Here is a 55806-nt window from a genome sequence, read left to right as displayed (position 1 = left end):
CGGAAGGGGAAAAAGAAATCTAAGAAGTTAAATAGCGAAGAGAAAAAAGCCCTTCACGAACAATTGAAGGATAACCTCTCCGACATCTTTTCTTTTTCTTCCCTAAAGAAATCTATCGCTCCCAAAAGTTTAAAAATCAACAACTATGAAGATTTATACACATTCTTTTCTAATGCAGATATGTTTGCCTTTATCAGAACAGCAGAAACAATAGACACCTATTTCCCATGTTCCATTATGGAAGGGAACTATGCTTGGATTAGCAAAACAGAAGTTGGTCACTATCGTTATTTTTCTAAGTCTAAAAACGCTAATGCAATTGGATTTGACTTAATAGATTTGTTGGAAGTGTATTATGGTTATTCAACATCTGAAACGATTGAAAAAGCTGTGAAAGATTTAAAGATAAAGTTCATGGAGGATATTTGGGTGGAGAATCAAAACAAAAAATATTTATCAAATTTAACCATGATACATGGGGCGAAAAAAATGATAGAGCAAGAATACCCTCATTTATTTCAATACCTAAAAGGTCATTTAAAAGTATTAGAGACCATGAATGTTATCGCCAATATCAATGTGAAGAAACAAGAGTTTGGATATAACGGAGAGAATATCTTCTTTGCTTCTAATTCTTATATCGCTGATTTCTTAGGAAACTACACTCTCTCAACAACCAATAAGGTCATTAATCTATTTGCTGTTTTGGGTTTGATAAAAAAAATCAAAGAGGAGTATATTCCAGTTCAACTTCTTCATGAGTCCAAAGTGATTGCAGATAGACGGAATCTTGGGAATATCATTTCCTATTATATTATTCCACCTATGATTGATACGTTGGCAGAAGCCGAAAAGAAAGCGGAAGTTCTGATAGAAAATCATATTTCTTACACAAATATCAGTAGAGCTAAGATTTCCTTTATTTTTGGAGAGGATTTTGCCAAAAACGTATATGTTCAAGAAATTCAAAAGAACAAAATCAAAAAAGCAGAAGTACCCAATTTAATCCACAAAATTTTAGAAAAAAATCTATTGGAGCTTCTTTCTAAACAAGGATACGCAACAAAGAAAATGGTAGCCAAAAAGTATATTGGAAAAACAACGGTTAAAGACAGGGAAAAAGAGTTGGAAAAAATTTGGAAGAGTTTGTTGATTAAAAATGAACTCCATTATATGAAGCCGACAAAAGAGATGAAAGAAGAATACGGATTGAAAACAAGTGAGTATATTTCCCTCAAAAAGTAGGCGTAAAGGCTTGATATATAAGGGTTTTTCTCACTTCGCAACTTTCGGAAAACATAAACCTATATTACAGGCAGTAAAAAACAAATGCGATGTTTAAAAACAATTTAAAAATGTCTTTACTGCCACTTGTTTTAACAAAAAAAGCTATTGAAAAATCTAAGGTTCTACAAGGCTGATAACAGTTGCCAAGCAACTTTACAAAAAACCTTTTTGTTTATCCATTCTATCTATCGTTTACCAAAAGGAGACAGAACATATGAAATCAGCAGTAAAACAAACAACAAAATTATTTATTAATCCAGCTTTTTTAATATTTTACACACCATTGGTTTTGATGTTTGCTTTTCTATTAACCAGGAGCATTACAGGAACACTTTTTCTTCATTTTTGGTTAGGAATAATGACAACTTCGTTAGCCTTGCTTATGGAAGATGACTTACGTGAATCATGGGGAGCTTTAGTGCTTTTGCATGGATTGTTCTTTATTTCTATTTTTGAAGTGTACCTCTACATAAGAATATTGATTTAAAGAAGATAAGCTCAATATCTCTTATAAAGAAAATACATTTTTCTATAATGTTAAAAAGATATTTAAGAGGAGGTACTAATAGTAAATGTTAAATTATACGAAGTTTTTATCAAAGGAAGGGGCTGAATGGGTTGTATTCCTTCATGGCATAGGTGGTGGCTCTTCTATTTGGGTCAGGCAAATCAAAGCCTTTAAGGAACATTTCAACTTATTATTAATAGATTTACCAGGACATGGAGAGACCGACTATGGATTGGGTGACTTAAATGAACACTCTTTCCCTGTTGTAGCAGAAGAAGTATTAAAAGTTTTAAATCATGAAAACATTGAAAAAGCTCATTTTGTGGGAATCTCACTTGGAACAATTGTTATTCAATCACTCAATGATATTGCTCCTGAAAAAGTAAAATCCATGATTTTAGGTGGAGCAGTAGAAAAGTTCAATCTACCAGCCAAAATGATTATCCAAGTAGCAAATGTAATGAAAAATTTTCTGCCTTATATGTGGCTATACAAACTTTGTGCGTTAATTTTAATGCCTAAAGAACATCACAAAGAGGCACGATTAGCATTTGTAAAAGAAGCCTATAAGTTAGGGAGAAAAGAATTTCTTCATTGGTATGGGATGCATACACAAATAGAGAAAACCATCAAACGTATAAAGAAAAAAGTCAGTCTGACTCCCAAACTTTATATCATGGGAAGTGAAGATTATATGTTTCTTCCTTTCATTACGGTCAATAAAGCGAAGAATGAGGCTCTGCACATCATTGATAAATGTGGACATGTTTGCAACATTGAGCAATATAAGGAATTTAATCAAAGAGCATTAGATTTCTTAATATCCATGAAAAAAGAGAAAAAATTTGCTTAAACCATTCCTTATTGACTATAGTCTATGTTAGAATTAAATAGTTATATAGTAAACGAAGGTAAAAAAGAAAATAAACCATAGATTTTTAAGGAGGATATTTCGTTGATACCAGCACTATTACCAAAAGCACTTTATTCACCAAAGATTATTAATAAAGAGAAACTTGAAAGCAAAGAACCTTGCATTTATATTGCCAATCATACCAGTTTATTAGATGCTGTTTTGCTCTCTATTTATTTGCCTAAGAATGCTGTGTTTGTAGCCAATACAGAGATTGCAGTGAAGTACGCATGGGCGATGAAAGGAAAAGAAGTAATTGCAGTTGACCCTATGAACCCTTATTCCATTCGTGGAATGTTGAAAGTGTTAAAGAGCGGAAAATCTTTGGTTATTTTTCCAGAGGGAAGAATTACTGTTACTAACAATTTAATGAAAATGTATTCGGGTGTGACCTATTTATCTTTAAAAACAGGAGCTAAATTAATTCCGATTGCCCTTAATGGTGGGGAAAAAGCCAAGAAATTGACCTATTTAGAAGGTAAAGTCCCGACTCAATGGTTTCCAGAAGTATCTCTTTTTGTAGGTGACGCATTTAATCTTCCAGAAATGGAAGGGGCGACTATGAGGCAGAAGAAAGAAATGGGAACTCATATTATTTATCGCAAACTTCAAAACTTGTTGTTTGAAAGTCGTATGCCTAAACAAGTTCACTTAGCTGAAATGTTTCGTCAACGAGTGAAAGAAGCACCTGATTTAGAAATTGTAGAAGAAATGAAAGTGCAGTCAAAGAAAGATGATGCTAAACAAAATAAGAAGAAAAAGAAACAAGGAAAAGAAGTATTCACTAAACTTACCTTGAAAGATTTGTGGAGAAAAATCCTTGGATTATCCATTGCTATTGATAATCAAATTTTACAAGATAGAGTGGGTGTATTACTCCCTACAAGCATTGCAAATATGACAACGATTTATGCTCTTTTCCATAGTGGGAAAACACCTGCGTTGCTAAATTTTTCAATGGATGTTTCAACTCTGACTTCTTGTTTAGAAACAGGTTCAATCAATGTTATTATCACATCACGTTCTTTTGTTGAAAAAGGAAAGTTGCAACCTTTAATTGATGGTTGTTCTAAAAAAGCAGAAATCGTTTATTTGGAGGATATTGTAAGTAACATTAATGCCTTTACCAAATCGCAAGTTTTGTTACAGGAAAACAAAAAGGTCACTTCAAAGGCAGGAGATTTAATTCTTTTTACGTCTGGTTCAGAGGGAACACCAAAAGGGGTTGTTCTTTCTCATGAAAATATTTACGCCAATGTTCAACAAGCACGATTAATGATTGATTTGACAAAAGAAGAAAAAATCCTAAATGCTCTTCCAATGTTTCATTCATTAGGACTCATTTTAGTCTTTCTTTCAACACTTTGCCATGTTCCAACTGTTCTTGTACCATCACCACTTATGTATAAGGCAATTCCAGAACTGGCATATGACCTAAAAGCAACCATATTGGTTGGCACTTCAACCTTTTTATCCGCTTATGGAAGATATGCAAATCCTTACGATTTCTTCAAATTACGTCTTGCAATTTGTGGAGGTGAGAAGTTACAAGAGCATGTGTATCAGAATTGGGTAGATAAGTTCGGTATTCGCATTTGTGAAGGATACGGACTAACTGAAACTGCTCCTTTATTATCACTTCAAACACCAATGCTTTATAAAAAAGGCTCTGTTGGTTGTCTTGTTCCTGGTGTAAAACATCAATTGGAAAAAGTGGAAGGAATTGAAGAGGGTGGTAAATTGAAAGTTCAAGCACCAAACCTCATGAAAGGGTATCTGCTTCACGAAACAGGCTTTGTAGAAGCTCCTGAATGGTTTGATACTGGTGATGTTGTAACAGTAGACGATTGGGGGTTTGTGACTATCCAAGGTCGTGCCAAACAATTTGTAAAGATTGGTGGAGAAATGGTTAGTCTTGCAGTTGTAGAAGAGTATGCAAAATCTGCTTTAGGAGTAGATGATGTAGTCGCTGTTGGATTGTCTGATAAGAGAAAAGGAGAAAAGATAGAATTGGTAACAACTTCTTCTGATGTGACGATTCAAATGGTGCGTGATTACTGGAGAGAAAAAGGAATTAATCCATTGTCACTCCCTGCAAAAATTCATACTTTTAAAACTATCCCGATATTGGGTAGCGGAAAAGTTAATAAAGTAGAAATTAAAAAGCAACTTGAAAAAATAAACGAATAGGAGGGCTAAATCATTTGAAATCATTACACAAATTACTCATAACTCAATTTTTAACAGCCCTTGCCGACAATGCTATCTTAATGGCAACTGTTTTTATCATTACGGAACAAGCATTAGGAAATGTATATGTGGCTATTGTACAAGCATGTTTCTTTATTGCCTATGCGTTATTAGCTCCTTATGCTGGTATTTTATCAGAAAAAATTCCAAAGTCTAATACACTTTGGATGGGGAACGCCCTGAAACTCTTGGGGGCTTCTCTTCTTTTCATGGGAGTGAATCCAGCAGTTTCATATGCGATTGTAGGAATTGGAGCCTGTATTTACGGTCCAGGCAAGTATGCGATTTTACGTGAAATTACAAAAGATGAACAAGAGCTTTATAAAGCAAACGGACTGGTAGAAGGAAGTACGATTATCGCCATTTTACTTGGTACAGTTCTTGGTGGTTTCTTATCTGCTAAATCTTTGATGTTAGCAATGATTGTCATTATGGCTTGTTATGTATTGTCTTTTATCTTTGCATTGATTTTACCAAAAGGAGAAGTATCAGATGTGAAGTTTAGTCGTGCTTGGAGAGATTTCGGTAGAGACGTTGCTACTCTTGTAAAAATCAAGGAAGCAAGAACCACTATGATTGGAACAAGTTCATTTTGGATGACATCTTCTGTTCTCCGTTTGGCTATGATTGCGTGGATTCCAATAGCTCTTGGAATAGGTACTGATACTGCTTCCCTTTATATGGGCGTTTCTGCTATTGGAATTATGGTGGGAGCATTTTTATCACCAAAGATTATTAAATTGGAGAAAGTGCAAAAAGTCGTCTATTTAGGGGTAGGTATGTCACTTGCTATTTCAGTAGTAGGTTGGTTGCCATATGCTGTTCCTATTGCCCTGATACTGTTTATTGCAGGATTTTGTGGTGGAGCGTATATGATTCCGTTGAATACGATTTTGCAAGAAAAAGGGACAGTTGTAGGAAATGGAAAAACGATTGCGATTCAAAACTTCTTTGAAAATATTTTGATGTTCTCTGGAACACTACTATATTCAGGAGCATTGAAAGCAGGAGTAGAAATTCCGAATATCATGATTGGATTTGGAGTATTTTTCTTGATTGTTTCATTATTTGTAGGCACTCAATTTAAATCTATTAAATCTATTAAATCATAAAACAAATAAAAGAGCCTATCTAAAAAAGATAAGCTCTTTTGTTATGGGAAAAATTATCTCCCATATTTGTCATATACATTGTCCAGCTTTTTGTTAAAATCAGCAATTGCCTTCCAAATTGTTGTCATGACTTCCTCATTCCACTCTTTGCGATAGAAATGAATGTCCCACCATGCTTGTAAAAAGTCGCCTGAATCATGTGACTTTACCAGTTTAAATCCATAAGATTCAATGAGTTGGTTAAGTTTTTCATAGGACTCTTTAAATTCAGCAACCAATTTATCTGCAGTTTCTTCATCAATGTTGTTATTGTTGCGAATGTACTCATACTCAACATCATTAAGAGAAGTAATAAAATCCAATCGGGCAGTAATTTTACTCTGTTTTCTATCAGGAATATAAAAAGTACAAGCAGTGGTTGTTTCTTTCATCCATACATCCACTGTTAATTGTTCATTTTCATATTTGATAAAATCAGAACAACCTTTTACATAAGTCTGTAAAAAATCGGGTAGTTCGTCATACAAGCTCCATACTACCTTTCCATTAACAATGACTTCTTTGGCATCTTTTGTATTAACAACAACCTTCATATCCGAATGTTTGTCTTCAATATGAACTTCAGTTTCTTTTACCTTTGGTAGTTTATACATTTGTACCTCTCCTTTTGAAAATAAATAAATAAACATTTTCCTTATTTTTTAAATCTAATATCATTATACACATAATTTTTTTGACTATAAACCAAAAATTAAATACTCGTTGATTATTGTCAATGGAAATGCTATAATATTTTATAGACTATAACTATTTATTTGAAACGGAGGAAATAAAGTTGAAAAATAAAGCATGGATTGGATTAGGAATTGTCGTAGCGTTATTGCTTGTGGCTTTCTTTGTTTATAACGGAACAAAAGATAACGCAAAAGATACTGTTGATAAAAACAAAAAAGTAGAACCAATCGCTTATGAAATTCTGGATGACAGTGTTCAACTTGATAAAGAAGTGGACAAATGGTTAGACGAGAATTTAGACAAAGATGGTTTTTACACAAAAAAGACGGATAAAGAAATCTTTGTTTTAATTAGTGGTGGAAAACAAAAAACAACAGGTTATGGCATTAGCCTTAATGCAGTAAAACAAGAAGGCGTAAATGTAAACGTAGAATATGAAGTTCTTGCCCCTGCTAAAAATGCTGAAGTAGAAACAAAAGAAACGAATCCACATATGGTTCTACGAGTTGCGTCTAAAGAAGCGAAAGTAGAAGGTAAAATTGCTCCTTTAGAAGTAAAAACTGACAAAAAAGAAAAAACAGAAGAAGGAAAATAGAATTAGGACACTTAAATGTGTCCTATTTTCTTTAAAATGGGAGAAGGAATATGAAAATTCAACCAGAAAATACAGCCATTACAACAGGTGTATCTAAAAGTGCAAAGGAATTAGAAAGACAATCGAATAAAGAAGACCGCATATTGGATTATGGTTCTGGAAAATTCCGAAATTCTAAATATTTAAAAGAAAAAGGTTTGCATGTTTCCGTATTGGATACAGATTTTCAGATACAAAAGGCTACAGAAGAAGATAAAGAATCTTTTGAAGATATCTTTACTTTAGAAACCTATGAACCTCACTCTGATTATAACAGTGTCTTATGTAGTTTTGTTTTAAACGTCATTCCAGAAGAAGAAAAACGGAAAGAAGCGTTAGAAAACATCCATCAATCTCTTAAAGAAAATGGGAAACTATTTTTAGAGGTGAGAGGGAAAAATGGAATTTTAAAAAACAAGTATAAAGAACCTTATAATGATGGATATGTAATTGGAAAGAATGAAATTAAAACATTTCAAAAACCTTACGAAAAAGAGGAACTCGAAAATTTGTTGAAGGATAAATTTGAAATTGAAAAAATACAGACGTTATCTGATAGCGTTTTTGCAATTGCAAAGAAAAAATAGGGGGAAATACCATGAAATTCGGACAAATGAGTTTACCAAGGTTATCAGACCAGGCAGATTACATTCAATTAGATATATGTGGGTTAAATGCCAAGGAATCCGTAGATAGATACCTTGCTTATAAAACCAATCTTCCTGTTATTCTTCATGGAGATTGGGAGAAAAAAGGAAATAGCGAAAACAATATCGGAAGTCGATTAGTTGATTATGTAGATATTATCAATGGATTGCGTCAGCAAACTGAAATTATTGGATTTACAATGCACCCGACTTTTAGAAAGAAAGTTCCATTTGAGGAGTTTTTATTCTTTTGCGATGAACTAACAAAAGATACAGGAGTTCCAGTCTTTATTGAAAATAGAAGCAACCAAAAAATATGGTTATCAACACCAGAAGAAATCATTGATTTCAGTCATAAACACGATATGACGATTGATTTACCTCAATTATTTATCTCCTGCCAATTTAATGAGGAGTTATTTGTAGAGACATTAAAGAAAATCCATTGGATTAATGTGAAAGAGCTTCATATGGCAAATATTAAGAGACAAGCTCCAAGAACCTTTGTTGCTCGAAAGGTAGAAGACGGAGAGTTAAAGATACATAATATTATTTCTATCTTTGAATCCGTTCCTTATTGCACAATTGAAATATTAGGTGGTGTCCCTACATTTGATTCACAAGTAGAAATCTTAAAATCTTATAAATAAGGGACATTCCCATAGAATAAAAAAGAATCAAAGAAAAGAGGGGATTTAAATTGAATCAAAATGTAATGAAACTTCCAGAACTTAATTGCTTAACACCAAATGAACAGACAACTTTTCGTAAGTTGGTTGAAGAAATTGCTGAATGTAATACAGCGATTGATGATTTGCGTGTCTATGAGGAAAATCATTCAACAAATCATCTGTTGTTAGGCGATGAAGAAGTTCAACGAATTCGCTATGAATATAAAAATCGTTTAAATGATGTTATGGGAGAAATTATGGATATTGCACAAGTTTGTGCTTCTCAATTGTTTGTATTTGAGAAAAAAGGAATTGATGCCCAAAATCTATTTAAATCATATAGTGATTTGCAACCAGAAAGTTTTCAAGATACGGTTTTTTATGTCATTGATAACTGTCGCTATGTTCATTTTGCTCAAACATTTTTCAGAGAAATGAGCTTACAATCTACGATGAATACCATTATTCTTTCAATGGGTAAGATTGCTCAATTAGGCAAATTTACAGGCGTTAATGGTGAAGTGGCTACGATTGATGAAGAAACATCGAATCGAAACTATGTTTATGAGTTATTTCATATTATTCAAGATTGTTTCAATTTGCTGTACAACATGAAATACAAATATAACATTGATATCGAAACACTATTTGAACAACACGTTGAAAAGTTGGTAAGAAAAGGATACTGTTCTCTTTAATAAGAAGAATTGAATCTCTAAAAAAAATAGGCAAAAAGGAATGAATTCAATTATGAAAAAGTTAGGATTATTATTGATAATGGCAGTTTTCTTGCTGTCTGCATGTAGTGGAAATACAAAATCAGTATCAAACAAGAATGGACTCAATTCAAAGACTGAATCAGCCAGTGTGAACTCTACTTCTTGTGAACAAGGTGGTCTTATTTATGATAATGATGAAGACCCCGATTGGGAAATTGATTTGGATGGCGATTGTGAAGGTGATATTGAATTTGAAGGTCATGAAAACAAAACAAAACATAAACCGACAGATAAAACAGGTGTAATCAATAAAGCTAAATCACAAAGCTCACAGTCCACTGTAAAAAAACAAACGACACCAACAATTAAGAAAACAACAGAAAAGCCAACAACCACAACAAGTAATACAATTAAGAAAACAACAAAGACAACAACAAAGACAACACCTATCAAAAAAGACACAACCATTAAGAAAAGCACTACGAAAAAAAGCACAAGTTCATTTTCAAGTAAATCGTCTACAACAAAAACATCCAAGTCTTCTACGAAAAGAAGATAATTTAATCAAGATGCCTACCAATTTAATTGGTGGGTATTTTTTTGTTCTCACTCTTCATCCGACCTCTACTATGCTTTGGTTTCTGTCAAGTTTACATATAAGAAAGTAAATAGATTATTCGTAGTGAAAGGAGTTGCAAGAAATCTTAATTAGTTTAAGCATCATTTCTGCTGTAATTGGAACAGTTTTATTGATAGTAGGGGCAATGAATTTGGCATCAGCAAGTCTAACCCCTCAATCAACATGGAGATATGCCACAAAATACTTTGTACTATCAGCCATTTTTTATGTGCTGTTTGGAGTTTTTTTATTATTTTAGTTTGATATAAAACACTATTTAAAGAAGAGAGAGGAGATAGAAAAATGAGAAAAGATTGGGATAGTTACTTTATGGATATTGCGATGATGGTGAAAGAAAGAAGCACTTGTCCAAGATTGCACGTAGGAGCAGTTATTGTAAAAGATAAGCGAATTAAAGCAACGGGATATAATGGGAGTCCATCAGGAGTTGACCATTGTGAAGATGTAGGGTGTTTAATGATTCACAACCATTGTAAACGAGCGGTTCATGCGGAAGTCAATGCCATTATGCAGTGCTCACCAGAGGAAAGGGAAGGAGCAACTATTTATGTGACTGCTCAACCTTGTATTGATTGTGCAAAAGCGGTAATTGGTTCTGGAATAAAAAAAGTAGTGTATGCCAAGCCATATAAAGCAGATTATGACTTTTTTGAAGAAGCTCCCTGGATAGAAGTTGTTTATTTAAATCCAGTAGAAGAAAAATAGAAGAAAACGGTATGAAAAGTGTCTTTTTAAAAGGCACTTTTTTATTTTATCTACTATTTTTTACAAAAAAAGAACACTTCCTAAGAAGTGCTCTCTTTCTATTAATATTGAACATGAATTTCTAAATCAGGCGTATCTAATTTCAATTCTTTTTGAAGAGCTTCAGAAACTTCTAATTTGATAACTGTTCCTGCTGGTACTTCTTTGAAAGAATAGGTCATAGTGGAGTTTTTCTCTGCAATATCTTCTTTTTCATTGTATTTCAACTCAGTATCAATCGAAATTTCTCCTGTAATATCTTCATCTACTTTTCCTTGAAGACTCATTTCATCTGGAATAACAGAATAAGGAACTCTATCTTCCGTCAAAACTAAATCAAAGGAATCTGTAGACATTTCTAAGATACCACCTTTAGGGAAGTTAATTCCGCTAATCATGAGTTTGTAATTCCATTCTTTTTCAATAAACTCATTCATTTGTTCTGTAGAGAATGTAGAGGTGAAGTTTTTAACAAAAGTACGGTAATACTCAACTTCATCTTTTAATTCTTTGATAGTTTCATCCTGTATATCCATTTTTTCCATGATTAATTCTTCTTGTGTTTTTTCCGTTTTTTCACCAGAACCTTTATCTGTTTTAGTTGGTGCAGTTTGCTCAGTTGTTTGTTGTTCACCTGTATCTCCTTGTGGTTGAATTTGTTTTTCTACATCACTTTGACCGCAACCAGTTAAAAGGGCAATAGGAGCAACTAAACTTAATGCAATAATTGCTTGTTTCTTCATATTTAAAATTTCTCCTTTCATGATTTTATAAATTCGTTGTTATTGTTTTATGCTTTTATTAAGTGTTTCATAAAAGAGAACTGAACGAATACCATCTTAGTTTAATTGTAAAAAATAATTTCCGAAAACATAAATGTATGATATAATAGAAGTATAATAAAGGGAGGGTGAAGGACATGTTTTATCCTATCCAAAGGATGTCTGATATTATCCCAAGAGACGAACTAATAGAAGGATTAGAAAATATCTTGGGAGATGTAGAAGTTATATTTGACGAAGGCTATTATTTAGAAATTTATATCCAACCCAACGGTGTGTCATATGTCAATCCAGAAGATATAAAAACAGGAAATGTAGATAGAGGATTTTATTTTTTTCGATATATAGATAAAGAATGTACTTATGAGGAATTATTGAATATTTTTTATATAGGTTCAATCAAAGAGGAGACAATGACCTTGACTGTTATTCCAAGTAAAGAATGGTTCTTTGAGAACCAAAGGAACATAAGCGTTCCAATTTCAATGGAGTTAGACATTTTAAGGGGAAACATTGCATAGGAGGAAATAATGAGTAAAGAAATAGATAAAGAGATAGAAAAACTGCTATACATTTACAAACGTGCATTGATTATTTTATCAAAAGCCACCGAAGAAGATGTGAGAAAACACTTGTCAGGTCGGTCTTATGAAGAATATGTTCAAGGTGTCGCAAAAAAACATTTAGAGTTAGCCAAGCCTCTTGAAGCAAAAGAGGAAGAACTTGATGATTTAGACATAGATAAATGGATAGAGCAATATGAAAGAAATAAATAAAGAAAGAAAAAGCTACGAATAAAAAAGGAAGAGGGGAATTAGTCTATGAAAGCAAGTGAATTTAAAGGAAAAGAAGTAATTTTGTTTTATAAAGTTAATGAAGAAACAGATGTGGAAAATCCGACTGCAAAAATAATCGATGAAGTAGAAGGTTTTGGACTGTACGTAGAACTTGAAGGTGGTGAAAAAGAAGTAGTTTCTTTTGCAGAACTAAAAGGCTGGAGAGAAATCAACCAATACGAAAAAGATGGGGATTGAAATTTCAATCTCTAAAAAAGGGTATCCACTAAGACACATTGATATTTTTATCAGTGTGTTTCTTTAATTCACTTGCTTACTAAATGTAAGCGTTATAAGGTAAAAAGGGGTTAGTCATCCTGAAGTGATTATATGGAAAGATTGGAAACTAAAATGAATGAAAGAGGAAAAACACTACCAAATTATACCATAGAAGGAGGCAATACTTCATAATGACCCCATTACAAAGAGGTATCAAAAAAGTTGTTGAAGAAAACTGCAAGAAAGGATTGTATGCAGAAACTTTTAGCCCTGAATTTCAAAAAGAAATTAAGCAAAGAGCAGAGGAAGTAGCGGTCTTGGTAACTGAAGATGAAGATTTTGCACAGCATTTAAACTCTGTCATCGAAGAAGCAATTCGGGTCATGGTTATACGATAATGCTTCGGAACAAAACCCATGTTGGTTGACCAGCGTGGGAATTTTTTTGTCCAAAAATAAAAACCCCATTCATCTCTTTCGATTAGAAGTGGGGATTTACGTTTTCTTGCCTTGTTTATTCAATTGGAATCATCCTTTATTAGAACATTAGTTTTACTAAGTGTCCAGCTAATAACCCTAATCCAACAAACAACATATCTACTGGTAGGTCTTTCATTAATTTCGCTGTCATTGTATTCATCACTTATTCCTCCTGGGCTACATCTTATAGCCAACTTTTAATATGGTATTGCAACTAATTAAAAAACATTTTCTACTAAAAACTTAATGATAAAGCCGACTGTAATGCCACTTGCTACCCAAATCAGGTCAGCCAACCAATTTTCTTTAATATCTACTAATAGATTTTTCATGCTGTTTCACCTCTCTATATCTTGTGTTACCTTCTCTAAATTTGTACTATATCTTGTTCTTGTAATTAACATAGCATGGAATAACGAAAAGGTCAACTATTTTTTACTATATTCTCGAATTCGTTATCATTTTTTTGTTATAAACAGTATTTTTTGTACCTATTTTATACATCTATTCGTTTTTAAAGTGAAAATTCCTCTTTTTTAATAAGAAAATAATAAATAACCTCAAACTAATCTATTATAGACAATAAAACAAACTACATTGACTAAAGTCTATAAGTGTTTTATAATAAAATAGATAATGGAAGGAGGAAGAGCCTTGGGTAAATTATCAGGTGATTTATATAAAGCCACCAAAAAACTTGGGAAAATTGCTTCTACTGTTAATGACTTAGAACATTTAGGTAAAAGCATTGCGACAGGAGACCCTTCTCATATCGCTAATCGTGTAGCAAGAAAAGCTACTAACCAGGCGACACATAAAGGTGCAGACAAAGTTTCTAAACAAATAAACAAATACTTTAAATAGGAGTGAAAATTGTACATGAATAAGAAAAGTAAAATGATTATGGCATTGGCGTTATCCAGTGTCGCTGTGGTCTCTGTTGCAGGATGTTCAACAGCAGACAAAAAAGAAGAAGTAAAAAAATTTACGAAAGAGGAAGAGACTGCTTTTGTTAAATCTTTCTCTGAAAAAGTATTAAAGCCAGAATCTCCAGCGGTTATCTTGGCTGAAGTAGAAAAGAATGTTGATAAGCTATCTAAGCAAGAAGCATCTAATATGGTTGATGGTCTTCTTTATGTGATGCACCAACGCAATCCTGAAATGAACGCTAAAATTCAAGGATTACAAACTCCATTAGCAGAGCTTGACAAGGAAAAAATTGATTTTAACAATCCTAAGAATTTGGATAAAGTAAAAGATGAAACAACAAAAGCATTCTTGAAAGAATCACAAGAAAAACTGTTTGTTGTTCAAAAAGTAGGTCAAGATTATTTAGCTCGACCAAATGTTCAATACGTTCTGGATACATTCGGTTCATATATGAACGATGACTTAAAGGCAATGACAGCATTCTCTTTAGAAGAGAACGAAAAACCATTCTTCAATAAAGATGCAAATAGCTTTGATATGAATATTGTTGTGAGTCGTATTCTAAAAGTAGAAGATAACATGAAGAAATTCCCTGAATCATTCTACAAAGAGGCTATGACAAACAGCAAAAATTACTACTACCAAGTGTACTTTGGTACAAACAACAGCTTCTTAGTAGATGAAAATAAAAAAGTTCTTCCTGCTATTGTTGACCACTACAATGATACAGTTAAAAAACATCCTGATAGTCAATTGGCTAAAGATGCAAAAACAGTATTAGAAAAATTAAAAGCAACTGACAACAAAGTGACAGATGACCTGTATGTATTCTTGTTAGAACTTACTGGTACGCAAACTCAAGATGTTCAAGAAGACGCTTCTGCCACTGAAGAAAAGGCAACTAAAAAAGTAAACGAAGCGATTCAACAAGCGATTGAGGACAACAAAGGAACAGAAGAAACTAAAACAACCGAAGAAACTAAAGCAACTGAAGATAACAAAACAACCGAAGAAAACAAGAAATAATAAAAAAAGGGAGGAGTTCTTGTAATGGCTTCTCCTTCTTTTCTATTTAAATATCAATATACGATTATAAGAAGGCAAAGGAAAGGAGGAATATAAGTTGATAGATTCTTTGATAGCATGGTTAGGCAGTATAGATTGGAACGCTTTAACAGAAACAGCGATTGAACATGTTTATATTCTATATCTATTGCCATTTCCGATTATTTTGATTGGAACATACTATTTCTTTAAATCCGTTTCACTTCCATCGTTCTGGTTGCGTGGATTATCAGCTATCCTGGTTACACTATGTTTTGGGTTCTACCACAAAAAACATATAACGGATGTACCAAAAGGAGAAATAGATTTTGGATTAATCGAAGCTGTTGCATATGAATATATGATTGGTTCAGCGATTGCTTTGTTGGCTATTTTCATTTTTATGGTACGTTCCATCGTATCCAGCATAAAAGGAAGAGCGAAGAAGAAAGCGGTACAAGCAACCCATTAAAAAATAATAAAAGCTCATAAGAAAACCACAAAGGAAAATCCCTTGTGGTTTTTTTGTTAAAATCTGTTTTGGTATGGTGTCGAGGAAAACTCTACAACTATCGTTACAATACTTGAAGGAGTATTCATCGTATTCATTTTGAATGGCAGGAAAGCATTTACTCTCGCCAATTGCTCATTATTGCTATCTAACACAACTAAGTCTTCTCCACTTGGACAGTCTACACGAAATCCACGAACTTCCATTTCATGGACAAATTGTTTTTCTAACATATTTAAGTCCCACCTTATCATGTATAGTTTAAGTCATTATTTACTTTTATGTTCTTTAATAATGACTTTACCTGATTTGATACCAGTATTGCTTTTTTCTATAAATTCATAGGTTTCTTCCGTATCTTCTTCTGTCATGTCTTTGGTTAAATACCAAAGGGAACTATCCTTCCATGTTACATTTACCAGTTTTTTATTATCAGGTAAATCAACTGTTACTGTTCCACCAAATGATTTTGCCCCAAGATTACAACCGCTCAACAACAAAATAGATACCAATAAAATTCCTACTAATCCTTTTTTCATGTCTGTTTTCTCCCTTATGCCATTTTTTTAATTTCAAATGAAAGTACCTGGTCTTCGTAATAAATGAAACTATCCACGATTTCATATCCTTCTTTTTTCAAGAGAAGAGAACAAGCCTCTTTTAACTCCAAATAAAGAACAGCGACATTTCCATCCACAATGGATTCAATTCCGCTCTCATTACCAAGAAAGAAATTCGCACCAGTCATAGATTCGTCTTTTTGAGTATGATGGATTCCCATTAATACGAGTTCCTTTACACTATATCTCTTCAGAAGTTCTTTTTGTGCAAAAGCATCGATATATCCAATGTAATCTTCTTCTTCCTCCACAATTTTTCCGAATTTCTCCTCAAAGACACTACCCAATTCAATGATGGTCTGCATTAATTCTTTGGAATCGTCAAATTCAATCATTCCCTCCGTAAATAAACTACCAGCCATCATTCCAAGGTTTGCAATGTTTTCTGCCACTTTCATGTCGTTCATAAATAAACCTCCTGCACTATGTAATAGTAAAATCACCTGTTTTGTTTGAAACATCTTATTATACGTAGGATGTTCTTGTTTAATAAAGCCACTATGTCTATTAATGCAAATGAGAGTTTACAAATCTTTATAAAAGGGAATCCTTTCAAAAACTTATATTTTTATTGTAGTTTGGAAACAATCGCAATTAAGAAGTAAATTATTATTGTATATTGTCGATATTTTATAAGTAGTGTAAATTAGTCAAAAGAACAACACGATATACTTGTTAAGAGGTGTGTAAAATTGGAGAATCCAACTTCGGAATTAAAATTGTATAAAGATATTCTAAAGGCTTTAGATAATGAAGAGTTTCAACTGCACTATCAACCAAAAGTAAATTTGGTTTCAGGAAGAATAATGGGGGTAGAAGCTCTTATAAGATGGAATAAACCAGAGGCAGGATGGATTTCACCATTAGAATTTATTCCTTATGCAGAAAAATCAGGGATTATTGTATCTATTGGAGAATGGGTATTGAGAACAGCCTGTAAACAAATCAAGGTATGGCAATCCAATGGTCTTCCCAATTTTCCTGTAGCAGTAAATTTATCGGTACGACAATTGTATCAACCTAATTTGGTTAAAGTCATTGAGGGGATTTTGCTCGAAACAAACCTTTCTGCAGAATGCTTAGAGCTTGAAATAACAGAGAGCATGATAGCGGATACCGATTATGTATTACCCATTATAAAAGAATTAAAGAATAAGGGCATCAAGTTTCACTTAGATGATTTCGGAACAGGATATAGTTCTTTGCGTCATTTAAAAGAATTCCCAATTGATATGATTAAAATAGACCAATCCTTTATACGGAATTGTACAGGAGATATAAAGGATGCAACCATAGTTAAAACCATTATCGGTATGGCTCAACAATTAAAGATGAAAGTGATTGCTGAAGGAGTAGAGACAAAAGAACAACTCATTTTTCTTCAAGAGAATCTTTGCAATCAAGTTCAAGGATATCTTTTTAGCAAACCGATTAGGGCAGAGGTATTTGAACAAGACTTCTATGATATTGAGAAGATTATGAAAGCAGTAGGAATTCCTCAAGAGCTAAGTAGAGAAAAGTGGTTAGAGAGAGAATTAGAAAATACTCGACAAGAACTGCTTGATACCATTAGACAGCAACAAGGGATGATTTTTAAATACATTAAAAAAGATGGCAAATATATTCATACCCTATGTAATGGAGAATTATTGTATCGAATGGGACTTACTCCTGAATCTGTTATTGGAAAAGAACTCTTCGATTTTCTCCCCTATGAAGAGGCGTTGAATAAATTCTACCATTATGATAGAGCATGGAATGGAGAAAAATATGTAACGTATGAAGGAATTATAAATGGTATTTTTTATCTTGCAAAGTTACGTTATATAAAAAGAGGTGGAGAGATTGTAGAAGTCATTGGTTCGGCAGTTGATATTACCGATAGGAAAAAGATAGAAGAGGAAGTTAGAGAAAGTGAGAATCAACACCGATTAATGGTTGAATTGTCACCAGAAGCCACCATAGTCCATCGTAAGGGTATTATTAAATATGCTAATCCTGCTTCTGTTGAGCTTTTGGGTGCATCATCCATTGAAGATTTGATAGGGAAGCCTATCCTTGATTTTTCTACACCTGAATATATTGAATTGGTTGAAGAACGAATTCGTAAGTTAGATGAACCAGGTTTAAAGATTGTACCAACAGAAGAAAAAGTCATACGAATGGATGGAAAAGTGATTGATGTAGAAGTAACAGGCATTTCCATGAATTATAATGGAAAACCTTCATATTTAATGATAATCCATGATTTAACCAAAAGCAAACAAGCACAAAAAGCTCTTCAAGAAAGCGAAGAAAGATATAGATTAATAGCAGAAAACATGTCAGACCTTGTGTGCTTAATTGATAAGGATGGTATTTTCAAGTATGCTTCTCCATCACATGTGTCGATATTAGGTTATCCGTCTACAGCCTATGAAGGGAATAGTGTTGCAAAATGGGTTTATAAAGAAGATATATTTATGGTTAAGAAGATAATGGAAGATATGAAACTCACGAAAAGAGAAAAAATATTTGAATTTAGTTTTAAAGACATAAATAATGAATGGGTTTGGTTAGAAGCAAAAGCTACACCCATATTTGATGAAAAAGAAAAATTTGTTCATTATCTATTTATATCAAGAGAAATTACAGAAAGAAAAATGTATGAACAAAAATTAACTTATTTAGCCTATCATGATACATTAACTGGTGTCCCAAACAGAAGATTATTCAATGAGATTTTGGAACAAAAAATACATGAAGCGGAATCTCATGACAGGATATTGGCGATATTTTTTATGGATTTGGATAATTTTAAAAAAATAAATGACAGTTATGGTCACGATATTGGAGACAAGCTCTTAAAAGAGTTTGCGAATAGAATTAAAAACTGTATTCGTGAAGATGATATTCTTTCACGACAGGGCGGTGATGAATTTGTTGTCCTTCTGCCTAATCTTCATAGTCAAGAAGATGCTATAAATATTGCTAATCGTATTTTAGAATGTTTCCAAACACCTTTTCATGTTGAAGACTATGTTTTTCCTGTCACTTCAAGTATTGGAATATCCTTTTACCCTATCAACGGAACAACCAGACGTGCTTTAATAAAAAGTGCAGACATAGCCTTATATCAAGCAAAAGAAAATGGTCGTAACAATTATAAAATTTTTGGGGAAGAATAAAAATGGTTAAATGAGTTTCCATAAAGACATGGGAACTCTTTTTTTATATAAAAACGATTCAAGCTTGACTTCTGACATACTTAGTATTACAATGATAATATCTAAAGGATAATATGTATATAATAAAACAATCAGATAGATAAATATAGAAACCAATAAAGAAAGTAGGGAGCAAAAGTGGAACGAATTAAAATGGTAAACGGTCAAGCTGAATTAATAAATGAAAAAGGTATGACAGAAGTAGAGTTTATCGAATGGTACAAAAAAGAAGAAAAAGACAAGTATGAAAAGCCATCTGTTACAACCGATATGTTGATTTTTACCGTAGCAGATAAACAAGCAAAAAAGAACAACCGCAAATTACCTGAAAAGGAACTAAAGGTTCTCTTGATTAAGAGGAAAGACCATCCGTTTATCGGGAAATGGGCGATACCTGGTGGATTCATGAATATGAAAGAGGATTTGGAAGTTACTGCTGAACGTGAGCTAAAAGAAGAAACCAATGTAGAGAATATCTATATGGAGCAACTTTATACATGGGGAGACGTAAATCGTGACCCACGAATGAGAGTTGTAAGCACTTCTTATATGGCATTAGTAGATAGCTCCAAGCTCAATGTAAAAGCAGGAGACGATGCAGAAGAAGCTAAATGGTTCTCTATTAAAAGAAATGTATTGGATGTAACAAGAGAGCAAGTTGACGGAAAAGTGAAAATCTCTAAAAAGATTGATATTCAACTGGTGAGTGATGACGGTGAAGACCGTATTATCTATACATTGCTCGAAGAAACCATTATGGATAGAGCTATTTCTAAAACGGAAACGAAGGTTATCCATTCGGTCATTAACACTGATAATTTGGCATTTGACCATATTAAAATTATCAATTACGGATTGGACAGATTGCAGAATAAATTGGAATACACTCCGATTGCTTTTCACTTAATGCCTGAATATTTTACTTTAACAGAACTTCAAATGGTTTATGAAACGATTCTTGGTCGTGAATTGTTAAAAGCAAATTTCAGAAGAAAAATTCTTCCAATGGTTATTGAAACAGATAAAGTTAAGGGAGATTCAGCCTACCGACCTTCCAAATTATTTACGTTCAATCCAGAATGGGTGTTAAGCTCCTTTTAAGAAAGGCTGTGAGACAAATGAGTAAAAAAAATACAGGGGTATCTATTTTAGATACTCCTTATGCCAAAGAATTTATTAAAAAGTTGGAGAACCGAAACAAGAATGAAGGAAACATACTTGACATGTTTACCTCAATGGAAGATATAGACATCTTTTTGGAATGGATAAAGCCAACTGTCACTCCTGAAATATTGGAAACAATGAAGTTTATGTTAGGAGTTGCTGACCAAGAAGGAGAATCAGTAGAGGTTGAAGGTATCGGATTAATCGACCTATCTATTGCCCCTTTCATTCAAAAATTAAATAAAGAAGGATACGAAACATTAGCATCTTGTTCAGGATTAATGAAGGAACACCCAAAAACAAAAAGTGACAGACTTTCTGGATATCTTTCCTTTTTGAATAATGGTGGAGAACATCTTTCTTTGATAAAAAAGATTTGTGATGAATTGGAACTACCTTGTCAGGAAAGTCAGGCTTACTTCAAACCTTCTTTAACTGTTCGTTTCAGAGGGGAGACGGATGCTGAAATAGAGGAGAAGTGGAAATCGTTTCAATCAAAATTATTAGGATAAGAAGGGAGGGTGTTAAGCCTTGAAGACAACTTTAATCTTTGACGAAAGCATAGATAAACGAACCGTAATCATTCGTCACAATAAAGATGTAAAGATTACCAGGGAAGTCCGTAAAGACCATATTGAATGGACAGACGGTGAAGGAAATCTCCTTGAAAATCGAAACTATATTGTCATTCGTTATCCAAAGTCCAAAAAGGTTGATTTAAGCAAATGGAAATGGTCAAACGATGATAGATTCTCTATCGGATTTGTTATGAATGAATTAGAAAATGAAATGGAACTCCTTTTTTATGACCGAGTAACATTCGGTTGGAGACTTTATGAATTAGAGCAAACAGGTCTATTTAAAGTCCAACAACGGATTATTCCTGAATGGAAGGAATATGGAGACTTATTTCCATTCTTTATCAATGCAAGAGGATTTAGAGAATGGACATTTAATATCATTTTTGGTCTGATACAACTTCCTTTTTGGCTGTATAGAGAAAGGCAAAACAAAAGGAAAGAGGTCAGTGAAATATGAGTAATGAACCAGTAAAAACAGAAGATATTCCTCAATTAGTAGCAGACTTACTATTTGCCTATGTCAACAAGGATGAAGATTTTCCACATCCATTTGAAACAGAGGCAGTAGAAAAAGCAGTGTCTTATCTGCAGATGGAATACAAAGGAACAATGTACAATCAAGAATTTTTTAATCGTTGCAAAGAATTATCAAAACCCAAATATAAAGAATGAGGAGGAATTAAATTATGAGTATTGTAGAAAACAAACGTAAATTTTTAAAAGAGGGAACAAAAACATTGGATAAAATCGTGGATTCTTTAGAAAATCTGCCTGTATTGAAAGTAGAGGATTTAAGTAAAGAGGATACTGCAGTTATTGTTATTGATATGATTAATGGATTTGCAAAAGAAGGAGCATTAGCTTCTAATCGTGTGGAAGGAATTATTCCTTATCTGGTTGAGAAACTATCTCTATTTGAGGGATATAACAAAGTGTTCTTTGCGGATGAACACAATGAAAAATCTATTGAGTTCGGAAATTATCCTGCTCACTGCTTGAAAGGAAGTAAAGAAAGTGAAGTCATTGAAGAGCTTCAACCTTTTGTAAAAGATTTGGGAGAAGTTATTCCGAAAAACTCTACTAATGGATTTGTAACAAAAGGGTTTGCAGAGTGGTTAGGAAAACATCCAAAAATAAGAAACTTTGTTATCTTCGGTGATTGTACTGACTTATGTGTACTTCAATTCTCTCTTACTCTGAAAGCCTATTTAAATGAATGGGATACCATTGGTCATGTGATTGTGCCTGTAAAGGGAGTAGAAACTTTCCATTTGGATGCAACAAACCATCATGCCGAACTAATGAATGTCTTTGCCTTTTACAACATGAGAGCAAACGGAATTGATTTGGCAGGAGATATTCGATAAATAACACCTTTCCCTTAAAGCCTTGATTTATTTCAAGGCTTTTTTGTTATTTTCTTTACAATTCATGTATGAAAAGATAATATAAAGGAAACAATGCACCCATATAGGTGCATAAAATCGAAATGAGGGATACATATGGAAAATTTAATCGTGCAAAGAAAAGGAAGAGGAGATTTAGCTCCAAAAGACCCGAAAGAAGGTTGGGTAGACTGTACTTTAGACTTTATATTACAACAATGCGAAGTGACAAGAGATGTGATTCAAATGACAAAGGATAAAGACCACCCGATTGAAATGTTTGAAGAAGAAGCAGTTATCGAGCAGTTAAAAGAAGGAAGAATTATTTATACACCTATGCTATTATTTCGGGCAATTGTCGGAGAAAATACATGCCCTTTATGCGGTGCAACATATCAGGGAATGGGTTCATTAAGCAGGAAAGATAATGAAACAGAAATTTGTAGTGATTGCGGAACAAGAGAAGCAATGGAGGATTTTCTTCCAGCAAAAAAGTAAAAATCAAGTTATTTGATACCCATTTTGCTTGGATATATCAATCCCTTTTAAATCGGTTTGATGAAGTAAGTGGATACGTCAATCGAACGGAATGGATTAAAGAAAAAGTTGAGGAAGAGTTTGGATTAACATTGAAAGAAAAAGCAGATTTGCTGGTATTAGATGACTTGGTTAAAGAAAAATACTATATAGATAAAACGGATTGGTTACGTGAAAAAATGAGACAAGAAATAATGGAGTAGTGAAAAGGTAAGTATCATAAAATTATCAAAGCGATAAGAAAAGAGTGATAAAATGAAATTTGATTTAACTAAAATTGATTTTAGTAAGGAAATTACAGACCAGTTAAAAGAACAATATCATGAAATGGTTCGATATATGGTAGATACAAATGAATCCGATAATAATAACAATGGATACGTAACCTTATTTCATGGAACAAATCTAAAACGATTAAATACAATTCTTTTATCAGGTTTAGTTCCAAGCCATATTACAGGTATCAATAATTTTGAAGGAGAATTAAAATCAAATGAGCACTTGGTTTATTTAACAAGAAAGTGGCATTACTGGTATGCCTTTCAAACTTATATGAATTACCGAATGGAAGAAACAGAAGATAATCGAGATATATACAATATTCCTTGCTATGTAGAAGTGAGAGTTCCAGAAAATAAATTGATAATTGATGAAGATTTTTTTCATTCTACCTATATAAAAAATCGTATTAAAACAGCCATAAAAAAACACAAAACGGAATTAGAAGTTTCATATGAAGAATGTCTAAATCAATATGCAACAGTAGCTTATATGGGAAAAATTGAGCGGAAGGATATTGTATCTTTCACGTTGTTAGTGAATATAAATCTATTTAGAAAGAATTTTATTGAGGAAAAAAGTCTATACATGCGTGATTTGGAGAAATGGTCACAAGGAAAAGGAAAAGGGAAGTTGTCTTTAGAAGATTTGTTTAGGTTGGAAGATGACCCTGCCAATCTGACATTTATGATGAAAGATATTCCTAAAGACAATATTATTACTGAATTTGTAAGAAAAGACTATGATAGTGAACGACAATTTGCAATTCGGTTAGGTACTGTAACAAATCCAGAAGCTATTCCTTTTAGAGATTAAAATAAACCATATAGAAAAAGCCTTGGAAGTTATCCAGGGCTTTTTTCTTAATGGTGTAGAAAAGAAAAAGTATTGCAAGTGAGAAAATGTATTTTTACAATAGCTTTTAGTCGATATTATTGATATAATTGACTAAAGTACATAAATGAAAGGGTTATGATAAAAATGCAAGTAAAAATTACAGATGATTATGTAGAGTTCACAAAGAAGTTTTATCAACTATCAGGGATTAACCTTGAATTATATAAAAGACCACAAATGGAGAGAAGATTAACAGCATTAAGAGTCCAGCATGGTCATAAGAATTTCCTTTCTTATTTCAAGGAGCTTGAAAAAAGTCCAGTAATGATAGAAGAGTTCTTGAACAAAATGACGATAAATGTAACGGAGTTTTTTAGAAACCAAGAGCGTTGGGATGCTCTTCAACCTGTATTGAAGGATTTAGAAAAGACATCTTCTTCTTTGAAGGTGTGGAGTTCTGCTTGTTCTACTGGTCAAGAACCTTATACATTGTCCATGCTGTTGCAGGAAACGGTTAAAAAGCCATTTTCTATTTTAGCAACTGATATTGATAAAACAGTGTTGGAATTTGCTAAGAAAGGAATCTATTCGCCTGTTCATGTAAAATCTGTTCCTGAAAATTATAAGGGAAAACATTTCAAACAAGGGAACAATTCATGGGAAATTGATGCGAAAACAAGAAAACCAATTACATTCAAACAGCACAATTTATTGGAAGACCCTTATCCAAATGGGTATGACTTGATTGTTTGCCGAAATGTTATGATTTACTTTACAGAAGAAGCAAAAAAACATATCTTTGAGGCGTTTGCGAAGGCTTTGCGACCTGGTGGAATCTTATTTGTAGGTGCAACAGAACAAATTCAAGATGCGAAGAAATACGGTTTAGATGTAGTAAAAAGCTTTATTTATCGAAAGGTATAAAGTAAAAGAAGAATAGAAGTCATAAAAAAGAGAGGGACTATTTAGCCCTCTCCTTTTTATTTATACGATTTCACCTTCATATGGAATCTCAGGGAAATTAACAAAGTCGTATTTCTTTACATCTTCCATATTTTTTAGATAAGCAGTCAATGAATCGCTAATCATTAGATTGACCAATCCATCTGTTTCATGATAAATGATAATTGGTTTTTCTTTGCCGAATTTACCATAAGTGTAACCAATTTCCCACATTGTACCTGAATCTTCTTCATCATACACTGCGAAGATAAAATCACACCAATCCACATGGTCAACATCACTTTTGAATGTCGCTTTACGCCATTCATTTGACATGTATTCATATTGAGGGTGTTGGTGCTCTCTTGGACTAAATACATCAAATCCTAAACCACGTAGAACCTCTTCTGCTTCCTTTACACGTCTTTCTTGATTAGGGTTAAACCATCCACTTGCTAAATAAACTTTTTTCATTTTTGTTATCCTCCTAAGATGTAATATAAACTATATTTCCTATTTGTTTATAGTCATAAGAACTATTATAATTGATTATATGCAATAAATAAAGAGGTAAAAGGGATTGAGCAGGGGGTACGACATATATCTGAAAAAAGATGGAATAAACCGCTTGACAAAACACTAACATAGTATTAAAATGATAATATCAAATAGATAATATCTATAAGATAATAACTTTAAATCAAAAGCATATAATAAAGAAACAATCTAACAACTATTTTTTTGCAAACACTTATTATCAAAACGATAATAAGTAAAAACAAAACATTCGAGGAGGAAATATAAAATGAGCAAATTTAACGGAAAGAGATTACCAATTGAAACATTCAAAATGACAGAGGAAGTAGTAAATAAACTAAGAAAAGGCTGGTATGCAGACGAATATTTCAATAATACTATTCACGTATTAACGGAGCTTTCTAAAGCTGGATATGAGTTCGGAGATAAAGAAAATGACTTGAACGGAAGAATTTCTGTAACAGAAGTTCGCAACGGTGACATTTATGTAGAAATGCAATTCTTCACACGTAGAAAACCATTCTCTATCATTGCAGGAGTAGACGAAGCCCTTGCAATCCTGCAAGTAGGAACAGGCTATTTTGATGATAACGGTGAGTTTGTTAATACATTTGACCACTTAGAAGTCGAGGCGGTTGAAGACGGTGACATGGTTCGTTTTGACGGAGACGCTTTAAATGTAAAACCTGTTATTAAAGTAAGAGGTCGTTATCGTGATTTTGGACATTTAGAAACAGCTATGCTTGGTGTACTATCTGTTCCAACAAGAGTAGCAACAAATGTCTACAATGTATTGGTTGCAACAAAAGGAAAACAAGTTCTTTTCTTCCCTGCACGATTCAATCACTACAAAATGCAAGGCTTAGACGGATACGCATACTGGATTGCCATTCAACGCTATGAACTGGATTATGACAAGCATCACCAGGCTTCTATCTCTACAAATGAACAAGGTGACTGGTGGGGAGGAAAAGCTGGTGGCACAATCTCACACGCTACCATTGCTACGTTCCTTGGTAATACCGCAGAAGCTATGATGCAATTCTCTAAGCATATATCTGTTGAAACACCACGTATTGCATTGGTAGACTTCCATAATGATTGTGTTACAGAAACATTAGAAGTTATTCGTCAAATGTGGAACGAATATTGGAAGCTAATGAAAGAAGGAAACAAAGAGGAAGCACTTAAATACAAACTATTTGGAGTACGCCCTGATACTGGTGGAAACATGAGAGATAAATCTATCGAACCAATCTTTAATAAAGAAATGGATAATGGTGTAAATCCACGTTTGGTTCATATCCTTCGTACAAAAATGAATGAGTTCTGGCCTGAATTAGTAAAAGACTACAGCTACAGTGACCTTCATAATGCAAGAGATTTAGCGAAAGCGTATTGTGAAGAAATTAAAATTGTCGTAACTGGTGGCTTTAACGCTGAAAAAATCAGACGTTTTGAAGAAGTTCATGCAGAAGTAGATATTTACGGTGTGGGTTCAAGCCTACTTGAAAATAGCTCTGCAACTGGAACAAACAATGATTTTACAGCAGACATTGTGCAAGTAAAAATCAATGAAAACTACGAACCATTAGCAAAAGTAGGTCGTGGGGTTGCACACAATCCAGACTTAAAACCTTTTACAATTTAATCAGAAGAAAGGTGATAGATGTGAAAGCAGAAAAACGTACCGTTTTTACAACCGAAGACGGAAAGACGTTCTTTGATAAACAAGAAGCCGAAAAACATGAAGAACAATTGAAAAACCAAAAAGCCTATAGAGTACGTTATTGTCCTGATTTGAACGAAACAGGAATGTTACAAAAAACAGGATATATCATCTGCCATGCAAGATGGGGAAATGAGCTATGGGTAGAAGATTGGCTTTATAAAAAGTTCGGAAATCGAATTGACTTTGTTCAAGGAGTATCGCCTACTGAGAAGTGGCGTTTTGAACAAATTGAAACTGATAAAGTGGAAGCAGATAAAATCTTAGCAACCCTTCATCATTAAGAGCGGAACTATTAAGGAGAGGGGGTATCCCTTCTCCTAAAATTAAAGGAGGTATAAATTTATGCGAAAATATTTGAAATCTTATACAGCAATTACAAGCGGAACAATGGCAGGAAGGGATGACGGTTATCCTTATACAGCTTATCAAGTCTACAATGATATTGAAGAGGTTGCGAAATTTCATGGAACAAGACGTGATGAACAATATTTTGAAATCCATGCAGTGAATGAAGAAGAGTTCCAAAAAGAAATTCAGTTAGCCAAAGAACGAATTGAAGCAAAGAAACAAGAAGAAGAACGTGCAAAAAAACAAAAACAATTAGAAAAGCTAAAAGCAGAGCTTGGAGAAGAGTAATATGAATAAACCGATTGTTGTATTTGGGGGTTCTTTTAATCCCCCAACCAATGCTCACTTTGGATTAGCTGAACAGATTATTAATGATTATGAAGTGGATACATTTCTCTTCATGCCAGTGGGAGACCATTATCTCAAAGAAGGGCTTCTTCCAGCTTCTATTCGTGTGGATATGCTACGTGAAGCCTGTAAGGAGAATAAAGCCTTCAAGGTTTCTACAATTGAGGTGGAAAGTTCAAGTCAATTGCCAACGATTGAAACTTTAGAACTTCTTCAGAAGCAATATCCGAATCAACCAATTTGGTTTGTATTAGGGACAGATAATCTAAGAGATTTACCTAATTGGGACAGATACCAGGATATTTTAACTCACTTTCATGTATTGGTCTTAGAAAGAGGAGACGATAAAACCTCTGATATTTTTACTGAAGTAGAAGGTCTAAAAGGTTTGGATTCAAACATTATTGCAATGAATGAAGAAGTAAGAACCACTTGTAGTTCAACGATTGTAAGAAACCGACTAAGAGAAGGTAAAAGAGTGCAATATCTAATTCCAGAAGCGGTTCATGACTATATTCAAAAACATCATTTATATAAATAAGGGGATAAAAAGCCATGACAAATGAGGAAAAAGCATTATTAGAGAAAATAGCCAAGCAAAATGAAGAGATTTTAAAAAATCAACGCAAAGCAGAAAATCAACGAAAAGAAGAAACCTATGAAGACCCTTATTGGACTAATTACAACAAACAACGTGCGGAAAGAGGGATTCTATCATAAGAAAGGAGGCAAAGGATTGATTAAAGTAGTAGAGGGAGATTTGCTCCATCAAGAAGTAGAAGTCATTGTTAATGCGTGGAATCGAAACTTTATTCCTTATTGGATGTTGCTCCCTCATGGAGTATCAAGAGCCATTAAACAGAAGGCTGGAACAAAACCTTTTAAAGAGGTTCAAAAACATGGGTTTTTAGGTCTTGGAGAAGCTATCTTAACATCTGCAGGGAAGTTATCTTATAAAGGAATTATTCATGTGGCAGGAATAGGTGTATTCTGGAATTCTTCTGAAAAAGCCATTCGATTATCTGTTCAAAATGCTATGAAGATTGTAAATGAACAAGGTTTTACATCAGTGGCATTTCCTTTAATCGGGTGTGGAGCAGGGAAATTTGAAGAGGATAGAGCTATTGCCATTATGAAAGAGGAGTTGAATAAAATCTCCTTTCAGGCAGAAGTAGTTTTAGTAAAATACAGCAACCAATAGATATTGTTATCAAACGATATTCAACCAAAAGAAGGAGGTACAAAATGATTACACATGATAATGTAAAAGTAGAAGCAGAGAAAAGAATTGAATGGATAAAAGAGGTATTGGTTCAATCAGGAGCAAAGGGAATTATCTTTGGAAGTAGCGGTGGAAAAGATTCTGCAGTAGTAGGTGCTTTGGTTAAGAAAGCAACACCTCATGTATTGGCAGTAATTCTTCCTTGTGGGAACATTGACAAAGATGAAGAACACGCTTGGGTATTGGGTAAAGAGTTGAATATTGAAACGATTAAAGTTGATATTAAAGAGCCATTTGACGTTTTATCTCAAACTATCAATCAAGTTATGACTGGAACTCCATTAGAAGGGCTTTCTTTAAGCAATATCAAGCCAAGACTAAGAATGACAACCTTATATGCGATTGCTCAACAAAAGGGTTATTTGGTAGCTGGTACTGGAAACCGTTCTGAAAGCACAATGGGCTATTTTACAAAATGGGGCGATGGAGCACATGACTTTAATCCAATTGCTGATTTAACGGTTACAGAGGTTCGTATATTAGGAGATTACTTAGGCGTTCCTCATGACATTCTATATAAAGCTCCTTCTGCTGGTCTATGGGTAGGACAAACGGATGAAGAAGAAATGGGTGTAACGTATCAAGAAATTGACGAATATCTTCTAACAGGAGATACCAATGAACGAGCAAAAGGAATTATTTCCGAACACTATAAAAAAACAAAACACAAAAGACAAATGCCTCTTAAATATCAAGAGAAATAAAGAAAAAGGAGGGGAAAAGGAGATGAAGTCTATTCAAAATGGGATTATCTTAAAAGCAGTATTTTCATTTAAAGAAAAAGAAGAAGTTTGTGTCGCTTCAGTGGTAAAGGGTTCACAATTTCAATCAGGAGTAGGATATTTAGTCCTTTCTCCATTACCACCATTTTCACCTGTTTGTATAGATAGTTCATATGTAGAAATGAATAGTTCAATCGACTCCATTATGGAGTTAGAAGAATCTGTTTATCCTCTTTACAAAGGAGTATATCAAGGTGAAAGAAAAGAAAGTAACCCTTGGTCAGTCTTGTTACCGAATAGTGAAGTCTATGTGCTTTGTACGATTGAATCTTTTGTGTTTAAAAAGGACAAAGGCTATGTTGTAGTCGTGAAGAAAGAAGTAGATTCAGAGCATGTTGCTCTATTTCAAGGGACATTTTCCTACGAACCATTTATCGTGGATAGTGTAGAATTACAGTTTGAATTGGAATCATATATCCCAACTATCAAAGAAGAATTGAACACCTTTTAATAAATAGGTGTTCTTTTTGTTTTGTAAAAAATAATTTACATTTATGTAATTTTGTGTTATGATGATTGTATGAAATTTAGAGAAACGTACATAAATAATAACAATTGTTAATCAGAAAACTATTAAGGAGGAACAGACATATGAAAGCAGTTCGTCAATTTTTAAATGGGTTGAATAAAAATGAGAACAAAGAAGAGCGTCTGACTTATCAAATCATGGATTTACAATTAATTAAATACCGAGGCATTCAAACAGGAGATATTGTTGCAAACGATGAAATTAGTCAAGCGATTGATAAGACGATAGAAGGATTTATCTGGTTGTATGAACAAGGATATTCCCTTGAGAAAAACGTGACTTCTATTTTAAAAAATGAAGAAGAATCATTGTACTATACTGAAATCATGAACGCTTTTTCTGTCTTCAATGATTTTATGCGAACACACATGTCCTTAACTGAATAAGAAAATGAGACCAGAGATAAATCTGGTCTTTTTTATATTTTATTGTAGAGTGGATTTCGCAAATAGAGGTAATTTTGATACAATAATTTGGAATACAGGTTAAAAAGGAAAGGTTGTGTGTAATGTTTAACGAAAGAATGTCATTAAAGTTAAGATTAGAAGAATTGGATGCAAGAGAAATTCGTGTTGCAAAGGAATGTAGAGATGAAAGGGAATCCATTTATGAGAGACTTCGCAAATTAGATGAACAAGATACATTGTTTCCAACAACTTTTCCAGTTGATTCATCGGATAAAGAATCACAAGAAGTTATCCCTATTAATGAACTAACAAAAATAGTACAAGAAAAACAATCTGAAATAAAAAAAGAAATGACACAAGAAGCGGTACAAATATTTGAGAATGTAATAAGCAAAGAAGTCTTGCCTATGATTAATGGGTTAAAGGAATTGGTAACAAAAGAAAGGTCTGAAAAAGACCAGTTATTGAAGAGTTTAGAAGAATCGAAGAGTATGATTAAGCAATTTGAACAAATTTTTGGAAGCTATGCCGAATCTGAAAAGAAGAATGAAGTAAAAAATGAAGATACAGTAAGAAAAGGAAAGAAAAATGAAAAAATTGAGGTAAAGGGTAGAAATAAACGAGAGCGTGAAAAAGATATTGATTATACGCATTTGCATGAGGAAGCACTGTCCATATTGAAGCAACATACCGCTTCTGTTCAATCTTCCAAATTAAAAAAGGAAGTTGAAACTCGGACAGGGGTAAAGATTCAGAACATGACGACCTTTATGCAACGCCTTATGAAAAAGGATGAACGAATTGAAAAGCCTTATCGTGGAGAATATTTTTATCGAAGAGAAGGACATAAGGAAGCTGACTCCTTAGAAGAACAAGAGATTGCAGTAACAAAGGAAAAAGATATAAATGAGGTATCTAACTCCATTGAAGAGAATAACTCCATACAAGAAGAAACTTTACATAATATAGAAGAATAAAAGAAAAAGACCAGATGAAAAAATCATTTGGTCTTTTTTCTTTAGAACTTTATTAATTGAGCATTTGGAGCAAATGACGTTCAATCGGACAAGAAATATGGTTTGCAAGTAGGTAAAAGGTCGGATGGGGTTCGACAAATTTTCGCATTTAAAAACGTGAAAACTTGATATAGTAGAGAGGTAAAAGATTAAATAACATATTTCGACAAAAAGTTTAAAAGATTCTTCACTTATTATCTTGAATTAAAGAATATTATTTTGAGGATTTTATTATAATAGTGGAGAAGTTGATACATAGGGGCTTTTATCCTATGAAAATATAATTTTAAACAGTGAATGATATGAGATAGATAGTTTGCGAGTGTCATAAGATGTGACAGAAAAATGAAAACAGTAAACCAAAATTAGAAAGGGGAATAATAAAAATATGGCGAATCAGTCAAACAAGAAAAACAATAAGAAAAAAGTCCTAAATATTGCACTTATGTCAACAATGGTAGGACAAGCACTAACACCAGGATTAACGGTGTTTGCTTCTGAGGTTGAAACAACAGAGGACATTCGATTAACGGTTAGTCAACCAAAAGATGTAGACGTTGTATTAACAGTAGGAAACACATCAGTTGAGGCTTCAAATTTTGAAGCAGATTTAAAAGCAAAACTTCAAGAAAAGGGAGTAAATCCTAATATTGTTAGCATTTCAGCTATCAAAACAAATAACATGTCAGCACAAGATACATTCAATTGGCAAGTGTATGACCACTTGAATTATAGAGAGCCTTACGGAAGTGTTCACCGCAGTAAGCATATTGCAGTAAGTGGAAAGGATATTACGTTCTACGGTTATACAAAACCAGCTTATAAAGACTTTGTATTCATGCCTGACAATACGCCTTCTAAGAAAATCTTTACGTTTGATGTTCAAGAAACAAAAACAGACTGGCATACATTAGAAGGTGCTGGATTCTTATTTAATACGAAGATTGTAAATGGAAGAATGGATGGATATGTGGTTTTATTTGGACAAAGTAACATTTTCCTTTATGAAATTACAGGAGTAGATGCAAATACGTTCCATAATGAAGCATCAAGGGTATTGTCCAATGCTTCATATAGTAAGCGTATTGGAACATTTACTAAACCTAAGACAAGCAACCATACTCTACGAATTGAAGCGACACCTGAAAAAGTAGATATGTGGGATAACGGACAAAAAATCATTAACAACTTTACCTTACCAACAGTAAGAGGTAACGGTTTCGGACCTATGGCTTCTTACGGTTCACATGGTTGTTCTTCTTTATCTTATATCACATTCAAAAACTTGCTTATGCAAACAGTAGAAGTGAAAAACTTTAAAGATATTATCCGTCAACCATCTTGGAGAGACAATGCAGAACGCTTTGTAGTAAACCTTGATGACCAACGTGTAAGTGACTTTGACAATGCTTCTGCTTCTGGTGAGATTTTAACTCGTTTAATGAACGAAGAAATCAGCTATGTAGCAATGGGTACTGATACAAACAAGCAACAAGCATTAGACTTTATCCAACGCAATGATGGAAATGGAGCATTCGTAGATAACCGTAACTATGCGGATTCTATTGAAAAAGTAGCAAATTATGTAGTTCAAAAACTACAAGAAGATGTAAAACCTGTTACACCTGAAGACCCTTATGTAATTGCTGGTACACCATTAAACATTGATGTTGTTCCTGCTGAATTAAAAACAAATACGCAAACCGAAGCGTTCCCTGATGGTCGTTGGAAACTTGACCATGACGAAGATTATTTCAATAACAGTTTAGGACAAGCATCTTTCTCTGGACAATATCAATCAGACGTTCCAGAAATGTTAGATAAACCTGGTCGTTATGAATTATGGTTCGGAAATGGACACCCTACACCACAATATATTTATGCTCATAGAAAGCCTGTTGCGAACTTCTCTATGCAAATGTTTCGTAACACTGATAGCGTAACTGTAAAAGTTCAGGACTCTTCTTACGACCCTGACCTTGAATTTACAACTGATAAAGGTATTGCTGAAAAGAAATGGCGTTATAAAGAAACAATGGCAACAGAATGGATTGAGGCTGAATTACCAGAACAATTACCTCTTGGTAAAAACTATATTGTTCAATTAATGGTAAAAGACAATCAAGGAGCTTGGAGTACACCAGTTTCTACGTTCGTAACTACTGATTCTGCTGTTGTAAGTAAGCCTGTTGCAAACTTCTCTATTTCAACAAATGAAGTTTCAGCCCTAACACCATTAGATATTACTGATACGTCTTATGACCCTGCTGGTCGTGACATCAGTCAAAAAGAATGGACTGTTACTAAAAACGGTATCCCTGTTTACACAGGAGCTAATCCATTAACAAACTTTAGTTCTTATGGTTCTGGAAGTTATGTTCTTGCATTAAAAGTTAAAAACGATGCAGGGGTTTGGTCAGAGGCTTATTCAAGAGCAATCACTGTAACATCTGACGTAACTGCACCAGAAGCATCCGTAAACCCTGCAAGTGTGAATTGGCAAACAAAAGATATTAATATTCTTGTTCAATTCTCTGACCAAGGCGGTAGCGGATTTAACAACCAACGCTTTGCTATTTCTAACTCAAGTGCAATTCCTACTACTGGATGGAGTGCATGGGATACTAATATCCAACGTAATGTAAGCATTTCAGAAAACGGTAAATTCTATGTACACGTTCAAGCGAAAGATAACGCTGGAAACGTCATGAATCGTGTGTTGGGTCCTTACGAAATTGATAAAATTGTACCAAATGCTCCAATTATTATTGAAACAGAAGATGGTTTCACTGTAAACCTAAACAACAATGATAGTATTTCAGGCATTGATAAAACTCTTTATCAATTAGATGGTGGAGATTGGTTGGAAGCAGTAAGCAACAATGTTCCACTTCCTTACGGATACTATTTAGTAGGAGCTAAAGTCGTGAACAATGCTGGTACTGAAAGTCAAGTATCTACTCAAAATATCGTAGTAGGTAAAGCGTTCTTAGATGCTATTGCTAACCTTGACGAAATTGACGAAATGATGCCTGAATTAACTACTCAAGCGAAAATTGACGAAGCAAGAGCACTTGCTGAAAACACACAAGAGCTTATCAACACATTGAAAACTGGTGATGATAAAACAACTCTTCAACAACGCTTAAATGACGTTAAAAATGCGATTCAAGTAGCAGAAGATGTGATGAACGCTAAAAAAGCTCTTTCTGAATTAGACGTTATGGTTCAAGACCTAACAACACAAGAATTAATTGATGGAGCAAACAGCAAATATGCTAATGTAGAAACATTAATTAAAGCTCTTCCAGAAGGAGAAGCTAAAACTGAATTAAAACAAGGTTTAGCAAATGATAAAGAAGCAATCGAACTTGCTCAAGACGTATTCAACGCTACACAAGAAGTTGAAAAAGCAGAAGCATTAGCTGATGTTGATGCTCTATTGACACAAGAAGCAATTGATACTGCTAAAGAACAAGTTGGAGTAGCAAAAGAGTTAGTTGACGTTCTTCCAGAGGTAGATGCGAAAAACTCTTTAGATAGCCGATTAGACGCTGTAAACGAAACAATTGAATTAGCACAAGATATTTTAAATGCTAAAAATCAAGTTACAGCAATGGAAGAAGTAGTAAAAGGTGACTTAACTACTCAACCAGCTATTGACGATGCAAATGCTGAAATTGCAAAAGCTGAAGAATTAGTAGCAAAAGTTCCAGAAGGAGAACTACAAACTTCTCTTGAAGAAAAAATTGAAGGAGCAAAAGACGTAACAGACTTAGCTCAAAAAGTGTTAGATGCGAAAAACCAAACAACAGTGGCAGAAGAATCAGTAGTTGATTTAACTACACAAGACTTAATCGACCATGCACAATCTGAATTAGATGAAGCTACTGACCTTATTGGACTTCTTCCAGTAGGTGACGTAAAAACTGGTTTAGACCAACGTGCAACTGATGTTCAAGACACTATCCATGTTGGACAAGCAACACTTGACACAGTAACTGCTGAAGGCACATTGGCTTCTGCTGATACTGCTAAAGCTCAAGGCTCTATCAATATCGTGAAAGAGGGAGAAGTAAAATCTGACCTTCAAGAAAGAGTTGATACAGTTAATCACATTATTAATGCAACAAATGAAGTTTCTGGCTTAGAAGATATGTTATCTGCTTTACAACAAAAACTTCAGGACTCTGATTTCTCTGCTAAAAATACTGCTCAAATGACAAATTTAAGAGCAGAATTAGCAAAAGTTCAAGCAGAGTATGAAAAAGCATTAGCAAGTGTAAGCTCTACTCCTGTAACGGATGCAACTGCTGTTCATGAAAGAGCAAATGATTTACAAGCTCAATTAGCAGATGTAAATGGTTTCTTAGGTTCTATCCGCAATATCTTAGATGACGCTGAAAAGAACTACAGAGCAGGAAACGGAAATGCTGATTTCCGAGTAAAAGTTAGCAGAAATACAACTGTCAACTTAGCTGTAACTTATGCTCAACAAATTCAAAATGCACTTGGCGATTTACTGAACCTTCAATGGTTATCTTATAACAAAGATATTGCAACAGTAGACGACAACGGTACAATGAAAACTGTTGGCAACGGTGTTGCTAAAATTGCAGTTTACAGTGAAACTGGCGTTTACTACATGTACTTTGTTGTAAGCGGTAAGTAATCACAAAAAGAAGGACAATGGTGAAATATCCATTGTTCTTTTTTATTTGTATTTTGTAAAAAATAACTGACAAAAACGCATATCTGTGGTATAATAGAGTTATAATATTTGAATCGAACGTGTGCAAATATGGAACTTTGAACAGAATAGAATCAATGAGAGAAACGAAACGTGGAAGGCGGTTTTAACTATGAGTTTTTTTGATTTTGATATGAAAATGCGTGAAGAAAAGATAAAACAGAATGTTTTGGAAGCCTATAAAAATAATGAATACATTACAAAAACTGCTATTCCAACTTATCAGATTATGTTTCGTGAAGATACAGGATTCGGAATTTATATATGTGAAGATGAAAATGAAAAGCAGTTAAGCATTAAAGGTAAATTCATTTCTGAATTAGTAATTGGTCAAACCTACTCTGTTGAGGGATATGTGACAACCTATAAGGGAGAAAAACAGATTAATGTCAATAAAGTGCGTAATGTAAAACCTGTTAATAAAAAGGGTATTATCGCTTATCTCCAAACCTTAAAAGGTCTTAAATCAAAAGCGGAATTGATTTATGAAGAGTTTGGAGAAAAAAGTATTGATATTTTAATGGAAGACCCGATGCAAGTAGCTGATTCTATTAGCGGAATTGGGAAAAAGTCTGTTTTGAATTGGAAAGAACAGTTGGATAAAATGAAAGATTCCCAAGCAACGATTTCTGCTTTACTTGGATACGGATTATCCATGCCACAAGCAAAAAAATTATATGACCAATACAAGGATGATATTGTTGGGCGAATTGAAGAAAACCCTTATTTCTTAGCTTTAGAAGTAAGAGGTTATGGATTTGAAAAATGTGACCGTATTGCACGAAATATCGGACATAATCCTAAAAGTAAGTTCCGTTTACAAGAAGGAATCATTCATGTACTTCAAGAGTCCAGTAGTGAAGGTCACTGTTTCTTGCCATTAGCAGAATTAGTTGAGAAATCTATAAGTATGCTTAGTATCAAATTAAGTTATCAAGAAATGACGAAATTAGTTGCTGAAAATGCAGAAAAAGATTCTTTTGAATATGAAATCGGAGAAAACAAATATACGATTATCTACAACGACCTTCGCAGACAATTGGATTTTTATATGAGAGAAAAGAATCCGAAGAAAAAAGAAGCATTACGTTATATGGTTGTTCCGATTTCAGAAGATGAAATTGGCGACCAGTTACAAGAAATTGCGATTCAACGAAGAGTGGTCTATGAAGATAGCAAAATTTATTTGAGCTATTTATATGCTGATGAACAAAAAGTTGCAAATCGTGTCAAAGTATTAGCAGAAGAAACATCCTTCGCAAAACCAATCGAGTTAGAAAAGGAACTTGATTTGCACCTAAAAGCCAATAACATTTCTTTAGAGGAAATGCAACGAAAGGCAGTAACCGAATTTGCAGAGTATCGTGGTGGCTTCTATGTCCTAAACGGAAGTGCTGGTTGTGGGAAGACATTCACATTGAAGATTATCTTAAAAATCTTGGAAATGCAGTATCGTAAGAACGGAAAGTCTTTCAAGGTAAAGGTTTTTGCTCCGACAGGAAAAGCAAGTAAAGTGGCAACAAAGTCTACTGGCATTGAATGTGTAACCGTTCATAGAGGATTAGGTTACAATCCTCAAACTGGATTTGCTTTCAATGAAGAAGACCCATTAGAAGCAGATGTTATTGTAGTAGATGAAAGTTCAATGTTGGATATTACGTTGACGAAGCATTTATTAAAGGCGATTGCACAAGGAACAAAAATTATCTTCCTTGGAGATACGAAACAGCTTCCGTCAGTGGGTGCAGGAAATGTGCTTCTTGACTTGATTGAGAGTGGAATTGTAAAAGTTGTCACTTTAAATGTTGTTAAACGTCAAGGAAGCATGTCAGGAATTATCCGAAATGCCAACAAAATTATCAATGGTGAAATGATTGAGACGTGTGAAGATACAAAAGATGCGTATGTACTTCATAGACAAACACCAGAAGGAACTCAAAAAGCTATTTTACAATCTATTAAAAACATTTTGAAATTCCCTGGATACACATTTGAAGATGTTCAAGTGTTATGTCCTCAACGCACAGGTCTGATTGGAACATATATGTTAAATTACTTGATTCAGCAGGAATTTAATCAACAGGAAGACGGAATCAAAGTGTTGAACAAGAAATTCCAAATTACCATAGACCAGAAATCAGACATGATTCAGCTTTTCTTCCAAAAGGGAGACAAGGTTATTCATATCAAGAATAATTATGATATGGAATGGTATGAAAAAGGTCATTTCGATTATGTAAAAGACGAAAAGACCATTGGGATTACTAACGGTGAGTGTGGCGTAATTGAAGAAATTCTTACCTACAAGGATAAAAATGGAGACAATGTTACACGCATTATCGTTCGATACGAAGATAAATATGTGTTCTATGATGACGGTTTTGACGAGTTAGACCATGCGTATGCTCTCACAATTCATAAGTCGCAAGGTAGTCAATGGAAAGCAGTTATTCTTCCAATTATGAAGCAAAACTTTATGATGTTAGATAACAACCTTTTCTACACTGGTTATACAAGAGCAGAGCTTTTCAGTTGTGTCATTGGTCAACCAGAAGCGATTGCGTATGCCATTAAAACACAAAAATCGAGAGATAGATATACTCACTTAAATCACAAAATTAGAGAAGAGAATGTAGCGTAGTTATACGCTATTTTCTTTTCTTTACATAAAGAGGAGAAACAACATGTGTAAATACTGTGAAATAGAAGAATGTGAATATGAAGGAGAACTCATTCCTTTTGATAAAAAAGTCGATGGGACAAAACAGCATTATGAAGTGTCCATTCTGCAGGATATTGAATACGAACAAATGAGTTTGCGAATTGATGGGACTTTTAGTGATTTGCGAATTAAAATCAAGTTTTGCCCTATGTGTGGGAAAGAATTATTTTTTTAAGAAGGAAAGGAGAAAGGTTAAAATGAACACTATTCAAACAATTCAAGAAGAAAAATTGGTTCAATTAAATGAGCATGTGAAAAATATGCAACCAGGAGATACTATTTCCGTTTCTTATATTCAACGAAAAATCCGAGTGGGTTACGATATGGGGAAACGATTGCTACGAATCCTTGTCGAAGAGGGAAAAGTGGAAAGCTATCAGCAATGGGTAGGTACGTCTGTTAATGGAGTAAGAAAAGATGGACATGAAATAACTTTGTATCGTGTTTCCTAAATGATAAATAATTCAACTTCTATAAAATGAAAGACTGATAGATAAAAGGAGTGTGAAAAATTGTTTAAATTTCAAAGAATTATTTCTGCGGGATTAAAGTGGACAGATAATCTTTTTGTTGAAGAAGAATTTATAGGAACAATGGGCTTTGATGAAGAAGGGTTATGGATAAAGATTAAGAGAAATTTAACTTTACAAGAGATAAATCTTCTAATCGCACAAATGCTTATTAGCAATCCAGACTTAGTTACTGAAAAAATAGAGATGATGAAATATGAGTAATTAAGTAACGAGATAGTATCTGTTTATCCATTTTGCGATTGAAGGAGTAGGATTATGTCTTATACGATATATGAAGGCGATATGCAGGAAATCATTATGGAATCCGAAGGGATGGAAAAACACGCTTACGGAGAGCGTTATATTGCATGGGTTTCTTATTCAGTGAAAGTTGTAGGGGAAAACATATGGTTAGGTGTACTTAATACTGGTCACATTCTTCCAATAGAGATTAAAAAGAAACACCGTTTACAGAAAGTAGGACAATGCCAATTCCATTACGACTTATCCCAAGAGGTTAGCAGATACCGTAGAGGCGAAAAGGTAAATCCGAAACAAGTGAAAACGGTCATTGAAAATCGAAATCGAAACCTTTGGGAAAAAGAAGGAAGAATGGTTTAAGAGTTTCATAGAAAAGCAGAAATTAGGAAATTGAGGTAAAGAAAAATGAAGACATTTAGACGTAGAGCCTATGTGAAAGCAATAAAAACAGAAAAAAGACCTGCAGAATCAGGGGAAAAGATTGTTATTGTCAAGCCACATCATACAGAATCAGAAAACGGATATAAAATTGGTGACATTTTTACGGTTAGCGAAGACACTTTTTCTGAATCTATTCATACAACGGAAGGTTTAGCTTTATGGAACTTTGAATACAGGGTTATTGGTGAACGAAATAAAGATAATAGAATGAAGGTCTGTAAGAAATCAGGAAAACCTTTTAAGTCAGGGAAAAGAGTAAATACCGTAAAAAGTATTATAGACCACCCAAAAGTAAAAGGAGAAAAGGCATATACCTTTTATGAAGACGATTCTTTTGTGAGTGTTGTTATGTGCGAAATAAGCAAATAGATGGATAGAATCACACAGGGGAGAGAGTAATGTGAAAAGTATAAAAATGAATACCAAAAATAAGCAAAGGATACAAGCTATCCTTGAAAAAGGCGATATAGTAGGTGCGTTAGTCTTTACTGGACATAGAAGTGGTTTTTCAGGCAGGGTAAAGGTGACTGCGATACATCATTGGGGTGTATATGCTGTTCTAAGAGGGAAGGATTTAGACTATTATTGCAAAAATTATAAGCAAGAATATAAAGATAAAATTGGCAAAAGACAATTTAAGATAAAATGGTGTCACATTGACAATATAGAATTGCTTTGAGAAGAGAGGAAGAAGAAATATGAAGATGAAACTAACGATTGAATGTGATTGTGGAACAACTGATACGATTACATTGAAAAGAACGACAAATAGCCATGAAGATGGAAGGGTATATGAAGATTATTCTTCGATTTCAGATGGGTTGGAAGGTACTTTGAAGTTTTCAGGAAAAGTCTATCCAGAGGGAGTTTATGTGACATGTCTGGATTGTGGGAAACAACACGATTTAAGCACGTAACTTCCAAGAGTATTATGTGTCGCTATTCGTACCAAATTATTTAGAAATTGAACAACAATGTGCAGAAAGGAGGATATAGTTGAAGAATATGGATTTAGAAGTAAAGATATTAAGTGATTTTCATAAGGTAAAAAATACATTAAAAAGTATTTCTACTCAATACCAAGAAGATTTTTTGTTAGAAGATATTGTTTTCATAACCGTAGACGACAAAACTAAATTAAATGGAATTATCAAGTATATTGAAATTACAGATGAACAATTTGCATATCAGTGATACATTCGGAAACTCCTCTAAAGCAGTTGATTTATTAACTTCTTCACTTAAACCTCTCCAATGAAAATGACGAGCCAAAAATGACTCGTCATTTTTTATTTGCGATAGTGATAAAATACGACATCCACAGAAGAATTTTCAAAGATGGCTTCAATACCCTTTTGAATTTCTTCCCAATCTCCTCCTGCAAGTCCACAGCCAATATATGTTGGAATCGCAACTGAGAAATTCAGTTTTTTTGCTTTGTTTTTTATATCTTCTATCCCCTGGAATAAGGCTTCTTTTTTTGTGTAAACTGTTTTATCATTTCTATCCTGACGAATATCTACTTGACCAAAGACATTGGCAATGATTTTTCCATCATAGACATCGATGTAATTAACCAATCCTAATAACTTTTCGTCATCTTTCAAAGTTTTTAATTGTTTCTCTCGGAAGGAGCGGTATTCTTTCCTTACATTTGGATATCGTTGCATAATGGTTTTCGCTAATCCTGCTCCCATAAAGCCTCTGCAGTTTACTTGTTGAACAATAATATCTTTATCGGTTAAAGTAATGTCAGCTTCGATTATTTTAATCATTAATTTACTCCTTTACTAAATTAGTAGTTTATCTTTATTTCTCTTTTTTGATAAAAAAGGTTGAAACAGCGATAAAGAAAAATGAGATAAAACTCATAAGAGGAATCGTTAAGAATCCGAAATATTGCACTTGAATTTCAGTACAATCTCTTCCTACTGCACAAAATGGGCTTGGTGTAGAAAAGAATTGAATATATACATGATAGGAGGCAATGGCAAATCCCACTAATGATAGTAGCCGAATATGATACCTGATTTTATCATCCTTTAAAAATAAAGAAATAAATGCTAAAAAGCCAATCGGATACATACAGATTCGCTGATACCAGCACAAATCACATACGAACAATCCTTTGTATAAGCTAAAATATAAACTTCCAGCCATTGAGATTAAACCAAGTGCTGAAATAAATGTAAGAATCCTCTGGTTTCGTATAGACATATCATCTTCCTTTCAGATTACTAATGGATAGGAACATTATACAATTTTTGTTGACTATAATCAATGAAAGTAAATAAAAAGACAAGATGATAAACATCTTGCCTTTAGAATTTATAAAATTGTTGATAAATCAAGAGTAAACTCTTTGAAATGGAACGAACGCAATGTATCGTTGCAACCAAAAACGTCTATTTTATCTAAATGATTATCGACTTGTCCATAAACCTCAATCGTTTGATGGATTGGGTCAATAATCCAGTATTCCTTTACGCCATGCTGTTCGTAAAGGTTAAATTTTTGATTTCTGTCTTTTAAAGCGGTTGATGGAGATAAAACTTCTACAACTAAATCAGGAGCACCTTTACCGCCTTTTTTATCCAACTGATTAGGATGACAAATAACCGAAATATCAGGCTGAATAACCGTATCAGGATTATCATAATCATCTGATTCACTTAGTCGAATATCAAAAGGAGCGACAAACACTTGACATTTATCTTTTCCTAAAAAAGAACGTAAAGCAAAGTGGATTTCTCCTACAATATGTTGATGTTGTGTCGTAGGGGCTGGTGACATATTGTAAGGGACACCATGAATTAATTCCCATCTACCTTCCCAATGTTCATAATCATGATACCTGTATCCTTTATTTGATTCAGGGGTTTTCATTTTCATCGCCTCACTCATTTTCTCACCTTTTCCTTAGTTTATCATAGAATAAAAAACTTTAATAACCGCAAATTTCTACAGATATCTATGAGCACCGCTCACATAATACCATTCCCTATCTCTATCATCAGAAGAGAGTCGTTCTTTGGCACGTTCGATTTCCTTTTTCTTTTGTCGTTCTAATCGCTTTTCAGGTGGGTCAACTAAATCTGCATGATAATTACAGTAATGCGTTGTCACCCAATCTGGATGTGAAACTGTACCTTTTCTTCTAATCGTATATCGTGTTGCCTGACATACGATTCTTCCTTCTTCTTTACACTTATCACAGCCGACAAACGGTTTTTTAGTCCAACCAGTTAATTTTTGCATCCTATCAACCCACTTCTTTAGAATAGATAATTTCATTGTTTACTTCTTGAAAACGAACTAACTCTTTTGAAGCAAAGGTATGGTTAAATTGCTTTCCCTTATTGGCTTCTTCATAAAGACCAGTTAAGCAATGAATCAAGAAGTTGGTTACATATATCTCACCCACATAGGTAGCTGGAACAGGCTCTTGATAGCGAACTTCTTGAATCGTTGGAAAGTCTCCAATTCCAGAATGACTTAAATCAATTGTTGGAATCCTATCCGTTTTATAAATATGATAAGTGCCTTCTTCTAAAAACATATTAATTCCAAACAAACAGCCTTCAACCGTCTTAGCAAAACAAACTTCTTTGACTTTAACCGTTGGATTTAGGTCTTCTATAAAGACCCCATCCACCAGTTTAATTTGTTCATGTGACTGTTCAGGGATGAATACAGTTTCTTTCCCAACAGCTTCTTTTACTATTCGATAATAGATATTCTCCATATAATGAACCACCTTTTTTATTAATCTATTTCATGAGATTATCAACGGTCTCGACTGCCTCTTGAATAGCTTTGCTGACACGAAAGCCTTCTTCGACTTCTTTTCCTAATTCTTTATTCAGAGCTTCATACATTCTTGAATAAAATTCTTTTAGGAACAAGCCATCAAATAAACCATTTGCTCTTCCTTCAAATTCAATTTGTTTGAATCGTTTATCAAAATAGAAGGTAGCCATTTGTTTTGAAGTCTTGAAGTATATACGTGTTTTCGTTTCCTTTTTAATGCGATACCCTTTATCTGCTAACACCTTCTTAAATGCTTCCGTAGTAGCTTCATCTACTGATGTTGCATTTTTGGTACGTGGCTTTTTGGTAGATTTTAATTTCTCCATTAAATCTTCCATGTTGTCACATTGACCTTTAAAGGTTTCCCATTCGTTTGTATGAACGACAAAGTTTCCTTGCTCTTTTCGATAAGGCATAGGAATGACAACAAGTGAATAGGCTTCACCTTTTTGAATGTATTGACCACAAAGACGACAAGCATTTTTTGTGCCTTGTTTTTCCCAAATCTTTGCGTTTCCCATTACATAATCCATTTCCATTTTTTCAATCATATAAATCCCTCTTTCCATGTATTTAAGTAAACACCTGTTTTATGTTTCTCCTTTTATTATAAGCAGGAAGACCAAAATGATTTTGTTTTAAACCAAACACGATTCGTTTCTTCTTTTTTCTTTCTTCTACGTTGTTCATCTATTCCATTTTTATTTATCATTCAAAAATCCCATATGATATAACAACTGTTTATTATGTCAGAAAGGAGGAGCATGAATATGTTAGAAGTCGGAAAGCAAGCTGGTGGTGGATACAACTTTGGCATTACTAATCACAAAGAAAATGCGTTAGAAGAGATACCACTCAATACATCGTTAAACAAAAAAATAATGATAGAAAAGCAATTTACTTACAATGAGGAAAGTGGTTATGGTATTTACCAGGGAGAAGACGAAAATAGCCACATTATTAAAGTGTCAGGCGTTTTTCCAAGTGCATTGAATTTAGGAAGTACGTATGAAATGAAAGGAAAAGTGATTTCGTTTCGTGGAGAAAAGCAATTTTCTGTTGAAAGTGCAAAAGCCACAAGACCTGTTACAAAAAACGGAATTGTTGGTTATCTTCAGAACTTAGATGGATTATTTAAAAAAGCAGAATTTCTGTATGAACAATACGGAGATAAAGTCATTGACCTATTAGCAGAAGACCCTATGAAAATAGCGAAAGAAATAGATGGAATCGGAAAAACATCTGTTTTAAAATGGCAGGAACAAATTCAAAAAATGGAAGACAGTCAAGATTATTTCAATAAGCTATTAGAATATGGATTGAATTTACGACAAGCTAAAAAGCTATTTGAAAAGTACAAGCAGGGTGCAGTTGAAAAAATCCAAGATAATCCTTATTTGTTGGTTGAAGAGTTCCCTTCTTTTGGATTTGAAAAAGCAGATAGAATTGCAAAGCAAATGGGTTATGACCCAAAAGGAATGTTCAGAATACAAGAGGGGTTAAAGTATGTTCTAAAAGAAGCATCTTCTGAAGGTCATTGTTTTCTTCCTATGCAAGAGCTATTAGAAAGAACGATAGAAGTCTTGGTTATTCGTTTAACAGAAGAGGAAATGATTCAATTGCTGGAAGACTTTCATGGTCAACGTGTAGCCATTTATCAAGTAGGAGAACATCAATTCCCTCTTTCTTACGATTCCCTATCTAAACAATTCAAACAATATCGTTATGAAACAAACCGTTTTGAGCGTGAAAAGAAAAGAATGGTAGCGATTCGATTAACAAGAGATGAAATTTTGAAAGAACTGGAGTTTATGGAGCTAAATAATAAGCTCGTCATGGATAATTACAATATTTATTTACCAGAACTCTATGAGGCAGAGTTTAGAGTAGCGAATAAAGTCATCTCCTTATCTAAAAGTGCAAAGGAAGATTTTGCAGGAGCGGAAGAAGACTTGTCAAATCTCTTAATCCAAGAAAATATGGAATTAGAAGAAAAACAAAAAGAGGCAGTGTTAGAATTCACGAGAGGTCAAGGGGGCTTTTATATCTTGAACGGAAGTGCTGGTTGCGGAAAAACATTCACTCTCAATGTGATTCTTCGTGTCCTTGGGATGCAATTTCAAAAAATGAAGCGAATGATGGAAGTAAAAGTTCTTGCTCCGACAGGGAAAGCAAGTAAAGTAGCTGGTAAAGCGACAGGAAGACCTTGTATGACCATTCATAGAGGATTAAAGTATAAACCTGCGACTGGATTTGAACACAACGAAAACAACCCGATAGACGCTGATGTGATTGTGGTAGATGAAAGTTCTATGCTTGATATTTTGTTAGCGGATGGTCTATTAAGTGCCATTGCAGACGGTACAAAAGTCATTTTTCTTGGTGATACAAAACAACTTCCGTCAGTGGGTGCAGGAAATGTATTGCAAGACTTAATTGATAGCAACCTTGTTAAAATGGTGACGCTAAATGTTGTAAAAAGACAAGGAAAAGATTCAGGAATCATTCGTAATGCAAATCGCATTATCAATGGTGAAATGATTTCAAGCTGTAAAGATACCCAAGACGCTTATGTGCTTAGAAAAGAAACCATGTTAGAAGCTCAATTGGCGTTATTGAAGTCTATTCGTGAAGTTCAAAAGGTAAAACAATATGATGTGGAAGACATTCAAGTGTTATGCCCTCAAAAGAATAGTTTAGTAGGAACAAATGCTATGAATTATTTAATACAGCAAGAATTTAATCCTGGTAATGAGGACATGAAAATCCTAAACAAAAAGTTTATGGCATACAATCATGTTAGTGAAAAAGAAGAATTGGTTACTCTTTTCTTTAAAAGAGGAGATAAGGTTATTCATATGCGTAATAACTATGAAATGATTTGGTATATCAAAGGGAAATTCGGAAACTTTACTCAAGATTATGACATGGTAGGAATTACAAACGGTGAATCAGGTTTAATTGAAGATATTATCAAAGGAAAAGCCTCTGATAACTTCAAAACCCGAATGATTGTCCGTTATGAAGACCGCTACGCTTTTTATGACGACCAATTTGATGAATTAGAACACGCTTATGCGTTGACCATTCATAAATCGCAGGGAAGCCAGTGGAAAGCTGTTATCATTCCGATAATGATGCAAAACTATCATATGCTGGATAATAACCTTTTCTATACTGGTTATACGAGAGCACAAGCCTTCTGTGTGGTGGTAGGACAAGCGGATGCTATTTTACATGCTATCCGTAGCCATAAAACCAAAGAGAGATATACCACATTAAAAGAACGAATTATCGAATTTAATGAAGGGTGATATAATATAAAATGGTAATAATTCAGATAGTTTACTATTTGAAAAAAACGAAAAAGGGATATGGTAAATATATGAATAAAGCGGATAGAATCTATTTAGGAAAAGTCTTTGTGGATTATACAGATGCAATTGAGGCTACTCAAAAAGAGATTGGACAAACCACTGATATGATGAAGGCAATCATTGAAGGGTTAGGCATCAATGATAAACGCCCTGATGAAGTATCTATGTACCAACAACAGTTAAAACAATTGTTGTTATATGCGGAATCAAAAGGGATTTCATTGAATGAATTAATTCAACTTGGAGAAGAGTATAAAACGGTATCCTTTGCTAATTTTTTGACCTTAAAATCTCAAATCACGATTAAAGAGGAGCTTGATAAAGTTTTGAACCAATAAACATTGTAAGCTCTTTATTATGGAAACAGAATTATTGTTCTGTTTCTTTTTTTTATGGTACAACTCAAAATACATTGACTATATGATATATTATCATTATAATCGTTCTTAGTCATTATACATAAACATGACATTTAACCAAAATGGAAGGGAGTTCAAATAGAATGAACAAGAAAAAAATGATGTTGGGTGGATTAGCGGTAGCCTTATTACTATCGCAAGGCGTAGTAACAGTAGAGGCTAAATCAAAACCAGTTAAAGTGGTCGATAAAAATAAAGATGGAATAGCTGATGATTGGCAAACAAAGTATAAACTTGGCTTTGCTAAAGGTGTAGAAAAACAAGATAAAGATAAAGATGGCTTAACAAATCTCGTAGAATATAAACTGAATTTAAATCCTACTTCAACGGATTCTGATAAGGATAAAATTTTAGATGTGAATGAGGATTTTGATAAAGATGGAGTAAGTAATATTTCCGAAATTGAATTGGGATTAAGTCCAGAGAAAGCAGATAGTGATGGAGACCGTATCCTTGACGGTAAAGAACAATTGGGAAAAAGCAAAGTCGCATTGACTAAACAAATCAGAAATTTTGAATTGCAGTTCCAAACCAGCAATAAAAAGGTTGGCAAAATCCAATATAAAATGCAGAAAAAAGGAAATACCATCGTGGTAAAAGACCCTACTGGTACAATTACAAAAGAAATGGTATCAAAATTGGTTACGGATATTCAAAGCTCTTCTTTAACAAAAGAAGATTTGTTGAAGAAAATCCAAACAGATTTAGCGTTACCAGCAGGAGTTAAAATTCATGTCAATGCAGGTTTCTTTAGTGGAAAAGAAGTTAAAAGTGATTTAGTTACAAAACAGGAACCTGTTGTAGAAGAAAAGGATGAAGAAGTAACAGAGGAAGTACCAACAGAAACAGTACCAACAGGAACAGTGGTAACGGAATCTGAATAAAAAGGGTGATAAATAGAAGCAGGATATTTTCCTGTTTCTTTTTTTATCTCAAACATGTCAAATTTCATTGACTAAAAACATTGACACGAATTGGTGACAAAGATATAATAAAGATAGACACGAATTGAGGACAGGTTTTTAAAAAGGAGAGAGAATGAAATGGAAAAAGATTATAAAGTAGTAGAACTAAAATTTGGCTCTTGGGAGCTACAACATGAACGTCATTTTTTAGTAGAAGCAACTTTAACTGCAGAAGATATTCGTCAAAAATACAATAAATGTGTAGAAGCATTAAAGAAAGATAAGTCTGAAAAACTATTTCGTGATAGTGAAGACTTCATTATTGAATACTTAGAGAGTGAATATGGCTGGAAATATATTGTTTCTGATTTCGTGATACACGATAAAGAAGAGCGTTATGGAAAAATACAGGACAAAGATTTCAATAAAGTGTATTTGGAGGAAAAATAAAAATGGCTATTCAAGAACTATACAACAAACTTCGTATTAAAAGAGAATATGGATTAGGAGACGTGGTAATGCGTTTGTCCTTTGACGAAGTGGACACGCTTCTTTTAGGTCTTCAAGAATTGGGTGCTGATGTGAATAAAGGCTATGAAAATTTGTTGGCATTTAAAGAAGGACAAAAAGCAATTGCAGAAACGAATATTGAAGAAAAAGATACACTTCAAGCCTATGACGGATTAAGAGCGAGGTCTTTGACAGGTAAATATAAAGATGCAGTAGGGTTTATCCATATCGTCAAAATTGGAAAGAAACCAATTAAATTGGTGTTCCCTTCTGGTCAAGAACAGGTTTATCATCCTGAACAAATTGAAATCATTGAAAAAGATAGAGAAAAATTTGATAAACGAATGCAAGAGATTCTTTCCAGTTAATCGTTTTTGAAAAGGAGAATTGAAATGATAAAGACGATTGAAGAATTAAAGAGAAGCATTGAAAGGGAAATGGATTTAGTCCCTGAAAATGGTGTAACCGATGAACATGGGAATTGGACTTCTCAAAAAAATGAAGAAAAACGACTAAGAAATTTACATGCAGATATTTGTTACTTCATGCGTGAGTATTCATAAGGGTTGATTAATCAAAGAATAGGTGGGAAATCGAATGGCATCATCATCTTTAACAGTTGAATGTAGTGGAAAAGAAATAAGAGTATATGGTGGAAATCGTGGCGATGTAAAATCTATGAAAGCTCATTATGAAAGGTTGTCATTAGAGCAATTTCTACAAAAGCATCCGTCAAAAACAGAAGAAGATTACAAGACCATAAAATTGTACACCCGATTTAATAAGCGATAATACATAGTGAAGGAGAGGAAACTCTCCTTTCTATATAAGGAAGAAGGAATAAACAGATGAATAGGAAAGAAATGATTTTATCTGATTCAGATTTGTCTTTACATATCATTAACAAATTACAGCGTGGCAATATAACCAAAATGTCGGATTTACTTACATTAGACGAAGACAAGCTAATGCAGTTAGCTTCAAAAATCTATTTAAGAAAAAAAGAGATAGATAATATTAAACAGTATATATATGTTTATTTTCCAAATAGATTTTCTGATGATTTTCGTTACTTGCCAGAAAGCAAAATAGAAGATTCTCCAATAGAGCATAACCGAAAATTCACGCTTCATGAGATTTTGACAGCTACAGAAGCCTCTCTTTTATGGGGGTTTGAACGCTCTGCAGTACGAAAAGCCATTGAACGTGGAAAGTTTGAAGAAGGCGAATACAGAAAATCAGAAGGTACATGGTTAGTTACTTATCACGCAATGGAACGTGTATTCGGAAAAATAAAGGAGGAACAACAATGAAAAAGGAAATTGAATTAAGCAAGGATTACTTAATGCTTCTGTCGGTTCAATATGTAAAGAATGTAAGTACAGGTAAAAAAACATATGAAATCAAAAGTAAAATTGTAAATAAGAAAGAGTACAGTGAAGATGAAAATTGTATTGGGGAGATTCAAGGGCAGTATTTCGTAGAAATTAATGTTCTTGTTCCAAAACAGCAATTCTTACAAAAACGCTATAAGAAACACATAGAAAAGAAAATACAACGGTATATTGATAAATTCTTCTTATCGAGCAAAAAGTTAGTTAAAGAGTGGGAACAAAATGAAGAAATCATGAAGCATACAGAATCGTACATTGAACAAATGCAGTAATAATAGAAAGCTACAGGGAGAAGGGAATATCAATGAAAAAACCAATTGTGTTAAACAAAAAACCTTTTCATATTAAATTTCCTTGTGGACATGGAGTTTATTATGAAGTTAAAGAAGAAAAAAAGCGTTTCTATGCAATTTATCTATATGATAATGGGTTACGAACATTTAAAACCCATCGTGAAAATCAAAAGAACGCTTGTAATGTAGCAAAACTATTGCAAGAAGCCTATTTAGAAGGCATTGAATCGGTAAGAGATGAAGAGAGCATGTGGTATTTATCAAGATAAGAAAGAAGGGAGATTGAGAAATGTACTTCGATGATATTACAGAAGAAAATGGTCAGTATATTGTAAAGGATAGCACTTCGGGCGGTTATGTCGATAGAATGACACATAGCCTTGAACAAAATTGGACAACCATATGGGATAGAGAATTGAATTTAGTTTCTCTTACATTGGGCTATCATGACCTAACAGAAGCGTTAGCAAACAAAGACAAAGAACATTATGACTACCATCGGGCAGTTCGTACCAGAAGTAGGCATTTGAAAATGTTAAAAGACCATTTAGGGATTGAATATAAAAAGCCAAAGAAACAGGAGAAAAAAGAAGAGCCTTTGATTTTTCTGCAGAAAGGCTATTATCACCGATTAGATAAATTAGATATACACCATGCGATTGTTCATGATAAAACAGTCGATGACGGACTAACACGATTTAAAAAATATGATATTCATTTTGCAAGAGTAACACCTAAAAAAGAACAATTAATGAAGGAATATAATGATAAATTAGAAGAATTTAAGAAATACCAAAATGAAATGTTTGAGAAAATCTTTGAAAAAGAATAGGAATTATGAAAATGACAAAACAACATGAAAAAATAAAAAGCAATGAAGTGCAAGAAGCGACAGAAAAAATTAAAAATGAGCTAATAACCATCATTAATAAAAAAAGAGGTGGGAGTTGTTTGTGTGGTCATCGTGAATCTTGCGATATTTGCTCTCCGTCTCCACGCTACACTGGATTAGTGAGAGATTTGCAAAATTATATTGGGAAAATGTAAAAAAGAGGAGGAAAAAATATGATTGATATTGGAATTAATCTGATAAACAAACAATTTAAAAATAAAGAAAAAGAAGTCCTGCAACAAGCCAAAAATGCTGGTGTAGAAAGGATTATCTTGACTGGAACAAGACTTATCAATAGTCAAAAATCTTTAGAGATAGCAAAGAAAAATCCCGATTACTTAACGACAACGATTGGTGTTCATCCACATTATGCAAATGAATTTACAGAGGAGACCGTTGGACATTTAGAAGAGTTATTGAAACACCCTCTTACAGTAGCGGTAGGCGAATGTGGATTAGATTTTGATAGAAATTTCTCTACAAGAGACGAACAATTCTATGCTTTTGAAAAACAAATTGCTTTAGCCAAAAAAATCAAGAAACCACTTTTCTTACATGAGCGTTCGGCACATAAAGAATTTGTGAACATCATGAAGAACCATACGGAAATTGCTTCACAATCTGTTGTTCACTGTTTTACAGGCACAAAAGAAGAATTGAAAACGTATTTGGATTTAGGTTTTTATATTGGGATTACTGGTTGGGTTTGTGACGATAAACGTGGAGTAGCATTAAGAGAAGCCCTTACGTATGCACCGCTTGATAGATTAATGATTGAAACGGATGCACCGTTTTTAATGCCTAAAAATTTAAAACCTATGCCAAATACCAGAACGAACGAGCCTAAATATTTAGGTCATATCGGAAAAGAAATTGCAAAAATCCTAAAAGTAGATGAAGAAACATTCTTTGATACGGTTACAAGCACAACAAAACAATTTTTCTCATTAAATTGATAAGGAGAAAGGCTATGGAAAATATTCAGAAGGCATTAGAGCTATGGGTAGAATTGACAGGAATTGACCCTAATTCAAATAAATATCGAATGAGAGATTGGCATATTCAGAGTATTAATGAAGAGCTAAAAGAGTCATTGGTTTTAGACGAAAGTTTGTTCACCACTATTTTGTTGTTAGAGAGCTTTGCAACGGATTACCTTGAATCACGTAGTTTTTCTGTTAATGAAATGATTAAAGATTATGATTCGGTTCTTTCTTATTTAGAAAAAAGTAAGGATTTGTATTCGATTCTTCATTCAGAAGAAGTGACTGCTAAAAAAGAAGAGTTTAAAACATGGATGAAAGAAGCCTTGCAACATTATGGTGTAACAAATGAAAAAGTATATGAAATGGCTGAATCTTCAGAGGCGTTAGGTTTCCTACGCAGAGATGCCCTTCGTTCGATTGAGAATTTACAAATCCATCAATTCTCACAAGGAAAAACCAGTGAACAAGGAGCGAAGTATGTAACAAAAGTGCATGAGTTTTGGAATATAAACTCATTGGTTCGTTCTATGTATAGTGAAAATACGTTATCTGGTGTTTCATTGAATTTAATTCGTGACCCAATGGATACTTCCTCTTATTTTACTTTTGCGATTAAAAATGGTGAAACACTTTCTTTGCTAACCGATAAACCTAATTATTCTCACCCTTTACAAAAATATATGTCCAGAAGACCAGGAAGAGATATGTCAGAAAGAATGGCGAAACATCATTTTCCTTATGACTTGCTTGATATAGAGTTTGATAGAAGGGGAGATGCATATGTTAGCCCTAAAAACACAAAGGAATTAGTCATTTATCAAGATGAACTGCACCCTTTAAAAGAAATTAAGGAATTAGAGCCAGATGAAGTCATTTGGATAGTTATGATGTTCAGCCTGATTGATGAAAAGTTTTGGAAGAAAGATTTTAAAACAAAAGAACTGTCTTATACAGGGGAAATGACGAAAACACAAGGAGCGATTACAGGGGCAGGAAACACCGCTCTTGTGGTGCAAGATACAAGAACTGTTCAATTGCCTACTCTAACTACTAAAGACGTATCTACGGAAAATATGATAAGCGAGTGGGATTACAAACCAACTAAACAAAATCAATGGCTGGAAGAAAGATATGAAGGAAAAGTATCGGAAGAGGTATTAAATCTGACAGGAAACAATACCACTCTAAAACTATTAACCAGTTCGTCTGAATTAAAAGAAATGACGATTGCAGAGTATGAAAAATCAACTTCTTTTATGAATCGTGACAAACATGATGGCGTAAAACTTCAAAAGTTTGACCCAACGATTTTTGGCAATAAAGAAGAAATTGTTAAACATCAGCGTTGGGTTGCCCGATACAATAAAGCAGTAGTTATCAGCAACGAAGCAAAGAGTGAATACAACGAACGTGTAAAAGAAATTCAAAAAGATTATTTTAGTCGTATCAAAGCGAATGAGAAGGCTCTTTTTCATGCTATAGCACTTGGCGTATTTGAAGCTCCTGCTGTTGTATGGGGCGAAGGTTTTGGACATAAAGAAGAATATGAACAAAAGAACATTCTACACATAGGGTTAGAGAAAGACAGAAGTTACCATGATAGTTGGGGTTCTTTTAAACTTTCACAAGTCCCTGATTACAACCATCGTTGTTACGTTACAGGTGGAAAACCTATTATTGTTGCTTCCTTTAAGCCAACAACTGCAGAAGCATTAGCTCTTTTGTGTGGTTGCGAAGTGAAAGAATTGCCTGATATTCTCCAACATTGGAACAAAGCGGATTTGTATAGCGGAAATCAAATATTGAGTAATGTTGACCCTATGGAATGGGCTTTGGAAAATCCTTGGAAAAAGCAAAACTTTAATATCGATGTCTTTTTGAGTAAATCCGCTTACAATCAAATTAGAAAAGATGCAGGGCTTCCACCAAATAAAGTTTGGTTAGAATCAAAATAGCAAAATTACAAAAAGAGTAAGGAATACATTTCTTACTCTTTTCTTTTATCCTATTAAACTAATGAATAATTTTTGTGATTCACAATCGTTTGGTTCGTAGGGAGGTTGATTTTAAGTCTATCATTTTCGCTGATTTCAACCATAACGGAATTTTCATTTACTTTCACAACCGTTCCCTTTAGTAGAGTGTTTTCTCTTTTAAATCTAATTTGATTTCCAAGAACCGCTTTCTTCATTCTATCCCCCCAAATTTTTAACCAGTTATTTGTTATTAGTATATAAGAGAAAACGAAGCCATTCTACTATTATTTTGTATTGTTTTTTATTGCAATTATTGTTCTTGTCTATAATATAGAAATGTTGATAAAACAGGTAAAAGTATTTAC

The 55806-nt window shown here is 33.6% G+C and carries 76 protein-coding genes (1 of these 76 only partly in view); 63 read left to right on the top strand and 13 right to left on the bottom strand.

Annotation, left to right across the window (positions count from 1 at the left end; translation table 11 throughout):
• The 5 genes from CVD28_RS03885 to lplT form a co-directional block, all read left to right on the top strand.
• On the top strand, nucleotides 1–1245 hold the 3' portion of the coding sequence (locus tag CVD28_RS03885) for a hypothetical protein (protein ID WP_101591046.1). 87 nt of this gene lie to the left of the window's left edge; only the last 1245 of its 1332 coding nucleotides appear in the window; its start codon lies off the left edge, out of view; the stop codon is at nucleotides 1243–1245.
• 256 nt (nucleotides 1246–1501) lie between these two features.
• Nucleotides 1502–1774, top strand: a complete 273-nt coding sequence (locus CVD28_RS03880) for a hypothetical protein (protein ID WP_101591045.1) — start codon at nucleotides 1502–1504, stop codon at nucleotides 1772–1774.
• Nucleotides 1775–1859: 85 nt separating this feature from the next.
• Nucleotides 1860–2648, top strand: coding sequence for an alpha/beta fold hydrolase (locus tag CVD28_RS03875; protein ID WP_101591044.1), 789 nt, complete (start codon nucleotides 1860–1862; stop codon nucleotides 2646–2648).
• Between the two features lie 102 nt (nucleotides 2649–2750).
• Nucleotides 2751–4898: an AMP-binding protein gene (locus tag CVD28_RS03870; RefSeq protein ID WP_101591043.1), complete on the top strand. Its 2148-nt coding sequence runs from the start codon at nucleotides 2751–2753 to the stop codon at nucleotides 4896–4898.
• A 14-nt stretch (nucleotides 4899–4912) separates the two neighbouring features.
• Entirely contained in the window at nucleotides 4913–6070 is a 1158-nt protein-coding gene (gene lplT, locus CVD28_RS03865; protein WP_101591042.1) for a lysophospholipid transporter LplT, read from the top strand.
• Nucleotides 6071–6123: 53 nt separating this feature from the next.
• On the opposite strand, the gene CVD28_RS03860 is transcribed toward lplT, so the two are convergent.
• Complete coding sequence (locus CVD28_RS03860) at nucleotides 6124–6723, bottom strand: hypothetical protein (protein ID WP_101591041.1); 600 nt, start codon at nucleotides 6721–6723, stop codon at nucleotides 6124–6126.
• Between the two features lie 182 nt (nucleotides 6724–6905).
• On the opposite strand from CVD28_RS03860, the gene CVD28_RS03855 reads away from it, so the two are divergent.
• The 7 genes from CVD28_RS03855 (at nucleotide 6906) to CVD28_RS03830 (ending at nucleotide 10821) form a co-directional block, all read left to right on the top strand.
• Nucleotides 6906–7400, top strand: coding sequence for a protease complex subunit PrcB family protein (locus CVD28_RS03855; protein WP_180953905.1), 495 nt, complete (start codon nucleotides 6906–6908; stop codon nucleotides 7398–7400).
• A gap of 50 nt (nucleotides 7401–7450) precedes the next feature.
• The gene (locus CVD28_RS03850) at nucleotides 7451–8026 is read left to right on the top strand and encodes a class I SAM-dependent methyltransferase (protein ID WP_101591039.1); all 576 of its coding nucleotides are present in this window, start codon (nucleotides 7451–7453) and stop codon (nucleotides 8024–8026) included.
• Nucleotides 8027–8037: 11 nt separating this feature from the next.
• Nucleotides 8038–8736: a hypothetical protein gene (locus CVD28_RS03845; RefSeq protein ID WP_101591038.1), complete on the top strand. Its 699-nt coding sequence runs from the start codon at nucleotides 8038–8040 to the stop codon at nucleotides 8734–8736.
• Nucleotides 8737–8786: 50 nt separating this feature from the next.
• On the top strand, nucleotides 8787–9455 hold the full coding sequence (locus tag CVD28_RS03840) for a hypothetical protein (protein WP_101591037.1): 669 nt from the start codon (nucleotides 8787–8789) through the stop codon (nucleotides 9453–9455).
• 52 nt (nucleotides 9456–9507) lie between these two features.
• Nucleotides 9508–10035, top strand: a complete 528-nt coding sequence (locus CVD28_RS03835) for a hypothetical protein (RefSeq protein ID WP_101591036.1) — start codon at nucleotides 9508–9510, stop codon at nucleotides 10033–10035.
• Nucleotides 10036–10168: 133 nt separating this feature from the next.
• Nucleotides 10169–10354, top strand: a complete 186-nt coding sequence (locus CVD28_RS29165; RefSeq protein WP_142384724.1) for a DUF308 domain-containing protein — start codon at nucleotides 10169–10171, stop codon at nucleotides 10352–10354.
• A gap of 44 nt (nucleotides 10355–10398) precedes the next feature.
• A complete protein-coding gene (locus CVD28_RS03830) occupies nucleotides 10399–10821 on the top strand; it encodes a deoxycytidylate deaminase (RefSeq protein WP_101591035.1) in 423 nt (140 codons plus the stop codon).
• A 101-nt stretch (nucleotides 10822–10922) separates the two neighbouring features.
• Here CVD28_RS03830 and CVD28_RS03825 read toward each other — a convergent pair whose 3' ends face one another.
• Nucleotides 10923–11603, bottom strand: a complete 681-nt coding sequence (locus CVD28_RS03825) for a hypothetical protein (RefSeq protein WP_101591034.1) — start codon at nucleotides 11601–11603, stop codon at nucleotides 10923–10925.
• Nucleotides 11604–11779: 176 nt separating this feature from the next.
• Between CVD28_RS03825 and CVD28_RS03820 the strand changes: the two genes are divergently transcribed.
• The 7 genes from CVD28_RS03820 to CVD28_RS03790 all read left to right on the top strand — a co-directional run bounded on the left by CVD28_RS03820 (nucleotide 11780) and on the right by CVD28_RS03790 (nucleotide 15622).
• Nucleotides 11780–12163 carry a hypothetical protein gene (locus CVD28_RS03820; protein WP_101591033.1) on the top strand — a complete coding sequence of 128 codons (384 nt, stop codon included), beginning with the start codon at nucleotides 11780–11782 and terminating at the stop codon, nucleotides 12161–12163.
• Between the two features lie 9 nt (nucleotides 12164–12172).
• Complete coding sequence (locus CVD28_RS03815) at nucleotides 12173–12418, top strand: hypothetical protein (protein WP_101591032.1); 246 nt, start codon at nucleotides 12173–12175, stop codon at nucleotides 12416–12418.
• Between the two features lie 45 nt (nucleotides 12419–12463).
• A complete protein-coding gene (locus CVD28_RS03810) occupies nucleotides 12464–12676 on the top strand; it encodes a hypothetical protein (RefSeq protein WP_101591031.1) in 213 nt (70 codons plus the stop codon).
• 212 nt (nucleotides 12677–12888) lie between these two features.
• On the top strand, nucleotides 12889–13095 hold the full coding sequence (locus CVD28_RS03805) for a hypothetical protein (protein ID WP_101591030.1): 207 nt from the start codon (nucleotides 12889–12891) through the stop codon (nucleotides 13093–13095).
• Between the two features lie 735 nt (nucleotides 13096–13830).
• Nucleotides 13831–14040 (top strand): hypothetical protein, encoded by a 210-nt coding sequence (locus CVD28_RS03800; protein ID WP_101591029.1) that lies wholly within the window; start codon nucleotides 13831–13833, stop codon nucleotides 14038–14040.
• A 15-nt stretch (nucleotides 14041–14055) separates the two neighbouring features.
• Entirely contained in the window at nucleotides 14056–15132 is a 1077-nt protein-coding gene (locus tag CVD28_RS03795) for a hypothetical protein (RefSeq protein WP_101591028.1), read from the top strand.
• A 97-nt stretch (nucleotides 15133–15229) separates the two neighbouring features.
• A complete protein-coding gene (locus tag CVD28_RS03790) occupies nucleotides 15230–15622 on the top strand; it encodes a hypothetical protein (protein ID WP_101591027.1) in 393 nt (130 codons plus the stop codon).
• Nucleotides 15623–15678: 56 nt separating this feature from the next.
• Here the strand turns inward: CVD28_RS03790 and CVD28_RS03785 are convergent, their stop codons facing one another.
• The 3 genes from CVD28_RS03785 to CVD28_RS03775 are packed head-to-tail and all read right to left on the bottom strand — an operon-like array spanning nucleotide 15679 to nucleotide 16688.
• Nucleotides 15679–15894 carry a hypothetical protein gene (locus tag CVD28_RS03785; RefSeq protein ID WP_101591026.1) on the bottom strand — a complete coding sequence of 72 codons (216 nt, stop codon included), beginning with the start codon at nucleotides 15892–15894 and terminating at the stop codon, nucleotides 15679–15681.
• A 36-nt stretch (nucleotides 15895–15930) separates the two neighbouring features.
• A complete protein-coding gene (locus CVD28_RS03780; protein ID WP_101591025.1) occupies nucleotides 15931–16200 on the bottom strand; it encodes a hypothetical protein in 270 nt (89 codons plus the stop codon).
• A 14-nt stretch (nucleotides 16201–16214) separates the two neighbouring features.
• Nucleotides 16215–16688, bottom strand: a complete 474-nt coding sequence (locus CVD28_RS03775; protein ID WP_101591024.1) for a hypothetical protein — start codon at nucleotides 16686–16688, stop codon at nucleotides 16215–16217.
• 285 nt (nucleotides 16689–16973) lie between these two features.
• Between CVD28_RS03775 and CVD28_RS03770 the strand changes: the two genes are divergently transcribed.
• The 10 genes from CVD28_RS03770 to CVD28_RS03725 all read left to right on the top strand — a co-directional run bounded on the left by CVD28_RS03770 (nucleotide 16974) and on the right by CVD28_RS03725 (nucleotide 25194).
• Nucleotides 16974–19448 carry an EAL domain-containing protein gene (locus CVD28_RS03770; protein WP_101591023.1) on the top strand — a complete coding sequence of 825 codons (2475 nt, stop codon included), beginning with the start codon at nucleotides 16974–16976 and terminating at the stop codon, nucleotides 19446–19448.
• 192 nt (nucleotides 19449–19640) lie between these two features.
• Nucleotides 19641–20588 (top strand): NUDIX hydrolase, encoded by a 948-nt coding sequence (locus tag CVD28_RS03765; protein ID WP_101591244.1) that lies wholly within the window; start codon nucleotides 19641–19643, stop codon nucleotides 20586–20588.
• 17 nt (nucleotides 20589–20605) lie between these two features.
• Nucleotides 20606–21163 (top strand): hypothetical protein, encoded by a 558-nt coding sequence (locus CVD28_RS03760; protein WP_101591022.1) that lies wholly within the window; start codon nucleotides 20606–20608, stop codon nucleotides 21161–21163.
• Between the two features lie 19 nt (nucleotides 21164–21182).
• Nucleotides 21183–21689, top strand: coding sequence for a hypothetical protein (locus tag CVD28_RS03755; protein ID WP_101591021.1), 507 nt, complete (start codon nucleotides 21183–21185; stop codon nucleotides 21687–21689).
• The gene (locus tag CVD28_RS03750) at nucleotides 21686–21904 is read left to right on the top strand and encodes a hypothetical protein (protein ID WP_101591020.1); all 219 of its coding nucleotides are present in this window, start codon (nucleotides 21686–21688) and stop codon (nucleotides 21902–21904) included. The genes CVD28_RS03755 and CVD28_RS03750 overlap by 4 nt, the downstream gene beginning before the upstream one ends.
• Before the next feature lie 14 nt (nucleotides 21905–21918).
• Nucleotides 21919–22599 carry an isochorismatase family cysteine hydrolase gene (locus tag CVD28_RS03745; protein WP_101591019.1) on the top strand — a complete coding sequence of 227 codons (681 nt, stop codon included), beginning with the start codon at nucleotides 21919–21921 and terminating at the stop codon, nucleotides 22597–22599.
• 135 nt (nucleotides 22600–22734) lie between these two features.
• Entirely contained in the window at nucleotides 22735–23115 is a 381-nt protein-coding gene (locus CVD28_RS03740; protein WP_101591018.1) for a hypothetical protein, read from the top strand.
• Nucleotides 23067–23357 (top strand): hypothetical protein, encoded by a 291-nt coding sequence (locus CVD28_RS03735; protein WP_101591017.1) that lies wholly within the window; start codon nucleotides 23067–23069, stop codon nucleotides 23355–23357. Before CVD28_RS03740 ends, CVD28_RS03735 begins: the two co-directional genes overlap by 49 nt.
• A gap of 52 nt (nucleotides 23358–23409) precedes the next feature.
• A complete protein-coding gene (locus tag CVD28_RS03730) occupies nucleotides 23410–24249 on the top strand; it encodes a hypothetical protein (protein WP_101591016.1) in 840 nt (279 codons plus the stop codon).
• Between the two features lie 165 nt (nucleotides 24250–24414).
• The gene (locus CVD28_RS03725) at nucleotides 24415–25194 is read left to right on the top strand and encodes a CheR family methyltransferase (RefSeq protein WP_101591015.1); all 780 of its coding nucleotides are present in this window, start codon (nucleotides 24415–24417) and stop codon (nucleotides 25192–25194) included.
• Nucleotides 25195–25254: 60 nt separating this feature from the next.
• Here the strand turns inward: CVD28_RS03725 and CVD28_RS03720 are convergent, their stop codons facing one another.
• Nucleotides 25255–25686 carry a nucleoside 2-deoxyribosyltransferase gene (locus CVD28_RS03720; RefSeq protein WP_101591014.1) on the bottom strand — a complete coding sequence of 144 codons (432 nt, stop codon included), beginning with the start codon at nucleotides 25684–25686 and terminating at the stop codon, nucleotides 25255–25257.
• Nucleotides 25687–26017: 331 nt separating this feature from the next.
• Between CVD28_RS03720 and CVD28_RS03715 the strand changes: the two genes are divergently transcribed.
• The 20 genes from CVD28_RS03715 to CVD28_RS03625 all read left to right on the top strand — a co-directional run bounded on the left by CVD28_RS03715 (nucleotide 26018) and on the right by CVD28_RS03625 (nucleotide 42073).
• A complete protein-coding gene (locus CVD28_RS03715) occupies nucleotides 26018–27400 on the top strand; it encodes a nicotinate phosphoribosyltransferase (protein WP_101591013.1) in 1383 nt (460 codons plus the stop codon).
• Nucleotides 27401–27420: 20 nt separating this feature from the next.
• Nucleotides 27421–27762 carry a hypothetical protein gene (locus CVD28_RS03710; RefSeq protein ID WP_101591012.1) on the top strand — a complete coding sequence of 114 codons (342 nt, stop codon included), beginning with the start codon at nucleotides 27421–27423 and terminating at the stop codon, nucleotides 27760–27762.
• A 61-nt stretch (nucleotides 27763–27823) separates the two neighbouring features.
• Nucleotides 27824–28117: a hypothetical protein gene (locus tag CVD28_RS03705; protein ID WP_101591011.1), complete on the top strand. Its 294-nt coding sequence runs from the start codon at nucleotides 27824–27826 to the stop codon at nucleotides 28115–28117.
• Between the two features lies 1 nt (nucleotide 28118).
• Nucleotides 28119–28718 carry a nicotinate (nicotinamide) nucleotide adenylyltransferase gene (nadD, locus tag CVD28_RS03700; protein ID WP_101591010.1) on the top strand — a complete coding sequence of 200 codons (600 nt, stop codon included), beginning with the start codon at nucleotides 28119–28121 and terminating at the stop codon, nucleotides 28716–28718.
• 14 nt (nucleotides 28719–28732) lie between these two features.
• The gene (locus CVD28_RS27840) at nucleotides 28733–28897 is read left to right on the top strand and encodes a hypothetical protein (protein WP_180953903.1); all 165 of its coding nucleotides are present in this window, start codon (nucleotides 28733–28735) and stop codon (nucleotides 28895–28897) included.
• 16 nt (nucleotides 28898–28913) lie between these two features.
• Nucleotides 28914–29378: a macro domain-containing protein gene (locus CVD28_RS03695; protein WP_257985734.1), complete on the top strand. Its 465-nt coding sequence runs from the start codon at nucleotides 28914–28916 to the stop codon at nucleotides 29376–29378.
• Between the two features lie 44 nt (nucleotides 29379–29422).
• Nucleotides 29423–30163, top strand: coding sequence for an NAD(+) synthase (nadE, locus tag CVD28_RS03690; protein ID WP_101591008.1), 741 nt, complete (start codon nucleotides 29423–29425; stop codon nucleotides 30161–30163).
• Between the two features lie 22 nt (nucleotides 30164–30185).
• The gene (locus tag CVD28_RS03685; RefSeq protein ID WP_101591007.1) at nucleotides 30186–30692 is read left to right on the top strand and encodes a hypothetical protein; all 507 of its coding nucleotides are present in this window, start codon (nucleotides 30186–30188) and stop codon (nucleotides 30690–30692) included.
• Nucleotides 30693–30832: 140 nt separating this feature from the next.
• Nucleotides 30833–31156: a hypothetical protein gene (locus CVD28_RS03680; protein ID WP_101591006.1), complete on the top strand. Its 324-nt coding sequence runs from the start codon at nucleotides 30833–30835 to the stop codon at nucleotides 31154–31156.
• 122 nt (nucleotides 31157–31278) lie between these two features.
• A complete protein-coding gene (locus tag CVD28_RS03675) occupies nucleotides 31279–32154 on the top strand; it encodes a Rok-like winged helix domain-containing protein (RefSeq protein ID WP_101591005.1) in 876 nt (291 codons plus the stop codon).
• A gap of 427 nt (nucleotides 32155–32581) precedes the next feature.
• A complete protein-coding gene (locus CVD28_RS03670; protein WP_101591004.1) occupies nucleotides 32582–36865 on the top strand; it encodes a hypothetical protein in 4284 nt (1427 codons plus the stop codon).
• Nucleotides 36866–37055: 190 nt separating this feature from the next.
• A complete protein-coding gene (locus CVD28_RS03665) occupies nucleotides 37056–39584 on the top strand; it encodes an AAA family ATPase (protein ID WP_101591003.1) in 2529 nt (842 codons plus the stop codon).
• A gap of 43 nt (nucleotides 39585–39627) precedes the next feature.
• On the top strand, nucleotides 39628–39840 hold the full coding sequence (locus CVD28_RS03660; RefSeq protein ID WP_101591002.1) for a hypothetical protein: 213 nt from the start codon (nucleotides 39628–39630) through the stop codon (nucleotides 39838–39840).
• A gap of 22 nt (nucleotides 39841–39862) precedes the next feature.
• Nucleotides 39863–40117, top strand: a complete 255-nt coding sequence (locus CVD28_RS03655; RefSeq protein WP_101591001.1) for a hypothetical protein — start codon at nucleotides 39863–39865, stop codon at nucleotides 40115–40117.
• A gap of 60 nt (nucleotides 40118–40177) precedes the next feature.
• Nucleotides 40178–40399, top strand: coding sequence for a hypothetical protein (locus tag CVD28_RS03650; protein WP_101591000.1), 222 nt, complete (start codon nucleotides 40178–40180; stop codon nucleotides 40397–40399).
• A 54-nt stretch (nucleotides 40400–40453) separates the two neighbouring features.
• Nucleotides 40454–40798, top strand: a complete 345-nt coding sequence (locus CVD28_RS03645; RefSeq protein WP_101590999.1) for a hypothetical protein — start codon at nucleotides 40454–40456, stop codon at nucleotides 40796–40798.
• Between the two features lie 45 nt (nucleotides 40799–40843).
• The gene (locus CVD28_RS03640; protein WP_101590998.1) at nucleotides 40844–41248 is read left to right on the top strand and encodes a hypothetical protein; all 405 of its coding nucleotides are present in this window, start codon (nucleotides 40844–40846) and stop codon (nucleotides 41246–41248) included.
• A 31-nt stretch (nucleotides 41249–41279) separates the two neighbouring features.
• Nucleotides 41280–41558, top strand: a complete 279-nt coding sequence (locus CVD28_RS03635) for a hypothetical protein (RefSeq protein WP_101590997.1) — start codon at nucleotides 41280–41282, stop codon at nucleotides 41556–41558.
• Between the two features lie 19 nt (nucleotides 41559–41577).
• The gene (locus CVD28_RS03630) at nucleotides 41578–41796 is read left to right on the top strand and encodes a hypothetical protein (RefSeq protein ID WP_101590996.1); all 219 of its coding nucleotides are present in this window, start codon (nucleotides 41578–41580) and stop codon (nucleotides 41794–41796) included.
• 79 nt (nucleotides 41797–41875) lie between these two features.
• On the top strand, nucleotides 41876–42073 hold the full coding sequence (locus CVD28_RS03625) for a hypothetical protein (protein ID WP_101590995.1): 198 nt from the start codon (nucleotides 41876–41878) through the stop codon (nucleotides 42071–42073).
• 95 nt (nucleotides 42074–42168) lie between these two features.
• Here the strand turns inward: CVD28_RS03625 and CVD28_RS03620 are convergent, their stop codons facing one another.
• The 6 genes from CVD28_RS03620 to CVD28_RS03595 form a co-directional block, all read right to left on the bottom strand.
• On the bottom strand, nucleotides 42169–42654 hold the full coding sequence (locus tag CVD28_RS03620; protein ID WP_101590994.1) for a macro domain-containing protein: 486 nt from the start codon (nucleotides 42652–42654) through the stop codon (nucleotides 42169–42171).
• A gap of 34 nt (nucleotides 42655–42688) precedes the next feature.
• Nucleotides 42689–43096, bottom strand: a complete 408-nt coding sequence (locus tag CVD28_RS03615) for a disulfide bond formation protein B (protein WP_101590993.1) — start codon at nucleotides 43094–43096, stop codon at nucleotides 42689–42691.
• Nucleotides 43097–43207: 111 nt separating this feature from the next.
• Nucleotides 43208–43771 (bottom strand): Uma2 family endonuclease, encoded by a 564-nt coding sequence (locus CVD28_RS03610; protein WP_374702500.1) that lies wholly within the window; start codon nucleotides 43769–43771, stop codon nucleotides 43208–43210.
• Nucleotides 43772–43840: 69 nt separating this feature from the next.
• Nucleotides 43841–44137: a hypothetical protein gene (locus CVD28_RS03605; protein ID WP_142384723.1), complete on the bottom strand. Its 297-nt coding sequence runs from the start codon at nucleotides 44135–44137 to the stop codon at nucleotides 43841–43843.
• 4 nt (nucleotides 44138–44141) lie between these two features.
• Nucleotides 44142–44624: a hypothetical protein gene (locus CVD28_RS03600; RefSeq protein ID WP_101590991.1), complete on the bottom strand. Its 483-nt coding sequence runs from the start codon at nucleotides 44622–44624 to the stop codon at nucleotides 44142–44144.
• A gap of 25 nt (nucleotides 44625–44649) precedes the next feature.
• Complete coding sequence (locus CVD28_RS03595; protein ID WP_101590990.1) at nucleotides 44650–45240, bottom strand: hypothetical protein; 591 nt, start codon at nucleotides 45238–45240, stop codon at nucleotides 44650–44652.
• A gap of 219 nt (nucleotides 45241–45459) precedes the next feature.
• Here CVD28_RS03595 and CVD28_RS03590 point away from each other — a divergent pair, with 219 nt between their 5' ends.
• From CVD28_RS03590 to CVD28_RS03530, 14 genes are all read left to right on the top strand, one after another.
• A complete protein-coding gene (locus CVD28_RS03590) occupies nucleotides 45460–48003 on the top strand; it encodes an AAA family ATPase (RefSeq protein ID WP_180953901.1) in 2544 nt (847 codons plus the stop codon).
• Nucleotides 48004–48014: 11 nt separating this feature from the next.
• A complete protein-coding gene (locus CVD28_RS03585; protein WP_101590988.1) occupies nucleotides 48015–48404 on the top strand; it encodes a hypothetical protein in 390 nt (129 codons plus the stop codon).
• Nucleotides 48405–48568: 164 nt separating this feature from the next.
• Complete coding sequence (locus CVD28_RS03580; RefSeq protein WP_101590987.1) at nucleotides 48569–49369, top strand: hypothetical protein; 801 nt, start codon at nucleotides 48569–48571, stop codon at nucleotides 49367–49369.
• Between the two features lie 159 nt (nucleotides 49370–49528).
• The gene (locus tag CVD28_RS03575) at nucleotides 49529–49840 is read left to right on the top strand and encodes a hypothetical protein (protein ID WP_101590986.1); all 312 of its coding nucleotides are present in this window, start codon (nucleotides 49529–49531) and stop codon (nucleotides 49838–49840) included.
• A 2-nt stretch (nucleotides 49841–49842) separates the two neighbouring features.
• Nucleotides 49843–50268, top strand: a complete 426-nt coding sequence (locus CVD28_RS03570; RefSeq protein ID WP_101590985.1) for a hypothetical protein — start codon at nucleotides 49843–49845, stop codon at nucleotides 50266–50268.
• A gap of 24 nt (nucleotides 50269–50292) precedes the next feature.
• On the top strand, nucleotides 50293–50463 hold the full coding sequence (locus CVD28_RS27835; RefSeq protein WP_180953899.1) for a hypothetical protein: 171 nt from the start codon (nucleotides 50293–50295) through the stop codon (nucleotides 50461–50463).
• 34 nt (nucleotides 50464–50497) lie between these two features.
• Nucleotides 50498–50692, top strand: coding sequence for a hypothetical protein (locus CVD28_RS03565; protein WP_101590984.1), 195 nt, complete (start codon nucleotides 50498–50500; stop codon nucleotides 50690–50692).
• Between the two features lie 56 nt (nucleotides 50693–50748).
• Nucleotides 50749–51213: a helix-turn-helix domain-containing protein gene (locus CVD28_RS28440; RefSeq protein WP_257985733.1), complete on the top strand. Its 465-nt coding sequence runs from the start codon at nucleotides 50749–50751 to the stop codon at nucleotides 51211–51213.
• Complete coding sequence (locus tag CVD28_RS03555; protein WP_101590983.1) at nucleotides 51210–51566, top strand: hypothetical protein; 357 nt, start codon at nucleotides 51210–51212, stop codon at nucleotides 51564–51566. Before CVD28_RS28440 ends, CVD28_RS03555 begins: the two co-directional genes overlap by 4 nt.
• A gap of 32 nt (nucleotides 51567–51598) precedes the next feature.
• Complete coding sequence (locus CVD28_RS03550) at nucleotides 51599–51856, top strand: hypothetical protein (protein ID WP_101590982.1); 258 nt, start codon at nucleotides 51599–51601, stop codon at nucleotides 51854–51856.
• Nucleotides 51857–51876: 20 nt separating this feature from the next.
• Nucleotides 51877–52419: a hypothetical protein gene (locus CVD28_RS03545; RefSeq protein WP_101590981.1), complete on the top strand. Its 543-nt coding sequence runs from the start codon at nucleotides 51877–51879 to the stop codon at nucleotides 52417–52419.
• A gap of 11 nt (nucleotides 52420–52430) precedes the next feature.
• Nucleotides 52431–52634: a hypothetical protein gene (locus tag CVD28_RS03540; RefSeq protein ID WP_101590980.1), complete on the top strand. Its 204-nt coding sequence runs from the start codon at nucleotides 52431–52433 to the stop codon at nucleotides 52632–52634.
• Between the two features lie 18 nt (nucleotides 52635–52652).
• A complete protein-coding gene (locus CVD28_RS03535) occupies nucleotides 52653–53435 on the top strand; it encodes a TatD family hydrolase (protein WP_101590979.1) in 783 nt (260 codons plus the stop codon).
• A 14-nt stretch (nucleotides 53436–53449) separates the two neighbouring features.
• Nucleotides 53450–55420: a hypothetical protein gene (locus CVD28_RS03530; RefSeq protein ID WP_101590978.1), complete on the top strand. Its 1971-nt coding sequence runs from the start codon at nucleotides 53450–53452 to the stop codon at nucleotides 55418–55420.
• Between the two features lie 53 nt (nucleotides 55421–55473).
• On the opposite strand, the gene CVD28_RS03525 is transcribed toward CVD28_RS03530, so the two are convergent.
• Nucleotides 55474–55656 (bottom strand): DUF2187 family protein, encoded by a 183-nt coding sequence (locus CVD28_RS03525; protein WP_101590977.1) that lies wholly within the window; start codon nucleotides 55654–55656, stop codon nucleotides 55474–55476.
• Between the last annotated feature and the right edge of the window lie 150 nt (nucleotides 55657–55806).

The sequence above is a fragment of the Bacillus sp. M6-12 genome (assembly GCF_002860285.1).
Lineage (GTDB): Bacteria > Bacillota > Bacilli > Bacillales > DSM-1321 > Peribacillus.
This window is presented reverse-complemented; position numbering and strand designations above follow the sequence as displayed.

Coding starts and splice junctions, on each gene's coding strand:
- CVD28_RS03845 (WP_101591038.1), top strand. CDS start 8,038: ATGAAATTCGGACAAATGAGTTTACCAAGGTTATCAGACCAGGCAGAT.
- CVD28_RS03670 (WP_101591004.1), top strand. CDS start 32,582: ATGGCGAATCAGTCAAACAAGAAAAACAATAAGAAAAAAGTCCTAAAT.
- CVD28_RS03760 (WP_101591022.1), top strand. CDS start 20,606: ATGAGTAAAAAAAATACAGGGGTATCTATTTTAGATACTCCTTATGCC.
- CVD28_RS03525 (WP_101590977.1), bottom strand. CDS start 55,656: ATGAAGAAAGCGGTTCTTGGAAATCAAATTAGATTTAAAAGAGAAAAC.
- CVD28_RS03740 (WP_101591018.1), top strand. CDS start 22,735: ATGGAAAATTTAATCGTGCAAAGAAAAGGAAGAGGAGATTTAGCTCCA.
- CVD28_RS03880 (WP_101591045.1), top strand. CDS start 1,502: ATGAAATCAGCAGTAAAACAAACAACAAAATTATTTATTAATCCAGCT.
- CVD28_RS03835 (WP_101591036.1), top strand. CDS start 9,508: ATGAAAAAGTTAGGATTATTATTGATAATGGCAGTTTTCTTGCTGTCT.
- CVD28_RS03685 (WP_101591007.1), top strand. CDS start 30,186: ATGAAGTCTATTCAAAATGGGATTATCTTAAAAGCAGTATTTTCATTT.
- CVD28_RS03795 (WP_101591028.1), top strand. CDS start 14,056: ATGAATAAGAAAAGTAAAATGATTATGGCATTGGCGTTATCCAGTGTC.
- CVD28_RS03610 (WP_374702500.1), bottom strand. CDS start 43,771: ATGAAAATGAAAACCCCTGAATCAAATAAAGGATACAGGTATCATGAT.
- CVD28_RS03785 (WP_101591026.1), bottom strand. CDS start 15,894: ATGTTAGAAAAACAATTTGTCCATGAAATGGAAGTTCGTGGATTTCGT.
- CVD28_RS03810 (WP_101591031.1), top strand. CDS start 12,464: ATGAAAGCAAGTGAATTTAAAGGAAAAGAAGTAATTTTGTTTTATAAA.
- CVD28_RS03805 (WP_101591030.1), top strand. CDS start 12,889: ATGACCCCATTACAAAGAGGTATCAAAAAAGTTGTTGAAGAAAACTGC.
- nadD (WP_101591010.1), top strand. CDS start 28,119: ATGAATAAACCGATTGTTGTATTTGGGGGTTCTTTTAATCCCCCAACC.
- CVD28_RS03665 (WP_101591003.1), top strand. CDS start 37,056: ATGAGTTTTTTTGATTTTGATATGAAAATGCGTGAAGAAAAGATAAAA.
- CVD28_RS03680 (WP_101591006.1), top strand. CDS start 30,833: ATGAAAGCAGTTCGTCAATTTTTAAATGGGTTGAATAAAAATGAGAAC.
- CVD28_RS03720 (WP_101591014.1), bottom strand. CDS start 25,686: ATGAAAAAAGTTTATTTAGCAAGTGGATGGTTTAACCCTAATCAAGAA.
- CVD28_RS03875 (WP_101591044.1), top strand. CDS start 1,860: ATGTTAAATTATACGAAGTTTTTATCAAAGGAAGGGGCTGAATGGGTT.
- CVD28_RS03585 (WP_101590988.1), top strand. CDS start 48,015: ATGGTAATAATTCAGATAGTTTACTATTTGAAAAAAACGAAAAAGGGA.
- CVD28_RS03830 (WP_101591035.1), top strand. CDS start 10,399: ATGAGAAAAGATTGGGATAGTTACTTTATGGATATTGCGATGATGGTG.
- CVD28_RS03555 (WP_101590983.1), top strand. CDS start 51,210: ATGAAAAAGGAAATTGAATTAAGCAAGGATTACTTAATGCTTCTGTCG.
- CVD28_RS03600 (WP_101590991.1), bottom strand. CDS start 44,624: ATGGAGAATATCTATTATCGAATAGTAAAAGAAGCTGTTGGGAAAGAA.
- CVD28_RS03640 (WP_101590998.1), top strand. CDS start 40,844: ATGAAGACATTTAGACGTAGAGCCTATGTGAAAGCAATAAAAACAGAA.
- CVD28_RS03535 (WP_101590979.1), top strand. CDS start 52,653: ATGATTGATATTGGAATTAATCTGATAAACAAACAATTTAAAAATAAA.
- CVD28_RS03750 (WP_101591020.1), top strand. CDS start 21,686: ATGAGTAATGAACCAGTAAAAACAGAAGATATTCCTCAATTAGTAGCA.
- CVD28_RS03645 (WP_101590999.1), top strand. CDS start 40,454: ATGTCTTATACGATATATGAAGGCGATATGCAGGAAATCATTATGGAA.
- CVD28_RS03660 (WP_101591002.1), top strand. CDS start 39,628: ATGTGTAAATACTGTGAAATAGAAGAATGTGAATATGAAGGAGAACTC.
- CVD28_RS27835 (WP_180953899.1), top strand. CDS start 50,293: ATGATAAAGACGATTGAAGAATTAAAGAGAAGCATTGAAAGGGAAATG.
- CVD28_RS03815 (WP_101591032.1), top strand. CDS start 12,173: ATGAGTAAAGAAATAGATAAAGAGATAGAAAAACTGCTATACATTTAC.
- CVD28_RS03825 (WP_101591034.1), bottom strand. CDS start 11,603: ATGAAGAAACAAGCAATTATTGCATTAAGTTTAGTTGCTCCTATTGCC.
- CVD28_RS03705 (WP_101591011.1), top strand. CDS start 27,824: ATGCGAAAATATTTGAAATCTTATACAGCAATTACAAGCGGAACAATG.
- CVD28_RS03530 (WP_101590978.1), top strand. CDS start 53,450: ATGGAAAATATTCAGAAGGCATTAGAGCTATGGGTAGAATTGACAGGA.
- CVD28_RS03575 (WP_101590986.1), top strand. CDS start 49,529: ATGGAAAAAGATTATAAAGTAGTAGAACTAAAATTTGGCTCTTGGGAG.
- CVD28_RS03605 (WP_142384723.1), bottom strand. CDS start 44,137: ATGCAAAAATTAACTGGTTGGACTAAAAAACCGTTTGTCGGCTGTGAT.
- CVD28_RS03745 (WP_101591019.1), top strand. CDS start 21,919: ATGAGTATTGTAGAAAACAAACGTAAATTTTTAAAAGAGGGAACAAAA.
- CVD28_RS03780 (WP_101591025.1), bottom strand. CDS start 16,200: ATGAAAAAAGGATTAGTAGGAATTTTATTGGTATCTATTTTGTTGTTG.
- CVD28_RS03765 (WP_101591244.1), top strand. CDS start 19,641: ATGGTAAACGGTCAAGCTGAATTAATAAATGAAAAAGGTATGACAGAA.
- CVD28_RS03620 (WP_101590994.1), bottom strand. CDS start 42,654: ATGATTAAAATAATCGAAGCTGACATTACTTTAACCGATAAAGATATT.
- CVD28_RS03590 (WP_180953901.1), top strand. CDS start 45,460: ATGTTAGAAGTCGGAAAGCAAGCTGGTGGTGGATACAACTTTGGCATT.
- CVD28_RS27840 (WP_180953903.1), top strand. CDS start 28,733: ATGACAAATGAGGAAAAAGCATTATTAGAGAAAATAGCCAAGCAAAAT.
- CVD28_RS03550 (WP_101590982.1), top strand. CDS start 51,599: ATGAAAAAACCAATTGTGTTAAACAAAAAACCTTTTCATATTAAATTT.
- CVD28_RS03565 (WP_101590984.1), top strand. CDS start 50,498: ATGGCATCATCATCTTTAACAGTTGAATGTAGTGGAAAAGAAATAAGA.
- CVD28_RS03730 (WP_101591016.1), top strand. CDS start 23,410: ATGAAATTTGATTTAACTAAAATTGATTTTAGTAAGGAAATTACAGAC.
- nadE (WP_101591008.1), top strand. CDS start 29,423: ATGATTACACATGATAATGTAAAAGTAGAAGCAGAGAAAAGAATTGAA.
- CVD28_RS03775 (WP_101591024.1), bottom strand. CDS start 16,688: ATGAACGACATGAAAGTGGCAGAAAACATTGCAAACCTTGGAATGATG.
- CVD28_RS03860 (WP_101591041.1), bottom strand. CDS start 6,723: ATGTATAAACTACCAAAGGTAAAAGAAACTGAAGTTCATATTGAAGAC.
- CVD28_RS03630 (WP_101590996.1), top strand. CDS start 41,578: ATGAAGATGAAACTAACGATTGAATGTGATTGTGGAACAACTGATACG.
- CVD28_RS28440 (WP_257985733.1), top strand. CDS start 50,749: ATGAATAGGAAAGAAATGATTTTATCTGATTCAGATTTGTCTTTACAT.
- CVD28_RS03580 (WP_101590987.1), top strand. CDS start 48,569: ATGAACAAGAAAAAAATGATGTTGGGTGGATTAGCGGTAGCCTTATTA.
- CVD28_RS03545 (WP_101590981.1), top strand. CDS start 51,877: ATGTACTTCGATGATATTACAGAAGAAAATGGTCAGTATATTGTAAAG.
- CVD28_RS03570 (WP_101590985.1), top strand. CDS start 49,843: ATGGCTATTCAAGAACTATACAACAAACTTCGTATTAAAAGAGAATAT.
- CVD28_RS03655 (WP_101591001.1), top strand. CDS start 39,863: ATGAACACTATTCAAACAATTCAAGAAGAAAAATTGGTTCAATTAAAT.
- CVD28_RS03675 (WP_101591005.1), top strand. CDS start 31,279: ATGTTTAACGAAAGAATGTCATTAAAGTTAAGATTAGAAGAATTGGAT.
- CVD28_RS03725 (WP_101591015.1), top strand. CDS start 24,415: ATGCAAGTAAAAATTACAGATGATTATGTAGAGTTCACAAAGAAGTTT.
- CVD28_RS03615 (WP_101590993.1), bottom strand. CDS start 43,096: ATGTCTATACGAAACCAGAGGATTCTTACATTTATTTCAGCACTTGGT.
- CVD28_RS03715 (WP_101591013.1), top strand. CDS start 26,018: ATGAGCAAATTTAACGGAAAGAGATTACCAATTGAAACATTCAAAATG.
- CVD28_RS03540 (WP_101590980.1), top strand. CDS start 52,431: ATGACAAAACAACATGAAAAAATAAAAAGCAATGAAGTGCAAGAAGCG.
- CVD28_RS03595 (WP_101590990.1), bottom strand. CDS start 45,240: ATGATTGAAAAAATGGAAATGGATTATGTAATGGGAAACGCAAAGATT.
- CVD28_RS03850 (WP_101591039.1), top strand. CDS start 7,451: ATGAAAATTCAACCAGAAAATACAGCCATTACAACAGGTGTATCTAAA.
- CVD28_RS03820 (WP_101591033.1), top strand. CDS start 11,780: ATGTTTTATCCTATCCAAAGGATGTCTGATATTATCCCAAGAGACGAA.